Source organism: Psychrobacter sp. GTC18467 (assembly GCF_055397455.1).
On the sequence record NZ_AP038920.1, the window covers coordinates 978,853 to 1,036,523 of the forward strand.

48 protein-coding genes (2 of these 48 only partly in view) are annotated in these 57,671 nt (G+C 46.4%); 18 read left to right on the forward strand and 30 right to left on the reverse strand.

What is annotated here, in order from left to right; translation table 11 throughout:
* A protein-coding gene (locus ACZ5XY_RS04140; RefSeq protein ID WP_464743159.1) for an AAA family ATPase crosses the window boundary here: on the reverse strand, positions 1 to 1,853 show its 5' end (the start). 1,882 nt of this gene lie to the left of the window's left edge; the window shows 1,853 of its 3,735 coding nt (coding positions 1-1,853); its start codon is at positions 1,851 to 1,853; its stop codon lies off the left edge, out of view.
* A gap of 73 nt (positions 1,854 to 1,926) precedes the next feature.
* Entirely contained in the window at positions 1,927 to 2,730 is an 804-nt protein-coding gene (locus ACZ5XY_RS04145) for a sulfite exporter TauE/SafE family protein (protein ID WP_464743739.1), read from the reverse strand.
* A gap of 157 nt (positions 2,731 to 2,887) precedes the next feature.
* Between ACZ5XY_RS04145 and ACZ5XY_RS04150 the strand changes: the two genes are divergently transcribed.
* Together ACZ5XY_RS04150 and ACZ5XY_RS04155 are read left to right on the forward strand one after the other, a co-directional pair.
* Positions 2,888 to 3,841 (forward strand): biotin--[acetyl-CoA-carboxylase] ligase, encoded by a 954-nt coding sequence (locus tag ACZ5XY_RS04150; RefSeq protein WP_464743160.1) that lies wholly within the window; start codon positions 2,888 to 2,890, stop codon positions 3,839 to 3,841.
* Between the two features lie 108 nt (positions 3,842 to 3,949).
* Positions 3,950 to 4,675 carry a pantothenate kinase gene (locus ACZ5XY_RS04155; protein WP_464743161.1) on the forward strand — a complete coding sequence of 242 codons (726 nt, stop codon included), beginning with the start codon at positions 3,950 to 3,952 and terminating at the stop codon, positions 4,673 to 4,675.
* Between the two features lie 27 nt (positions 4,676 to 4,702).
* Here ACZ5XY_RS04155 and ACZ5XY_RS04160 read toward each other — a convergent pair whose 3' ends face one another.
* The 5 genes from ACZ5XY_RS04160 to ACZ5XY_RS04180 form a co-directional block, all read right to left on the reverse strand.
* A complete protein-coding gene (locus tag ACZ5XY_RS04160) occupies positions 4,703 to 5,881 on the reverse strand; it encodes an FAD-dependent oxidoreductase (RefSeq protein ID WP_464743162.1) in 1,179 nt (392 codons plus the stop codon).
* Positions 5,882 to 6,033: 152 nt separating this feature from the next.
* Complete coding sequence (locus ACZ5XY_RS04165) at positions 6,034 to 6,753, reverse strand: amino acid ABC transporter ATP-binding protein (protein ID WP_464743741.1); 720 nt, start codon at positions 6,751 to 6,753, stop codon at positions 6,034 to 6,036.
* Positions 6,754 to 6,968: 215 nt separating this feature from the next.
* Positions 6,969 to 7,640: an amino acid ABC transporter permease gene (locus ACZ5XY_RS04170; RefSeq protein WP_464743164.1), complete on the reverse strand. Its 672-nt coding sequence runs from the start codon at positions 7,638 to 7,640 to the stop codon at positions 6,969 to 6,971.
* Entirely contained in the window at positions 7,637 to 8,383 is a 747-nt protein-coding gene (locus tag ACZ5XY_RS04175) for an amino acid ABC transporter permease (protein WP_464743166.1), read from the reverse strand. The genes ACZ5XY_RS04170 and ACZ5XY_RS04175 overlap by 4 nt, the downstream gene beginning before the upstream one ends.
* 149 nt (positions 8,384 to 8,532) lie before the next feature.
* Positions 8,533 to 9,525: a glutamate/aspartate ABC transporter substrate-binding protein gene (locus ACZ5XY_RS04180; RefSeq protein WP_464743168.1), complete on the reverse strand. Its 993-nt coding sequence runs from the start codon at positions 9,523 to 9,525 to the stop codon at positions 8,533 to 8,535.
* Positions 9,526 to 9,832: 307 nt separating this feature from the next.
* Between ACZ5XY_RS04180 and hslO the strand changes: the two genes are divergently transcribed.
* Positions 9,833 to 10,774 carry an Hsp33 family molecular chaperone HslO gene (gene hslO / locus ACZ5XY_RS04185; protein WP_464743170.1) on the forward strand — a complete coding sequence of 314 codons (942 nt, stop codon included), beginning with the start codon at positions 9,833 to 9,835 and terminating at the stop codon, positions 10,772 to 10,774.
* A gap of 86 nt (positions 10,775 to 10,860) precedes the next feature.
* Here hslO and ACZ5XY_RS04190 read toward each other — a convergent pair whose 3' ends face one another.
* The 12 genes from ACZ5XY_RS04190 to ACZ5XY_RS04245 form a co-directional block, all read right to left on the reverse strand.
* Positions 10,861 to 12,330, reverse strand: a complete 1,470-nt coding sequence (locus ACZ5XY_RS04190) for a PGAP1-like alpha/beta domain-containing protein (protein ID WP_464743172.1) — start codon at positions 12,328 to 12,330, stop codon at positions 10,861 to 10,863.
* 130 nt (positions 12,331 to 12,460) lie between these two features.
* The gene (locus ACZ5XY_RS04195; protein ID WP_464743174.1) at positions 12,461 to 13,126 is read right to left on the reverse strand and encodes a fumarylacetoacetate hydrolase family protein; all 666 of its coding nucleotides are present in this window, start codon (positions 13,124 to 13,126) and stop codon (positions 12,461 to 12,463) included.
* Between the two features lie 55 nt (positions 13,127 to 13,181).
* Positions 13,182 to 14,246 carry a DUF3616 domain-containing protein gene (locus ACZ5XY_RS04200; protein ID WP_464743176.1) on the reverse strand — a complete coding sequence of 355 codons (1,065 nt, stop codon included), beginning with the start codon at positions 14,244 to 14,246 and terminating at the stop codon, positions 13,182 to 13,184.
* Between the two features lie 93 nt (positions 14,247 to 14,339).
* A complete protein-coding gene (locus ACZ5XY_RS04205) occupies positions 14,340 to 16,010 on the reverse strand; it encodes a DUF3616 domain-containing protein (protein WP_464743178.1) in 1,671 nt (556 codons plus the stop codon).
* 119 nt (positions 16,011 to 16,129) lie between these two features.
* On the reverse strand, positions 16,130 to 16,861 hold the full coding sequence (locus ACZ5XY_RS04210; RefSeq protein WP_464743180.1) for an ABC transporter permease: 732 nt from the start codon (positions 16,859 to 16,861) through the stop codon (positions 16,130 to 16,132).
* 11 nt (positions 16,862 to 16,872) lie between these two features.
* On the reverse strand, positions 16,873 to 17,601 hold the full coding sequence (locus ACZ5XY_RS04215) for an ABC transporter permease (RefSeq protein WP_464743182.1): 729 nt from the start codon (positions 17,599 to 17,601) through the stop codon (positions 16,873 to 16,875).
* Between the two features lie 256 nt (positions 17,602 to 17,857).
* Entirely contained in the window at positions 17,858 to 18,967 is a 1,110-nt protein-coding gene (locus ACZ5XY_RS04220) for an RNA-guided endonuclease InsQ/TnpB family protein (RefSeq protein ID WP_464743184.1), read from the reverse strand.
* Between the two features lie 186 nt (positions 18,968 to 19,153).
* Positions 19,154 to 20,020, reverse strand: coding sequence for a transporter substrate-binding domain-containing protein (locus ACZ5XY_RS04225; protein ID WP_464743186.1), 867 nt, complete (start codon positions 20,018 to 20,020; stop codon positions 19,154 to 19,156).
* A gap of 63 nt (positions 20,021 to 20,083) precedes the next feature.
* Positions 20,084 to 20,959: a transporter substrate-binding domain-containing protein gene (locus ACZ5XY_RS04230; RefSeq protein ID WP_464743188.1), complete on the reverse strand. Its 876-nt coding sequence runs from the start codon at positions 20,957 to 20,959 to the stop codon at positions 20,084 to 20,086.
* A gap of 116 nt (positions 20,960 to 21,075) precedes the next feature.
* Positions 21,076 to 21,861 carry a transporter substrate-binding domain-containing protein gene (locus ACZ5XY_RS04235; RefSeq protein ID WP_464743190.1) on the reverse strand — a complete coding sequence of 262 codons (786 nt, stop codon included), beginning with the start codon at positions 21,859 to 21,861 and terminating at the stop codon, positions 21,076 to 21,078.
* A 230-nt stretch (positions 21,862 to 22,091) separates the two neighbouring features.
* On the reverse strand, positions 22,092 to 22,922 hold the full coding sequence (locus ACZ5XY_RS04240) for an ABC transporter ATP-binding protein (RefSeq protein ID WP_464743192.1): 831 nt from the start codon (positions 22,920 to 22,922) through the stop codon (positions 22,092 to 22,094).
* A 173-nt stretch (positions 22,923 to 23,095) separates the two neighbouring features.
* Complete coding sequence (locus tag ACZ5XY_RS04245) at positions 23,096 to 23,491, reverse strand: hypothetical protein (RefSeq protein ID WP_464743194.1); 396 nt, start codon at positions 23,489 to 23,491, stop codon at positions 23,096 to 23,098.
* 288 nt (positions 23,492 to 23,779) lie between these two features.
* On the opposite strand from ACZ5XY_RS04245, the gene ACZ5XY_RS04250 reads away from it, so the two are divergent.
* Complete coding sequence (locus ACZ5XY_RS04250) at positions 23,780 to 25,078, forward strand: glutamate-5-semialdehyde dehydrogenase (protein ID WP_464743196.1); 1,299 nt, start codon at positions 23,780 to 23,782, stop codon at positions 25,076 to 25,078.
* Positions 25,079 to 25,570: 492 nt separating this feature from the next.
* A complete protein-coding gene (gene gltS, locus ACZ5XY_RS04255; RefSeq protein WP_464743198.1) occupies positions 25,571 to 26,842 on the forward strand; it encodes a sodium/glutamate symporter in 1,272 nt (423 codons plus the stop codon).
* 99 nt (positions 26,843 to 26,941) lie between these two features.
* Here the strand turns inward: gltS and glyA are convergent, their stop codons facing one another.
* The 4 genes from glyA to ACZ5XY_RS04275 all read right to left on the reverse strand — a co-directional run bounded on the left by glyA (position 26,942) and on the right by ACZ5XY_RS04275 (position 30,977).
* Complete coding sequence (gene glyA, locus ACZ5XY_RS04260) at positions 26,942 to 28,207, reverse strand: serine hydroxymethyltransferase (protein WP_464743200.1); 1,266 nt, start codon at positions 28,205 to 28,207, stop codon at positions 26,942 to 26,944.
* Positions 28,208 to 28,551: 344 nt separating this feature from the next.
* Positions 28,552 to 29,043 (reverse strand): chorismate--pyruvate lyase family protein, encoded by a 492-nt coding sequence (locus ACZ5XY_RS04265; RefSeq protein WP_464743202.1) that lies wholly within the window; start codon positions 29,041 to 29,043, stop codon positions 28,552 to 28,554.
* Between the two features lie 48 nt (positions 29,044 to 29,091).
* A complete protein-coding gene (locus tag ACZ5XY_RS04270) occupies positions 29,092 to 30,444 on the reverse strand; it encodes a GNAT family N-acetyltransferase (protein ID WP_464743204.1) in 1,353 nt (450 codons plus the stop codon).
* A 389-nt stretch (positions 30,445 to 30,833) separates the two neighbouring features.
* Positions 30,834 to 30,977 (reverse strand): hypothetical protein, encoded by a 144-nt coding sequence (locus ACZ5XY_RS04275; protein ID WP_464743206.1) that lies wholly within the window; start codon positions 30,975 to 30,977, stop codon positions 30,834 to 30,836.
* 17 nt (positions 30,978 to 30,994) lie between these two features.
* Between ACZ5XY_RS04275 and ACZ5XY_RS04280 the strand changes: the two genes are divergently transcribed.
* The 4 genes from ACZ5XY_RS04280 to ACZ5XY_RS04295 all read left to right on the forward strand — a co-directional run bounded on the left by ACZ5XY_RS04280 (position 30,995) and on the right by ACZ5XY_RS04295 (position 35,725).
* Positions 30,995 to 33,211: an NADP-dependent isocitrate dehydrogenase gene (locus tag ACZ5XY_RS04280; protein WP_464743208.1), complete on the forward strand. Its 2,217-nt coding sequence runs from the start codon at positions 30,995 to 30,997 to the stop codon at positions 33,209 to 33,211.
* A 444-nt stretch (positions 33,212 to 33,655) separates the two neighbouring features.
* Positions 33,656 to 33,967, forward strand: coding sequence for a potassium channel family protein (locus tag ACZ5XY_RS04285; RefSeq protein WP_464743210.1), 312 nt, complete (start codon positions 33,656 to 33,658; stop codon positions 33,965 to 33,967).
* 41 nt (positions 33,968 to 34,008) lie between these two features.
* Entirely contained in the window at positions 34,009 to 34,659 is a 651-nt protein-coding gene (locus ACZ5XY_RS04290; protein WP_464743743.1) for a pseudouridine synthase, read from the forward strand.
* 115 nt (positions 34,660 to 34,774) lie between these two features.
* Positions 34,775 to 35,725, forward strand: a complete 951-nt coding sequence (locus ACZ5XY_RS04295) for a DUF305 domain-containing protein (protein ID WP_464743212.1) — start codon at positions 34,775 to 34,777, stop codon at positions 35,723 to 35,725.
* Positions 35,726 to 35,799: 74 nt separating this feature from the next.
* Here the strand turns inward: ACZ5XY_RS04295 and ACZ5XY_RS04300 are convergent, their stop codons facing one another.
* Positions 35,800 to 37,683: a M61 family metallopeptidase gene (locus ACZ5XY_RS04300; RefSeq protein WP_464743214.1), complete on the reverse strand. Its 1,884-nt coding sequence runs from the start codon at positions 37,681 to 37,683 to the stop codon at positions 35,800 to 35,802.
* Positions 37,684 to 37,963: 280 nt separating this feature from the next.
* On the opposite strand from ACZ5XY_RS04300, the gene ACZ5XY_RS04305 reads away from it, so the two are divergent.
* A complete protein-coding gene (locus ACZ5XY_RS04305; RefSeq protein WP_464743216.1) occupies positions 37,964 to 38,449 on the forward strand; it encodes an FKBP-type peptidyl-prolyl cis-trans isomerase in 486 nt (161 codons plus the stop codon).
* A 510-nt stretch (positions 38,450 to 38,959) separates the two neighbouring features.
* Here ACZ5XY_RS04305 and ACZ5XY_RS04310 read toward each other — a convergent pair.
* Positions 38,960 to 41,158 (reverse strand): carboxy terminal-processing peptidase, encoded by a 2,199-nt coding sequence (locus ACZ5XY_RS04310; RefSeq protein ID WP_464743218.1) that lies wholly within the window; start codon positions 41,156 to 41,158, stop codon positions 38,960 to 38,962.
* A 406-nt stretch (positions 41,159 to 41,564) separates the two neighbouring features.
* Here ACZ5XY_RS04310 and nagZ point away from each other — a divergent pair, with 406 nt between their 5' ends.
* Positions 41,565 to 42,647, forward strand: coding sequence for a beta-N-acetylhexosaminidase (nagZ, locus tag ACZ5XY_RS04315; RefSeq protein WP_464743220.1), 1,083 nt, complete (start codon positions 41,565 to 41,567; stop codon positions 42,645 to 42,647).
* A 110-nt stretch (positions 42,648 to 42,757) separates the two neighbouring features.
* Here the strand turns inward: nagZ and ACZ5XY_RS04320 are convergent, their stop codons facing one another.
* On the reverse strand, positions 42,758 to 44,545 hold the full coding sequence (locus tag ACZ5XY_RS04320; RefSeq protein ID WP_464743222.1) for an OmpA family protein: 1,788 nt from the start codon (positions 44,543 to 44,545) through the stop codon (positions 42,758 to 42,760).
* A 291-nt stretch (positions 44,546 to 44,836) separates the two neighbouring features.
* A complete protein-coding gene (locus ACZ5XY_RS04325; RefSeq protein ID WP_464743223.1) occupies positions 44,837 to 46,195 on the reverse strand; it encodes a hypothetical protein in 1,359 nt (452 codons plus the stop codon).
* A 453-nt stretch (positions 46,196 to 46,648) separates the two neighbouring features.
* Here ACZ5XY_RS04325 and ACZ5XY_RS04330 point away from each other — a divergent pair, with 453 nt between their 5' ends.
* The 5 genes from ACZ5XY_RS04330 to ACZ5XY_RS04350 all read left to right on the forward strand — a co-directional run bounded on the left by ACZ5XY_RS04330 (position 46,649) and on the right by ACZ5XY_RS04350 (position 50,992).
* Positions 46,649 to 47,206, forward strand: a complete 558-nt coding sequence (locus tag ACZ5XY_RS04330; protein WP_464743745.1) for a rhomboid family intramembrane serine protease — start codon at positions 46,649 to 46,651, stop codon at positions 47,204 to 47,206.
* A 165-nt stretch (positions 47,207 to 47,371) separates the two neighbouring features.
* Positions 47,372 to 48,316, forward strand: a complete 945-nt coding sequence (locus ACZ5XY_RS04335; RefSeq protein WP_464743225.1) for a metallophosphoesterase — start codon at positions 47,372 to 47,374, stop codon at positions 48,314 to 48,316.
* A 115-nt stretch (positions 48,317 to 48,431) separates the two neighbouring features.
* The gene (gene purE / locus ACZ5XY_RS04340) at positions 48,432 to 48,995 is read left to right on the forward strand and encodes a 5-(carboxyamino)imidazole ribonucleotide mutase (RefSeq protein ID WP_464743226.1); all 564 of its coding nucleotides are present in this window, start codon (positions 48,432 to 48,434) and stop codon (positions 48,993 to 48,995) included.
* 195 nt (positions 48,996 to 49,190) lie between these two features.
* Entirely contained in the window at positions 49,191 to 50,543 is a 1,353-nt protein-coding gene (locus ACZ5XY_RS04345) for a 5-(carboxyamino)imidazole ribonucleotide synthase (protein ID WP_464743228.1), read from the forward strand.
* Positions 50,543 to 50,992 (forward strand): YaiI/YqxD family protein, encoded by a 450-nt coding sequence (locus ACZ5XY_RS04350; protein WP_464743230.1) that lies wholly within the window; start codon positions 50,543 to 50,545, stop codon positions 50,990 to 50,992. Before ACZ5XY_RS04345 ends, ACZ5XY_RS04350 begins: the two co-directional genes overlap by 1 nt.
* A gap of 29 nt (positions 50,993 to 51,021) precedes the next feature.
* Here ACZ5XY_RS04350 and epmA read toward each other — a convergent pair whose 3' ends face one another.
* The 3 genes from epmA to ACZ5XY_RS04365 all read right to left on the reverse strand — a co-directional run bounded on the left by epmA (position 51,022) and on the right by ACZ5XY_RS04365 (position 54,533).
* The gene (gene epmA / locus ACZ5XY_RS04355) at positions 51,022 to 52,047 is read right to left on the reverse strand and encodes an EF-P lysine aminoacylase EpmA (protein ID WP_464743232.1); all 1,026 of its coding nucleotides are present in this window, start codon (positions 52,045 to 52,047) and stop codon (positions 51,022 to 51,024) included.
* A 45-nt stretch (positions 52,048 to 52,092) separates the two neighbouring features.
* Positions 52,093 to 53,238 (reverse strand): 4-phosphoerythronate dehydrogenase, encoded by a 1,146-nt coding sequence (locus ACZ5XY_RS04360; RefSeq protein ID WP_464743233.1) that lies wholly within the window; start codon positions 53,236 to 53,238, stop codon positions 52,093 to 52,095.
* A gap of 80 nt (positions 53,239 to 53,318) precedes the next feature.
* Entirely contained in the window at positions 53,319 to 54,533 is a 1,215-nt protein-coding gene (locus tag ACZ5XY_RS04365) for an AI-2E family transporter (protein WP_464743235.1), read from the reverse strand.
* A 458-nt stretch (positions 54,534 to 54,991) separates the two neighbouring features.
* Between ACZ5XY_RS04365 and ACZ5XY_RS04370 the strand changes: the two genes are divergently transcribed.
* Both ACZ5XY_RS04370 and paeA read left to right on the forward strand, forming a co-directional pair.
* The gene (locus ACZ5XY_RS04370) at positions 54,992 to 56,665 is read left to right on the forward strand and encodes an NAD+ synthase (protein ID WP_464743237.1); all 1,674 of its coding nucleotides are present in this window, start codon (positions 54,992 to 54,994) and stop codon (positions 56,663 to 56,665) included.
* Positions 56,666 to 56,809: 144 nt separating this feature from the next.
* Positions 56,810 to 57,671, forward strand: the 5' portion of a protein-coding gene (gene paeA, locus ACZ5XY_RS04375; protein WP_464743239.1) for a polyamine export protein PaeA. The gene runs 413 nt beyond the window's last position; 862 of the gene's 1,275 nt are visible here — the first part of the coding sequence; the start codon lies at positions 56,810 to 56,812; the stop codon falls past the right edge of the window.

A 57,671-nucleotide genomic window follows, 5' to 3' on the forward strand; every position in this document is an offset into this window, starting at 1 on the left:
GTATCCGCCAATAACCAAAGGCTATGATTTGATTTTGGGTCGTTATTAACTTGATAATGAACCAAATCAGCCAAATACGGCTGCAAGGTTTGCGCTAACGAGCTGTTATCGTCAGCCTTTGCCGCGCCAGTTTTTGGTAAAACTTGACTGTCTAAAAATAGCATCAACCAATAATCAAGCAGCGCGCTGTGCGGTTTCCCTAACTCAGTCAGTTTAATTTGCTCGCGAAAGGAGGGTAAAGCAGTGACGTTTTGGCTTGATAAAATCGTTGCTGATTGCTTTGCTGATGCTATCGAATCAGTTTCAATTTTTGCTGATTTTTGATTTAGCAGTCGATGCAGCGTGTCATATTCACCAGTTAACTTTGCGCTTTTGGTTTCAAGGGCTTTAAGCTTGGCTTCCTCGGCTTTAATCGATTGGCTAAGCGTGTGATGCTCGTCAGTTAAGCACGCTTTTTGCTCATTTAACTCAAGTTTTTGTTCTTGATTGCGGCAAAGCTGCTGATTTAGGGTTTCGATTTGCTCGGCAAGCGGTAATTTTGAGGCGTTTTTTATCAAATTATTTTGCCAAAGCGCTTGTAAAGCGTCGTTTTGCTGCTGCCATTTTTGGCGCGTTATTTCTAGTTGTGATAACGCTTGCTCATTTAGCGCTTGGTCTTGTTTTAGCTTTTGATGTCGGCTAAGGGTTTGATTGAGCGTTGATTGCGCGGCATTTAGCTTGTCTTTTAGCGGTGATAACTGCGCGTCTTGTTTGCGGCGAGTTTCAGACAACAAAGCAAATTTTGGCGTTAACTCATTAAGTTTGGCAGACTCATTTTGATAGGACTGCGCTAACTGCTCAATGTCATGGCTTGCTTGCTGATATTGCTCATCGGCGCGGGACAATTGGTAGCTTGATTGCTGCTCGCTGTCTTTAAGCGCTTGCAAGGTTTGATTGATTTGTTGATGGCGCAGTTTGATGTCGTGATGCTTATCTTGAGCGCGGTCTTTAAGCCAAGTGACTTGGCTGATTTTATCATCAAGCGTGTTTTGTTTGGCTTTAAGCGTTTCAATTTCGGATTGAAATTTATTCACTTCTTTTGAAATCGCATCTAACGCAAGCTTGTTTTCGTGTTGCTGCTGCTTGGCTTGATACCACTCTTGAATGGCAAGTTTTTCTTTAACTACGCTGATTTGCGAATTTAAGTCTTGATAACGCTCGGCGCTTGCCGCTTGTTTGGCAAGGGATTTTTGCTGACGCGACAGCTCGCTTTGCAAGTCGCTTAGCCGAGCTAAATTTTCTTGAGCGGTGGTGAGCTGCTTTTGGGTTTCCTCACGGCGAGCTTGGTAGCGCGACACCCCTGCCGCCTCTTCGATAAACTCGCGAAGTTGCAGCGGGCTTGAATCGACAATTCGACCAATCATTCCCTGCTCGATAACGGCATAGCTGCGAGCGCCAAGCCCCGTTCCCAAAAACACGTCAATCACATCGCGGCGGCGCGCTCGCGTGCCATTGATAAAATAATCCGAGCGACCATCAAGGTTGATTTGCCGTTTGATGGCAAGCTCATGGTATAAGTTCAGCTCGTGGCGGATGCCGTGGGCTTCATCTTGGGTGTGCTCAAAAATCAGCTCAACGCTTGCCACGCTTTTGGCGGCTTTATCTTGCGTCCCTGCAAAAATCACATCGCTCATCGCGCCGCCGCGAAGCTGCTTGGCGGAGGTTTCCCCAAGCACCCAGCGGATGGCGTCAATCACGTTGGACTTACCGCAGCCGTTGGGACCGACAATCGCAGTGATGCCGTGGCGAAAGCTAAACGTGGTTGGGTTGGCAAAGGACTTAAATCCTGCCAGTTTTAAAGATTTTAGGCGCATGAAAATTAAAGCTTTTAAATTCGAAAGCGGCTATTTTAACTTAAAATGACCGCCGTTTTCACTCAAAGCTTGTTTAAAAAATACCCAAACCACTGAGCGTCAACTGAGCGCCAACAAACATCAGCAGCACCCCAAACGCGCGCTTGAGGGTCGCTGCAGGTAACTGGTGGGCAAGCTTAGCGCCAACTTTTGCCATCACAAAGCTGACGACAGAGATACACAAAAACGCCGGAATATGAACAAAGCCAATCGCTTCTTTTGGCAAGTTTTCGATATTTTGCCCAAACCAAGCAAAGCCAATCGCTCCTGCCACCGCAATTGGCAAACCGCAAGCTGCTGCTGTCCCGACCGACTGCTTCATTGATAGCCCCGCCCAGTTTAAAAACGGCACGGTCAAACTGCCACCACCAATCCCAAAGATGGACGACGCCAAACCAATCCCCGTTCCTGCACCAAACTGAACGCCTTGCGAGGGTAATGGCTTGCCAAGCTGCTCTTTGTTCGAAAAAAACAGCATTTTAATCGCCATTAAAATCGCACCAATCCCAATGATGGCTTGCAGCGCTTGACCGTCGATTTTTTCAGCAATTGCCGCGCCAACTAAGCTGCCAATGACCAGCCCTGCCCCCATCACCCGCCAAATGTCCCAACGAACGCCGCCGCGCTTATTGTGCGCCATCATCGAGCTGATTGAGGTGATAATAATCGTCGCAAGCGACGTTCCGACCGCCATATGAGTGACCACATCGGGAGAAAAATGATAAGCGGTAAAAATCCAAACCAAAACGGGCACAATAATCAAGCCGCCGCCGACCCCAAACAGCCCCGCACACGTTCCGGCAAACGCGCCTGCAATCACAAACCACAGATAAATCATCACTTTCCCTACCCTTTGTCCCGCATTTTTTTTATCATAACGCCAGCATCAGACAAGCATCACAATCCCTGAAACTACCCGCCAACTGCGGCAAAATAGCGGCTTAGTATAACAAATCCACCGCGCCGCCGCCTTACCCAACAACCTGAATAAAACTATGCAAACCTTAAATATTTTTTCATCAAAGTTAATCCCAAGCCCTATTGACCATCGTCATTTGGACAGTTGCCCATCGACCAATACCGCGCTGATTGAGGATATTAAATCTGGCACTCTTGACGCCAAAGCCTTGCAATTATTGACCGCAAACCAACAATCCGCCGGTCGCGGTCAACGAACGCGCTCTTGGCAATCGCCGGTTGGCAATGTTTATTTGTCGCTTTATCATCCGATAACCAATCCTGTGAGCGGTCTTTTGTCGTTAATCGTCGGTCAGCGCTTGGTTGAGATGCCCATTATCCAAACCTTAAATAAAGAGCTTTTAGGGCAAAATTTAACCCCAATTCAAGTGAAATGGGCAAATGATTTGGGCTATTATCAATCCACTCAAGAACCGTCGCCACCAAACAGTAAATCGCAAAGCTTATTGTATTTTAATAAACTTGCCGGAATATTAATTGAGCCGGTTTGGCAACAAGGCAAAATGCTGGGCGTCGTGATTGGCGTTGGCTTAAATGTCAAAGCCACGCCAAAATTAAACCAAAGCAACCGTGAGGGCATGAGCTATCACGCGCTAAGCTTGGCAGACATTAATAATTTATTAGCAAAAAACTCAAAAAATAGCATGAATTTGCCAAGTTTAAATGAGATTTATCAACAAATAAGCCAAGCACTTATCCATGCCGTTGCCGATTTTGAGAAATTGGTTATTGAACAAAATCAAACTGAAACGCCAAACACCAACGCTTTTTTGCAAAAATTTAATCAGGTTGACGCGCTGCGGGGTAAATCAGTAATTATCAACCAAGACAGCGCTTGGGGTAACGCTGACACCCACCAAACCATGAGCGGAAAAGTTATCGGGATTGATGGCAACGGCTGTTTGCAATTGCAGCGCGATGACGGTAAGATTTGCGCCATTTTTACCGGAACGATTGATGTGATAGGCTAATTTTTAAAGTCTAAAAAGTTATCTTGTCACAAAAAGCTATCTTGAAAAATCCGCAATCGGCACGCAAAAAACAACTGCTTTTAACCAAACTTGTAACAAAGGACGCCTATGCTTTGGCTTGACCTTGGTAACACCCGCCTAAAATACTGGCTGACCGATGAGCTTGGGCAAATTGTCGCTCATGATGCCAAGCAGCACCTGCAAGCGCCGACCGAACTGTTAATGGGACTCACCGACCGCTTTGCACAGTTTGCGCCAAGCTTTATTGGTATTTCCTCAGTTTTGGGCGAGGCGCTAAACGTTCAAGTTGCTGAGACTTTAAGCAAATTGGACATTGCTTTTGAATTTGTTCACGTTGACGCCAAGCATCCGCTGATGACCAGCCGCTATGATGCCAATCAGTTGGGCTGCGACCGCTGGCTACAAATGCTCGGCGCGGTGGATAGCGCTAAGCGTCAATGCGTCATCGGCTGCGGAACGGCGGTAACCATTGATTTAATTGACCATGCCGAGCATTTGGGCGGTTATATTTTTCCTAATATTTATCTTCAGCGCGAGTCGCTATTTTCAGGAACCAAGCAAATTACCATCTCAAATGGCACGTTTGACAGCATCAGCGAGGGTACCACGACGCAAGACGCGGTTCATCGCGGGATTTTATTGTCCATCGTTGGGGCGATTAACGAAATCAGCAATCGTCACCCCAACTTTGAACTCATCGTCACCGGCGGCGATGCCAATATTATTGCTCAGCATATCAACCGACCGGTGCGAATCCGTCATGATTTGATGCTCAATGGCTTGGCGCGCTACTTTGAGCAGCACTCGCCTTAGCCAATTTTGCTGCCTTTTTATTAAGAACTAAGCGGTGACAGGCGCTTTAAGCGTGACATTGGCTTGGATTTTGCCGTTATCGTCAAGCAATTCCATAACCAATTCGTCATCGGTTTCCGTTTTTACTTGCCAATTGCCACTTGCCGTTGGGATTCCGGTTGCCATAACCGAGATGGCTTTGTTTTTTAAGCGAATCATTGGCGGCTTGTGCTCGTAGCCTGAATGCTCAAGTCCTAAAATGTCGTCAGCAATGGTGGCTGCTTGCGCGCGCAGGGGCGCAACGTAACGGCACGGCACGCCGTTAATTGACATACAATCGCCAATGGCGTAAATATCACGGGTGGTAGTTCGTAGCGTTGGCGCGTCAACTTTGATGCCGGTTCGGGTATCAAAGTCAATGTTGGCAGCGGTTGGCAGCAATTTATCAACGGTCAAGCCGGTACTTGCAATCACATGGTCGGCGATAAAGGATTTTGCCTCATCACCCAACTGATAGCTGACCTCAAGCGTGCCATCGTCATTTTTGACCACATCCATCACTTGAGCGCCGCCTAAAAACTCAATCCCTTGCGATTTGATGGCGGCAGCAATGCGCGCGGTTGCGGCTTCTGGCAGCATTTGTGCAAGTGGGGCTTGGTTAATATCCATCAAAGTGACGCTATGACCGGCTTTAAGCAAATCTTCGGCAATTTCTGTGCCGACCATGCCTGCGCCAACGATAGCCACGCGCTGAGCTTCGCCTTGCAACTGCTCTTGCAATTCGCCAAAGCGCTCAATGTGGTTGACGTGCCAAACCAGCTCTTCAGGCAAGCTTTTGGGGAAAATCGGTCGCGCGCCCATTGCTAAGACTAACTTTTCGTAGCTAAGGGTTGCATAATTGGTATAAACGGGGTCGGAGCGCAATGAGGACACCAGTTGCAGCTGCTTTTTTTCAGGCTCAATGTCGGTGACCGAGGTATTTGCCAGCAGCGTAATGTTGGCAGCTTTTGCCGCCTCCTCGCCTGAGGCACGAACCAAATCCGCCACGCGCTTATTTTGGCTGATGGCTACCGTCAGCATGGGCTTGTGGTAGCGGTCGCCATTATCACTGGTGATTAAGGTAATCGGAACGTCTTTATCTTTAGCGCGAATGGCATCAATCACGTGCCAACCGGCAAGCCCTGCCCCAATAATGACAATAGAATTTGCTGGCAAATCCGTACTCATAGCAACTCCAACTTCACATCAAAAAATACGTTTTAAATTTTAAAAAGAAACCTTTGGCATTGTAGCAGCAAATCATGCTTGCCACCAAAACAGCTGACAATTTTTCTCAATTGCGCTATTAAGTCTCATTTTAAAGCTCAATCAATAAAAGCTTAATGGTTTAAAATTTTTGATAAAAACGCCTGAGCGCGCTCACTTTTAGCATGGGCAAAAAACTCATCTTTGCTGCAATTTTCAACGATATGACCTTCATCCATAAAAATAATCCGGTTCGCCACTTGACTTGCAAAGCCCATCTCATGGGTCACGCACATCATGGTCATGCCCTCGCGAGCAAGCTCAATCATCACATCAAGCACCTCTTGAATCATTTCAGGGTCAAGCGCGGAAGTTGGCTCATCAAAGAGCATGGCTACCGGATTCATCGACAAGGCACGAGCAATCGCTACCCGCTGCTGCTGACCGCCGGACAGCTCTGCCGGATATTTGGGCGCTTGCGCAGAAAGTCCCACGCGGTCAAGATAGCTCATGGCTTTTTGTTTCGCCTCCGCCTCTTTGCGACCTAATACCTTAATTTGCGCCACCGTCAAATTATCAATAATGGTTAAATGCGGAAACAGTTCAAAATGCTGAAATACCATCCCAACTTGGCTGCGAAGTTTAGGTAAATTGGTTTTTGGGTCGCCAACCGACACGCCATTGACCAAAATTTGACCTTTTTGAAACGGCTCAAGACCATTTACCGTTTTAATGAGCGTTGATTTTCCGCTTCCTGAGGGACCACAAACCACCACTACATCGCCTTTATGAACGTGAGCGGTGCAATCGGTCAGCACTTGAAAATCGCCGTACCATTTGCTGACGTCCGTCATTTTAATGACAATCTCATCACTTGCATGACCGTTATTGGTCACCAAACCGCCAAACTCATTAATAAAGGTGTTTTTATCGTTCAAATCAATATTAACGGCAGCCGTTTTTATCTCAGTTGTCATGTTATTTTCCATAATCTTGTCCTATTTTTTTACTTATTATCAACCAAAAGCGCTAAGCCTTACTAAAAAAGCCATTGCTAAAACCATTAACCTTAAAACCGAAAGCGCCGTTGTAGCCGCTGAACGCCAACTGATGCGACAAGACTGATGATAAAATAAACCGCCCCTGCGCCCAAAATGTAGGGCGTAAGCAGTCCCATCAGCTCACCGCGAACGTAAGCGGCTCGGAAAAAATCGGTAACGCCAATCGCAAAAACTAGGGTAGTATCTTGAAATAAAATAATACACTGCTGCAAAATCAGCGGCAGCATTTTGCGAAACGCTTGCGGCAAAATGATTAAGCTCATGGTTTGCTTATAGGTCATGCCAAGGGCGCGAGCGGCATTGACCTGACCGCTGCCAATCGATTGAATTCCCGCTCGGACGACCTCCGAAAAATACGCGGCTTCAAACACCATAAACGCCACCACGCACGAGGTAAACGCGGTATCAAGGAGCAAATACTTGCCTGTAATCCAAAAATAAACCATCGGCACGGCAAAATAAAACCATAACAGCACCAACAGCAGCGGCACCGAGCGAAAATAGTTCACATAAAGCTTGGCAGGAATTTCAAGCGCTTTGATGCCCGATAAGCGCATGAGCGCCAAAATCGTCCCTAAACTAATTCCGCCAATAATGGCAAGACCAAGCACTTTTAAGGTGGTGAGCATCCCGCCCAAAAGCCCCGGATAAGCGGTTGCAAGTTCTGTCGATAAGCTCATTTTTGACCTCCTGCAATCAGCCCCGGAACGCGAAGTTTGCGCTCAATCAATCCCATAATGGCGATTAAAGATAGGTTAAATACCAAATAAATAACCGTTGCGTAGGTGTAAATTTCAAAGTTATTTTGGGTATATTCGCTGATGGTTTTGGTTTGGCTGATCAGCTCCATCACCCCAACTAAGGACGCCACTGAGGCATTTTTAAAACAGTTGGTCAGCTCTGAGCTAAGTGGCGGCAAAATCACCCGAAACGCTTGCGGCAGCAGCACTTCTTTATAAGCTTGTTTGACGTTGAGCCCGAGCGCAAAAGCGGCGTTGATTTGACCTTTCGGCAGCGACTCAATTCCGGTTCGAACTTGTTCAACAATGCGCGCGGCGGTAAACAGCCCAAGACCGATACTTGCCGAAATCATCGCGGAGGTGTTGGGCGATAAGCCTTTATACCACCACTCTTGAAGTACAGGCGTCATCCAATTTGGCGCCACATAAAACCAAAAAAACAGTTGAACCAGCAGCGGAATATTACGAAAAAAAGTCACATAAGCCGTGCCAATGGCGCGCGCCGTTTTGTTTGGCAGCGTTCGCATGATTCCTAAAATTGTGCCAACCACCATGGCAATCAGCCAAGCTATGCTGCCAATGACCAAAAGCCAACCAAGCCCTGTCAGCATCCAATGAAGATAAAGCTCGCTGCCAACGCCGGTGGACTCAAACAAGACGCCCCAATTCCAGCTATAATTCATAATTTGCCCTCCCTGATATGGCTTTTTTCTTTACTTATTTTTCTTGTTTTAGTTTTGCCTTGTCCTTAAGGCACTTACGCGCCTAAGGCGCGCAAGTGATTAAAATATGACCAACTAAGTTACCGCAGCTTTGCCCCAATACTAAGGCATTAAGACGCGGGAGCAGCCGGCGCGGCGGCGACATTTTTCGGCTGAGTGCCATCATGCGGGTCGGCAAGCAGCGCTTTTAAGTTGTCTGACATCTCAAAGTTTAAGTTGACGTTTTTCGGCGGAATGGGGCTTAAGAACCATTTGTTATAAATGTCGTTGATTTCCCCTGAGCTAAAGGTGTTGGCAAGCGCTTCATCAACCACCGCTTTAAATTCAGGGTCGCCTTTTCGCATCATACAGCCGTAAATTTCAAACGATTGCGGCTCACCAACGATAACCCAATCGTCTGGGTTTTTGGCTTTGGCTTTCTCACCTGCAAGCAACACGTCATCCATCATAAAGGCATCGGCGCGACCGCTTTCGAGCATCAAAAAGCCCTCGCCGTGGTCTTTGGCAGAGATGATATTAATGTTCATTTTATTGTCGTCGTTAAATTTGCGGATATATCGCTCGGAGGTTGTCCCTGCGGTGGTGACCAACGTTTTACCTTTTAAATCGGCAAAATCTTTGATTCCAGAGTCTTTTTTGGTTAAAAGACGGGTGCCAATTTCAAAAAAGCCGTTGGAAAACGCCACTTGCTTTTGGCGCTCTTCGTTATTGGTGGTTGAGCCGCACTCAAAGTCAACCGTGCCGTTTTGAACTAAAGGAATTCTGGTTTGTGAAGTGATGAGGTTATAGCGAACGTTTAAATTGGGCATATTTAGCTTTTGCTTGACCGCTTCAACGATTTTCATTTCTAAGTCATGAGCGTAGCCCATCGGCTGCTTTGGGTCGTCCGCGATATAAGAAAACGGAATGGAGGAGTCGCGGTAACCGACCACGATTGTCCCTGAATCTTTGATTTTTTGTAGTGTCCCGCCCATGTCGCCTGAGGTTGCTGCGCCACCGGCATTCGCTGCCGTGTCGCCAGTTTGGCTGCTGTTATTACAGCCGGTGAGCATGAGCGCCATCACGGCAGCTAATCCAAGCGGTTTAAAAAGCGCATAAGTCATAAGATACATCCTTTTATCAACAGTCCAATTCCAAAAAATGAAGTCCACCTTTCTTAACTCAGCCACTTCAATTTTTGGGTGAATAAGCTCAATTATTACCCAATAGTCAATTTAAGTGCAACTTAATGTTACTCTACCTTAAATATATTATTTGAGATACTGTTTTTTGTTACGAGGGTTATAAAATTGCATTATGCCTCAAACATCTTCTTGTATTAAACCTCAGACTTTGTGGCAAGTTTGATTTGATAATTGCTAAATCACCCCCATCAAATAAAAAGTTTCTTAATTTAATGACGGCTTATTCATGACCGAAATCTCAACCACCCCAAACGCAAGCTTAACTCACCAAGACGTCCGCCAACGCTTTTTTATTGAAGACTCACCGGTTCGCGGCGATGTGGTGCATCTAGCCAAAAGCTATGCCAGTATCATTGCCCAAAAGCCCTACCCTGAGTCCATCAAGCGCTTGCTTGGTGAGATGCTTAGCGCAGCCAGCTTATTAATCGGAACGCTAAAAATTGACGGCACGCTGTCCATTCAATTGCAGTCCTCCGACAGTGAAAGCCTGCTCAACTGGGCAATGGCGGAATGCGACCGCGACGGCATTATCAGAGCGCTTGCCAGCTTTAAAGCCGATACCGACGAGCAACAGCAAGCTTGGGACAACATGACTTCCGCCAATGACGCCTTTGCTGAGCTTGGCGCGGTTGGTCAAGGCGTACTGTTTATCAACATTCAACCCAAAAACGGTGAGGCTTATCAAGGTATCGTTGAGCGCAGTCATGATAATTTGGCAGACTGCTTGGCGCACTACCAAAAGCAATCAGCTCAGATTCCAACGCTGATTAACTTGGCAAGTGATGGGTTGCAAGCCGGCGGTATTTTGGTGCAATTGTTGCCGCGCCGTGATGACGAGGAAGCCGAAAAAGTCGATAGCGATTTGTGGCCGCGATTGACCGTATTAACCAGCACCATCAAAGCCGATGAGCTGATCAATTTGCCGCCAACTGAGCTTTTGTACCGGCTTTATAATGAAGAAGAGGTGGTGCTACCGGACGCGGTGGCGCTTGAATTTGGCTGCACCTGCTCCAAAGACAAATGCAACAGCGCCATTTTACAAATCGGTGAAAATGAGATGCTCGATATTTTGGACGAGCAAAACGGCAAATTTGAGATGGATTGCGGCTTTTGTGGGGCGGTTTATCCGTTTGATAGAAGCGATATTGAAAACTTGTTTGCTGAGTAACTGTTTGCTAAGTTTAAGTCTGCTTTAATTTTTAAAAAGGCAAGCCACGCCAATGGCTTGCCTTTTTTATCCGCCATTTAAAAGCTTTAAATCACCACACTTAAATCATTGGGATAAGAATGAACGCAAAGCTGTGGGGATTGTGCCAACGCATCTTGACCATTAGCAATGAGCCACTGAATAATTTGCTGATGAACGCGGTCGTTATACAACAAATTGTAATGACTGACGCCATAAAAAATCGCTTTGTGCTGCTCAGGAACAAGCAGCGTATGGGTGTCGCTGTCCTCGCCAAGCGCCGAGGCGATATTGACCAAGCCATCACCAAGCAAACTGGTGGCTTTGGAATCATAGTGACCCTCAACCAAAGTGGCAGCAATTAAATAGCTGCGGACGTGCAGCGGCAGTCTTGCCGGATGACGAAATTCAGGAGGCAAGACGCTTCGAGTGTCCAGCGGCTTCCAATCTTCATCGCGGACGCTGCCATGACGCAAGTCAATGATGCCAGCGCTGCGCAAATCCCCAAGCTTTGCCAAAGACCCTGCAAAAGGCAATTTAGCAATAATTTCTTGAACAAAATTGCCAATACGCTCAAGGCTTGCGCCGTGGTGCGGTGAGCCAAGCGTCATCAGATTGCCGACTTGGTTAATCCAATCAAAGCCTTGCGCCTTACCATAAAACAGCGCACTTCTTGCCACCAAACCGCCCATGCTGTGACCGATTAAATCAATTTGGGTGATGTTTGGGTTATGATCTAAAATGTCTTTTAATAAATAGGACAAATCCCGACCATTGATGGAAATGCGTTGACCCGAATTATAATCTAAATATAAGGCAGTCGCTCCCAAAATATCGCGCTCAATTTTGCGACCAAGACCATTGTTATCGGTAGGATGCCAACTTAAATAACTCATACAAAGCCCGTGACACAAAACCACAATTCGACCGGATAACTCATAATGCGGAATATTGCCTTGGCTGTCGTAAACCACCATCGGCGTGGCAAGGGCATTATCATGAGTGACCAAATGATCCCCCATGACCCCATTTAAGACATTGACCAAAGGCTTTAATCGCCGTGGTAACGGCTGAGCGGTATTTTGATTGACGATGGTATGATACAGGTGCAAGCCGTTGGCAAGATTGCTGCCGACAAATTTGGCGGTTTTGCGAACGCGATTATAAACTTTGGCAGTAATGCCGCGCTGCCACTTGGTTAGACTGCGCGAATTTAAACGCCCAAGCGGTCTGAGCATAATTTCGCGGTGAATTGCCTCGACAATTTCGGTAATTTCAACCACGCCCATGGTGGCAAGGCAAGTAAGCCCCTCAAGCATATCGGCTAAGGTTACCGGCTCACGATCAGTAAGCGGCACCAAGTTTTGCGGCGTCGCCACCAACTCTAATAAGGTCGTTTCATCTAAGTCATCAAGCGAATCTAGCGCATCATAAAGCTCTAACGAGGCGATTGCCTCTTGAAATGCGTCCTGAACGTCGCTTTGGTCGGGAACTTCGTCGTAATCTTGCTCAGGAAAGCTCATCTTAGAGTGAATCATAATAAATCGCTTGCCATAAAGTGAGATAAAAATAAGGGCTCAATCACCCAAAGCGTCACCGCCAAGGTCAATGAGCCCTCATACTAGCGAGTATTGTGCCAAAACAACAGTTATCTATTGTTGCTAAACCTTAATACGCTGACTGGACTTGAGCTTGCCATTGATGACTGCCAAGTACCAAAGTCAACTGATCATTTAAAGCCAACTTGCCAACGCCGCTTGGCGTTCCGGTCATAATCACATCCCCTGCTTGTAAGCTAAAGGCGTGACTGATTTCCGCAATCAGTTCAATCACCGGAAACAGCATCAAACTGCTGTCACCATCTTGAACCATTTCATCATTGATCATCAGCTGATAATTGACGTTTTTAAAATCACCAAAGTCGCTTGCACTAACCCAATCGCCCAACACGCAAGCGCCATCAAAGCATTTAGCGCGCTCCCACGGCTGACCTTTGGCTTTAAGCTGGCTTTGCAGCTCACGCAGGGTCAAATCAAGCCCTAACGTCACCCCGCCAATGGCAGATTTTGCCTCAAGAGCACTGGCATTTTTTAAATCGCTGGATAATTGAATACAAAGCTCAGCTTCGTAGTGGGTGTCGCCAAATGTAACCGCATCAGGAAGATTAATCGTTCCAAGCTCACTTTGACTCAAATAAGTCACGCAAGAGGCAGGCTTCATAAATAGCAGCGGCGATTTTGGGACTTCATTGCCAAGCTCACGCGCATGAGCGGCATAATTGCGACCCACACAAACCACCTTACCAATGGCATGACCATTTTTTTGAGCCGTCATCGCAACATCCTTGTTTTTATTTTAAAAGATTTATTTTAAAAGTTTGCTTGAAAAGTTAGTTTTGCAAAAACTGGTCATAATCAACCATCATATATTTTGCCGGAATGTCTTTTTTCTCAACACCTTCATCCGCCATAAAGACCAGCTTTTTTTGACCATTAATGACTAAATCGTCAATCGCTTCGATATTTTTGAGTTGATGCAACTGGTTGATGTTGACTTTTTTAGGGGCTTCATTTGCCTTGCCACTCCAAGTCCAAATCTGCGACACATCTTTACCCTTACTGTCCGCAATTTCATTGGCAATGATAAAGGTATTTAGTTTTTCATCAAAATGTAGTGAGCGAATGCCACCGCCGTCTAAATCCAAAAAGATTGGCGCGCCAAAATCGGGCTTGGCTTTGTGGTCAAACATGGCATCAATGTTGGTAATTGGTACGATGATAGATAGCTCATCTGCCATTGGTGCGCGAAGTCCTAGCAGTAACGAATTATCTTTAGGTAAATACGCCATGCCTTCAATATTTAAATCTGAAAAATGGGGCGCGCTTTTAGATTTGGCTTTGATGGCATCGACCAAAGTTTGATTAGCGCGCAAATCATCACGAAGACTGGTGATGCGAGCGATATTTTGAGCTTGACCATTTTTGATTGTAAAGCGCAGCAATTGCTCGCGGTTGGGGTCACGATTGCCCTTTTTGTCAGAGGAGTGCGAGGTGGCGGCAAAAATGCGACCGTGATTGTCACCGGCTAAGTTTTCTAAATCATCAAGTTTTTGTCCAAAACTTTTAATTAATTTGTGATTGGCGGCTTTGTCTTCAAGCAATCTGCCATCGGAGGTGATGGTCAAAATACTCATGGCGCTTGCAATTTCATCTTCAACCACCAAAACTTTGCCATCAGGCAATTGAAACACCGCTGACGGCTCATAAATGTTTTCAAAGGTGCGAATGTCAACGCCCGCCGCTTGTGCTTTTGTTGGGGTTTTCACAGGCTCAGCAGCATTTGCCGTTGGGCTTGGGGCAAGACCAAAGACTGATTTTAGGACAACAGCGCCGCCGACAAGGGCAACCGCACCCCAAGTAATTCGGGTAGATTTTGAGGTATTTGTTTGGCTCATAAGTGTCTCATTTGACTTAAGATAATCATATATTATAAATGTTTATCGCCGTTTTTTTTAATTTTAATACATGTTGTAACATAATGATTCTCATTAGCGCTTAGCTTTTGGGATAGGCAAGATGTTTTTATAATCAAGCATCACGTAGCGCGCATGAATGCCTTTTTTGGCATCACCTTCATCCGCCATAAAAATCATTTTTATCGTCCCATTGGCAGTAATGGAGTCAATAGCTTCGATATTTTGCAAGGCATCAAGCTCAGGCGCATGAATTTTAACAGGTTTGTCATCACGCTCGCCCGACCACGTCCAAATCTGTGCTTTTTTGTCGCCATCAGCGTTGGTGATTTCGTTGGCAATGACAAACTGGCTAAGCACCGCATCAAAATACAAGGAACGAATTCCGCCGCCATCTAAGTCCAAAAAGATAGGCGCACCAAACTGCGGCGGCACTTTTTGCGAGAACATGGCATCCGTATTGGTTATCGGAATGATAATGGAACGATTTCCCGCCAGTGGCGTTCTAAGTCCAAGCATCAAATTGCCGCTGTCATTGTCAAAGGCAAGACCTTCAATGTCCAAATCTTTAAAATCGATGTTGGTATTAAGCATTTGCTGAAAAGACGCTTGCAGCTCGCTTGAGTTTATCAAGTCATCGCGAAGGCTCGTGACTTCCGCAATTTCAGAGGGCATATTGCCATTGACCCGAAAACGCAGCAGCTGCTCGCGGGTTGGGTCACGATGACCGTTTGAGTCGGAGGAATGCGAGGTGATGGCATAAATAAAGCCTCTGGCATCGGCGCTCAAGCCTTCTAAATCATTAAGCTTGCGACCAAAGCCGCGCGTCATTTGCAAACTTGCCACTTGATTTTCAACCAAACTGCCATCGGGCTCAACGCTGAGCAAATTCATCGCCCGATGCTCTTCATCTTCAACCACCAAAACGCGACCATCCGGCAATTGCTGAACGGCAGAGGGCTCATAAACGTCGGTCAGCGTTCCCATTCCGGTGGTGGTCAATGGCGTAACCGGCGGCTGACCAAGGGCGGCAGGATAAAAAAACACCAAACCTTTTAAGAAAATCGAGGTCAACACCGAAACCAGCATTCCCCAACGAAACAACGAGTAAGAAACGCTCAGCATTTTAAAATTGCGCGCGGCAATTTGCCCAAGCCAATACAGCTGGTCGCTCATCGCGTGATAGGTCTCGTCGCGGTCGCGCATCAGCTCTTGCATTTGCCACCAATATTCCTCGCGTGACAGCTGCATCCGGTCTTTATTTATCAGCAAATTGACTTTATCACCACCGCCAAACTGATTGGCTTTGTGCAAATAAGCCGGTAACTCCTGCCTTGTGGCTTCTTTTTTCAGCCAAGCTTTGCCCCAAGCAAAAAATCCGGCAAAGTAATTTGCCTTTTCAGGAGCGGCTGCCAAAATGGCAAAAAAAATGGACGCCGCAGCGGTAAACATAAACATCCCTGCCGGCACTAAAAACGCCGCTGAGGACACAAAAATAAACGCCCCTGAAATCATCAATGCCGAGATGATGATGCCGTTTAACGAAATCATGATATTGGCTTTCGTTGCGGCTAAGGCGATTAAATCAAGCTCCGTTCGTAGGGCGTTTCGGAACATGGTTTCAACCGCTTTTGACGTTCCAAGCGGTACGGCTTCCACCGCGCCGCGCCGAAAGCTGATATCAGTGATGATTTCAGGCTTTGGCGCTGACTTTTTCTGCTTTTTTTTCTTTGCTAACTTGCTCAAGACTTCCCTGCCAGTTTCTTAGGTTTAAATGAACGGCGCGCAAGGTCATCGACAATGACTTGCTGCCGGCTGCTCAATAAAAGCATGTTGAGGTGCGCTTAAAGCGCTTAGAACAAGAGTTATAACTCTGGAATGGTTTTGGTCACGACATCAGGCGGAACGTAAGTCATATAACGGTTTAAGCGCTGTTCAAGCAGTCTAAAGCCAAATAAAATGACCCAAGACAGCAGCAAATAAATCACCCCTGCGGCAAAAAACAGCTCCATCAAGGTATAAGTTCGCGCACTGATGGTTCGGGCAACACCGGTAATGTCCATTAAGGCAATGGTTGATGCCAAAGCGCTGCCTTTGAGCATAAAAATCACTTCGTTACTGTACGCCGGAATGACGATACCAAAGGCTCGCGGCAAGGTGATTCGGGTTAATTTTTGCCATTTTGACATACCAATGGCGTCCGCCGCTTCAAGCTCCCCTGCCGGAATGGCTTGAATTGCCCCACGAAAAATCTCCGCCAAATAGGCACTGGTGTTCATGGTAAAGGCAATAATCGCGCACCAATAGGCTTGACTTAGCACCGGCTCCCACAAAAATGAGCTGCGAATCGCTTCAAACTGACCTAAACCATAATAAATCAAAAAGATTTGCACCAATAGCGGCGTGCCACGAAAAAAGAAAATATAAGCAAACGGCAATGCTTGCACCGCCACACTTTTTGACAATCGCAACTGCGCTAAAATCAGCCCAAAAATCAGCCCCACAATTCCTGAAAAGACCACCAGTTGCGCCGTCAGCACTGCCCCACCGAGCAAATCTGGGATATGGTCAAAAATAACTTGCCAATTCCAATCCATCATTTGCTCCTTTAATGACCAACGCTTTGGGCAGGCTGTTTGGCGAGCTTTTTGGCGTAACGTGCTGCCGGATTGGCGCGCCACTCAAGCCACATGGTAAATCCGGTAATTAAAATGGTCAGCCCCAAATAAATAATCGCTGCCGCCATATAAAAGGTAAACGGCTGCTGGGTTGACTGCGCTGCGCGTGAGGACTGATACATAATGTCTTTAAGACCAACGACCGACACCAGCGCCGTATCTTTTAAAAGCACCAAAAACAAATTACCAAGACCGGGAAGTGCAATTTGCCAAACTTGCGGCAAGGTAATCCGATAAAAAATTTGTAGCGGTCGCATGCCAATCGCTTGCGCCGCCTCACTTTGACCGACAGGGATTTCTTGAATTGCCATCCGCAAAATCTCGGTGGCATAAGCGCCAAAGGCGATAGACAGCGCCATCACCCCGCCCCAAAAGGCACTGATTTCGATATAGTTGTTGTAACCAAAGGATTTGAGAACACTCATCAAAACCATGGAGCCGCCGTAATAAATAAACAGCACCAATAATAGCTCGGGGATACCGCGCATGGTTGCGGTATAAACGGTGGCAAGCTTGCGAAAAATCCAAACCGAAGACAGCTTGGCGGTGGCGCCAAGTAAACCAAGCACCATGCCAATCGCAAGGCTCGTTAAGGTAATCTTAATGGTGACTGCTGCTCCGCTGAGCAGGAGTCCGCCAAATCCTTGTAAATCAATCACAGTGCTTCACTTTGTCTGATGGCTACTCAAAACGGTCAAAACCGACCGCCCAAAACCCTGCCTGCTCAACAAGGAGCAGTCAAAGTTTTGGTAACAGTATGTTAATGAATAAATTGAGCGCTGATTTTAGCATATTCAATATCAAGTATGTTATTTTATCCAGACAAACTGAGCTAAAAACGCGGGTTTTTTTGCCCTAAAGGCTAAAAAAAAGCCTTAATAAACAAGACTTGGCAGTCTTGACTTCCTCCCCTCCCTAAAGGGAGGGGATTCCTACTGCTAGACGGTCAAGCCCGACCGCAAGAATGTTCCTTGCCGCGTTGATATCGCGGTCATTGGTGACACCGCACTCACAAGTCCATTCTCTTATTCCAAGCGCCTGACGCCCCTTAGGGCTACTGTCACCGATTTGGCGACAGCTGGAACAGGTTTGGGTGGTGTAGCTTTCATTCACAATCTCAAAATGGCAACCTGCATGCTTGCATTTATAGTCCAGTTGCCGTTTAAGTTCAAACCAACCTGCATCGTAAGTTGATTTAGCAAGGTTAGTCTTTTTAGAAGTGAATGAGTTTGATTTTACATCACCGACCACAATCAGCGAATTATCTTTAACCAATTGGGTGGTGAATTTGTGGATTAAATCTCGTCTTGTATTTTTAATCTTGGCGTGAATGGCTTTGACGCGCTTTTTATTTTTGGCGCGCTGAGCCGTAGCCAGTTTTATCGCCCATTTTAGGGTTTGTTTGACGGTGAGGGTATCACCATCTGAGGTAGTTGCGGCTTCTTTGAGTCCTAAATCAATGCCGATTTGACCTTTGCCGCTTTGGACTTTAGCGTCAGCTTGGGCTTTGACCGTGATGCAAGCGTACCATCGACCTCTTGCATCTTGAACCAAATCAAGGGTATTGATTTGGTATAGGCTTAAATTGTAGCTGTCAAACAACTCAATAATTAGCTTTTGATGGTTGGCTAAGCTTAACTGAATGGTTGATTTCAGCGCTTTCTTACCGCTTTGGCGTGTGGCGAGGTGTTTGATGGCACTCTTTTTAAACGGAATCCAACCCAAGCTTTTTTTGCCTGATTTAGGATTATTGGTTCGCCATCTTGATTTGGCTTTTTTAAACTGCTTTCGGCTTTTGGCGTGGGATTCACTAATCGCTTGAATGGTTTGCGAATGCAATCCTAAATACTCGCCGCTACCTTTGGTGTATTCTGCTAAATCGTAAGCACTAAAGAATTTTCCAGTTCGTTGTAAGTGCTTAAAGCTTAACTCATTGAGATAGTTCCAAACAAAGTTGACCGTGCCGCTTAATTGCGTAAGCGGCAGTGCGTGTTTGTCTTTAAGTCGAAGTTTAAGAGTTTTCATGATTTTAGTTTGCTGTGTTTGGTAAATTCTAGCAAGCTTAAAGCTGCTTTAAACATCAACCGCTGTCACCTGATATCCATGCTTAGAGAGGCATGGTTTTACGGCGAGTTTGGATAAATAAAAAAACAGTACCGCTTTGGCACTGTTTTTTATAAAAAAATCCTCATAGTTTACGCTTAGAAGAAGCTAGGATTTGCTCAGGTCAGCTTGCGGGGCAACCTCGGCTGAATCTTGCGACGATTTTAGCGAAAAATACTTATCATAAATTTTATCGTAAGTGCCATTGGCTTTGATATTGGCAAGCGCCTGATTGAGTTGGTCTTTTAACTCATCATCAGGTCGCACCGCGATTGCCAAATGGTCATTAATATCAATGTCCTCACCTTTAATGACAAAACCTTTTCCTGATGGGGAGTTCAGCCATTGCAGCGCCGGCAATTTATCCGAAATCATCGCCTCAACGCGACCCGCGCCCAAATCCAAAAAGGCATTGCTGAGCGTATCATAAAGCTTCATGTCGGCTTTTGGATAGGTCTTTTCAAACCACTGCGAAGAAATGGTTGAGCGCTGAGCGGCAACGGAGTGGCTGTTGATGTCTGCGGTTTTGCTTGGGTCAAAGCTTGCGCTATCTTTGGCTAAAAAAACAAGGCTGTTGTCAAAATAAGGCTCGGTAAAGCTGACCTCTTTAGCGCGTTCAGGCGTTACCGACATCGCGGCGACAATGGCATCAAACTTTCCGGCTTTGAGCGCCGGAATAATGCCGTCCCAATCTTGAGCTTGAATGTCGCACTTAACCTTCATGTCCGCGCAAAGGGCATTGGCAATATCGACATCAAAACCGCCCAAGCTACCATCGGCGTTGGTAAAGTTAAACGGCGCGTAAGCCCCTTCTGTGCCAATCCTTAATACCTCGCTTGAGGCGGCACTATCCTTTGACGCTGAACTTTCAGCGCTATCAGGTTGCGAGTTGCTACAACCGGCAAGCAAAACTGCGCCAAGACCAATTGCCCAAATTGCTGTCGTTTTAAAAGCCGTTTTTCTTAATATTGCCATGATTTTTCCTTAACAAGGCAAGGCAAGCTTGGTGTTTATGTATGATAATGCGCTTAGCAGCCGTTACTTTTCAGCACGGGCTGAGTCCGTTGACTTGTCCTCAATCACAACCACATCTTTGATGTCCTCGCCCGCCGCTCCTAAAGCTTTGGTATCCGCACCAAAATATTTCATGGTAATTTTGTCGTAAGTACCATTGGCTTTGATTTCGGCTAAGGCTTTGTTAAATTTGCTAATCAAGGGGTTGCCCTTGGTAAAGGCAATTCCCATAGCGTCCTCATCTGAGCTGATTTCAGCGCCTTTAACTTCGTAATCTTTGCCCGCGTCGGTTTTGAGCCAATCCAAACCAACGATTTTATCGGACATCATGGCGCGAACGCGACCTGAGGTTAAATCCAAATAAGCGTTGTCTTGAGTGTCATAAAGCTTGATGTCCGCCTCGCTGTGCTTGTCCTGCAAATATTGCGAGGCAACGGTGGCGCGCTGAGCGGCAATTGGCTGAGCTTTTAAGTCATCAACGGTGATGTTGTCGCCTTTTTTACCAATCAAAATGATGCCGGTATGAAAATACGGGTCGCTAAAATCAACGACTTCTTTACGCTCAGGGGTGATGGACATGCCGGCAATCGCCGCGTCAAATTTTTTGGCGTTCAGCCCCGGAATTAAGCCGTCCCAATCTTGGGAGATAATTTCGCAGTCGGCTTTCATTTGAGCGCATAACGCATCGACCAAATCAATCTCATAGCCGATTAAGTTGCCGTTGGCATCGGTGTAGCTGAACGGTTTAAAGCTTGATTCGGTGGCGATTTTGATTGTTGACGTGTCGCCTGCATTGGTGTCCGCGCCCGTCTCAGCGCTGTTACTACAAGCGGTAAGCAGGCTTGTACTGATGACAGCAGCAAACGCTGATTTGGCAAAAATTTTCCGGTAAGAAGTCATCTGATTGTCCTTGAGCAAAACGCCAAGTTAACCACGTTATCTTTTATTAGCGATACGTTTTTAACCTTGGGCGTTGACGGTGCTTGATTTAAAACTGGGCTTAAAACGTTACAAAATTAGTGGTCAAAATGGGCTTTTTCGATGCGCTCAAGCTCGCCATTAGCGCGGATTGCTTGAAGTGCGGTGTTAAAATCGTCTTTTAGCGAATCGCCTTTACGAACGGCAATGGCAATGTTGTCATCGTTGTCAATTTCGTCACCGACGATGCCAAAGCCTTTTGGGTTGTCTTTAAGCCAAGCTTTAGCCGATACTTTTTCTGCCAAAACCGCATTGCTACGACCTGATTTTAAATCCAAATAGGCGTTGTCGTAGTTGTCATAAAGCTGAACGCTGTTGCCGTCTTTGCCATCATAACGGTCTTGCAAATACGCGCCCGGCGTTGTTGAGCGCTGACCACCTAAGGTTAAGTTTTTGATGTTTTTGGGGTCAAATTTGCCGCCGGTGCTCGTCAACCAAACCATGGTATTGGCAAAATACGGCTCGGTGAAATCGACCTTTTCTTGGCGCTCTTGGGTGATGGACATGCCGGCAATCACCGCGTCATATTTTTGCGCCAAAAGCCCGGGAATAATGCCGTCCCAATCTTGAGCCACAATGTCACAGTTGGCATTCATTTGCTTACAAAGCGCGTTTGCCACGTCAATGTCAAAGCCGCCAAGACTGCCATCAGAGTTGGTGTAGTTAAACGGAGGGTAAGCGCCTTCGGTGGCAATTCGCAGCGTTTTACCGCTCGCGCTGCTATCGCTTGCCGCGCCATTTTGCTCAGTCGATGGGCTACAAGCGCCAAGCAGTAACGCGGCAGCAATGGTCACAGATGACCATAATAATGAAGAGGTCGACATCTACTTTTGTTCCTTAAATCAAGATGAGGGCGCGCCTTGAATCCTAAGTGCTGAGGATTGAATTAAAATCATCATCGATAATCTATAAAACGCTAAATTTTTTTGATAATACCTGACTCAATTATCAAAAACAAACCTTTTGGTAAGCTAAAAGCAACCTTTTAACCTGATTTTAAAACCCTTTTTAGCGGCTTAAGGTTGCTAGTTATTAACTAATGCTATCAAAATGGTTAATTGCGGTGCGATGCCATAAAGTCTTTAACCCGCTGTGAGGTTGGGTTGTCAAAGACCTGCTCCGGCGTGCCAATTTCTTCAATGACGCCTTGATGCAAAAACACCACTTTACTTGATACGTCACGGGCAAAGCGCATCTCGTGGGTGACAATCAGCATGGTTCGACCTTCTTCGGCAAGCTCGCGCATGACGGCAAGCACTTCGTTGACCAATTCTGGGTCAAGCGCGGAGGTCGGCTCATCAAATAACAAAACGCGCGGCTTCATGGCAAGGGCGCGAGCAATGGCAACGCGCTGCCGCTGACCGCCGGATAAATTTGCCGGATACGCGTCCTTTTTATCAATCAAGCCGACTTTTTTAAGCAGCACTTCAGCTTCACTGATGGCTTGCTCTTTTTTCATTTTTAAAACTTGGGTTGGACCTTCAATGATGTTTTGTAAAATGGTTTTGTGCGGCCAAAGGTTAAAGTTTTGAAACACAAAGCCCACGCTTGCGCGCAGTTTTTCAAGCTGCTTGATGTCCGCCGCTTGCATCTCGCCGGATTTGCCGGCTTTTAAGCGCAGCTCGTCATTGCCGATAAGGATGGCGCCTTGGGTGGGTTTTTCAAGCAAATTAATGCAGCGCAATAAGGTCGATTTTCCAGAGCCGGAGGAGCCTAAAATTGAGATGACATCGCCATCATAAGCGGTCAAGGAGACGCCTTTTAATACAGAAAGCGCGCCGTAGCTTTTGTGCAGGTCGCGGATTTCAAGGGCAATGGGGGCGCTTGAGGCGGCAGGGGCGTTAGAAACATTTGAAGCTTGGGTTGGGTCGGTAGTTGCAATCATGAACAGCAAGTTTCCAGTTTGAGATAAAGCAAAATAAAAAGCCCAGACAGCTTGGGCATGTCTGAGCGCTATTTTAGCATTTTAATCAAGATTGCGCTGATATGATAGCAGGCTTGATGCTGTTAATGATTAAAAAGCTGACCGTCACGGTCGAGATTTTCTAAGAACATCAATTAGTTGGTTGAGATGTGCTCATTTTTATCCGTGCCGTCCATCATCTCGCTATCGTCAGCGGTGGCAACGCCCACATCATCGCTCGCCACTACACTATCCGCCGCATTCACATCATTCATGTCGCCGTCCATCGGCATTCCCTCATGATTTGCCATATCAGCTTCGTCATGAGCGCCCATGTCATCGCCTGCCATGTCCGGATTGTCATCCACCGCAACGGCAGTGTCAGGTTCAGCAACCGGTGCTACCACGGTGGTTTCGGTCGTTTCAGTTTCGATAGGGGCGTCTTCTTTTTTGCTACAAGCGCCTAGGGTGAGCATTGCTGCCGTTAAACTAACGCCGATTAAGGCTTTATAAGATAGGGGTTTTTTTAATTGTGATGAAATCATAGCCATGATGACACTCCAAAAAGTAATAATATAAATAAGTGTATTGATTTTAAAAATTGGTTTTGTTGTTACTCAAGGTCTTAAGCTTCCCACTATACGGACAATTCAACGGGAAAACTTTAGGCGTTGCAGCACAGTTGTGTTCACTCTGCGTAACTTTACGCTACAAGTTATTAACGAGCGCTTAAAAATTCCTGCCCCACAATCCATGATTTTGCCTTTACTATCGCCTGAATCTGCTCTATGTTAATAAGACTGATGATTACTTGTGTTCAAAACAGAAAAGGACAACGAATGACAGCCCAAACGGACGACCTCAAATCTTACATGACAACGTTAGGTCAACAGGCTCGCGCCGCCTCAAGAATTTTGGCAGCAGCAAGCACCCATGACAAAAACAGCGCCCTAGTTGCCATTCATGACGCGCTCCTTGCTGCAAAAGACGATATTTTGGCGGCAAATAAACAAGACGTTGATAATGGTCAAAAAAACAACCTTGAGCCGGCGCTGCTTGATAGGCTTGAGCTCAACGACGCGCGCTTTGAGGCTATGCTGCAAGGCTTAAAAGATGTGGCAAGCCTTCCTGACCCGATTGGCGAAATCAGCGACATGACCTATCGCCCCTCAGGGATTTTACTAGGAAAAATGCGCGTGCCACTTGGGGTCGTCGGCATGATTTACGAGTCACGACCCAACGTCACTTTAGAGGCGGCGTCCCTTGCGCTTAAATCAGGAAACGCCATTATCCTTCGCGGCGGCTCAGAAGCCTTTGAATCAAACCAAGCCATCGCCCGCTGTATCCATCAAGGATTAGAAGCATCAGGACTGCCAAAAAGTAGCGTTCAAGTGATTAACACCACCGACCGCGCCGCTGTTGGCGAACTCATCACCATGACTGACTTTGTGGACGTTATCGTCCCTCGCGGCGGCAAAGGTCTCATTGAGCGCATCAGCCGCGACGCTCGCGTTCCGGTCATCAAGCATTTAGACGGCAACTGCCATACCTTTATTGACAGCGATGCAGATGCCGACATTGCTATCAAGGTCAGTGTGAATGCCAAAACGCACCGCTACGGCACGTGTAACACCATGGAAACGCTGCTTGTTGACAAAGAAGTTGCCGATAAATTACTGCCAAAAATCGCCGAAGCCATCATTGATGCCGATAGCGACATGCAGCTTCGCGTTGATGACCAAGCCAATGCCCTTTTAACAGACAATAGCAAACTTCAAGGTCACCTAAGTCCGGCAAACTTAGACGATTGGGATACCGAATACCTTGCGCCGATTTTAGCGGTTAAAGTCGTTGACGGTTTGGACGCGGCAATCGAGCACATCAACACCCACGGCAGCCACCATACCGACGTCATCATCACGGACAATTACAGCAAATCGCAGCGCTTTATCCGCGAGGTGGACTCCTCAAGCGTGATGATTAACGCCTCAAGCCGCTTTGCTGACGGCTTTGAATACGGTCTTGGCGCTGAAATTGGCATCTCAACCGACAAAATCCACGCCCGTGGCCCTGTCGGTCTTGAGGGCTTAACCTCGCAAAAATGGGTGGTTTATGGTCACGGCGAAACCCGAGCCTAACAGTCGAAACCTTTCAAATTGACCCTTTAGTAATACTAATCTCACCTTAAAATGAGACGCCGACATTGATTTCGGCGTTTTTTAATTTATAATTCATGATTTTATAAAAAATATGAGTGTCAATAAGGTAAATCATCTTATTAAAAATGTTAATGATTCAATAGTTTAATAATCAAAGTTACGCAGAGCCTACTTAAAGCTGCAAAAGGCTGGGCGTTTTTTTCTCTATAATTACGCTAACATCACTTGAATTAGGCGTATTGTAACTTAATTCATAACAATTTTTTGGGGTCTGCCAAAATTTTGATGGGCTTTGACCAATGGTTAAACAGGTTAAAGGTTAAGCTCACAACCTAAGGAAGAATTGCGATTGGTACTTAAGCTGCGCAATTTAAATGCTAGTAAGCGCTTGGGCGAGAGCGCTCCCCAACTACTCTATGGAAATTTATAGCATAGCTTTGGGAACACTGCGGATTTAAAAAGGACGATTTTATGGAAGTGACATTAAACGGCTACTATACGCTGATTTTAGCGACCTTAGTGCTGCTGCTTGGGCGGTTTTTGGTCAAAAAGATTAAATTTTTGGAGGATTTTAACATTCCAGAACCGGTGGCAGGGGGATTGGTGGCTGCCATCATCGTTTATATTCTCAACTTGGTTTGGGGCTATAGCTTTAACTTTCAGCAAGATTTGCAAACCGCTTGTATGTTGATGTTTTTTGCGTCCATTGGTTTAAGTGCCGACTTTGGGCGCTTAAAAGCCGGTGGCATGCCGCTGCTGATTTTTACCGTGGTGGTGTCGGTATTTATTGTTTTGCAAGACCTTGTCGGCGTTGGCATGGCAAGCGCGTTGGGGCTTGATCCGCTCATGGGACTGGTGACCGGCTCAATCTCATTAACCGGTGGTCACGGAACGGCAGGCGCTTGGGGGCAAACGCTCGAGGAGCAATACGGCGTGGTTGGTGCAACGACCCTTGGGATTGCGGCAGCAACTTATGGTCTAGTGGCAGGTGGCGTGATTGGTGGGCCGGTAGCGCGAAGGCTCATTCAAAAAATGGGCGTCAAACCTAGCCTTGCCAATCAAAACCCTACCGATATTGAGCGCGTTGCCGGTCAGCAGTCGCTTTATAGTACCAAACACAGCGAAGATGAAGGTCTTGATACCAAAGAGATTTTTGAAAAGCCGGACAGCATGCGCTTTATTACCGCGTCCTCAGCGATTGAAACTTTGGCGTTATTTGCAGCAGCACTTGCCTTTGCCGATGTGATGACCATTGTGGCAAAAGACACTTGGTTTGAGCTGCCGACCTTCGTTTGGGCGCTTGGTGGCGGGGTGATTATCCGTAACGTTCTGACCATGGTATTTAACTTTGATATGTTTGACCGCGCCATTGACGTCTTTGGTAACGCCGCTTTAAGTTTGTTTTTGGCGATGGCGCTATTGTCATTAAAACTTTGGCAATTGACCGATTTGGCGGGTCCTGTGCTTGTTATCTTGCTCGTGCAAACCGCAGTAATGATTGCTTATGCTTACTTTGTAACCTTTAGAATTATGGGCAAAGATTACGATTCTGCCGTGCTTGCTGCAGGTCATTGCGGCTTTGGCATGGGGGCAACGCCAACCGCAATTGCCAATATGCAAGCGGTGACCGACCGTTATTTGCCGTCACCAAAAGCGTTTTTAATCGTTCCCATGGTTGGGGCGTTTTTCGTCGATATTGTGAACGCCACGGTATTGCAGATTTTCACCAAATTGCCGTTTTAACGTTTTAACATTTTAACATTTTATAAAAAGCAAAAAAAACCGCTCAATCACTTGGGCGGTTTTTTGTTTTTACGTTTTAAAACTAACTTTATTTAAAGCTTAAGCTTGCTTTTGGTTTTTAGCATAAACCGGTTTTTTCGCGCAAATGGCTTTTACTTTTTCGCGAGTGTCAGAAATGACTTTTTCATCACCGCGGCTGTCTAAAACATCACAAATCCAGCCTGCCAATTCTTTCACGTCCGCTTCATCAAAACCGCGCGTGGTGACCGCTGACGTGCCGATGCGGACTCCTGAGGTCACAAACGGTGATTTTGGGTCGTTGGGGACGGCGTTTTTGTTGACGGTAATAAATGCCTCACCAAGCCATTTGTCTGCTTCTTTACCAGTCATTTCTTGCTTCACAAGGCTGATGAGCATCAAATGGTTTTCGGTGCCGCCTGAAATGATGTCATAGCCGCGCTCTTGAATGACCGCTGCCATGGCTTGGGCATTTTTAACCACTTGCTCTTGATAGGTTTTAAATTCAGGCTCTAAAGCTTCTTTAAAGCAAATGGCTTTTGCGGCAATCACGTGCATCAATGGACCGCCTTGGTTGCCAGGGAACACCGCTGAGTTGATTTTTTTGGCAAGCTTATCATCGCGTGACATGATGATGCCAGAGCGTGGTCCGCGAAGCGTTTTGTGGGTGGTACTGGTGACCACATCAGCAAATGGCACTGGGCTTGGGTAAACGTCCGTTGCCGCAAGTCCTGCTACGTGCGCCATATCGACTAAGAAGTAAGCACCAACCTCATCGGCAATCTTGCGAAAACGCTCCCAATCGACCACTTGCGAGTAGGCAGAGAAGCCAGCGATAATCATTTTTGGCTTATGCTCGCGAGCCAAAGCTTCGACTTGGTCGTAATCAATCAAGCCAGTTTCTTCAACCAAACCGTACTGAACGGCGTTGTAGTTGATGCCAGAAAAGTTCACGTGAGCGCCGTGAGTCAAGTGACCGCCAGCGTCAAGGCTCATGCCAAGGATGGTGTCGTTGGCATCTAAAAGCGCTAAAAATACCGCTGAGTTCGCTTGGCTTCCTGAATGCGGCTGAACGTTGACGTACTCGGCGCCAAACAACTCTTTGGCGCGGTCGATGGCAAGCTGCTCAACGACATCAACGTTTTCACAGCCGCCATAATAGCGCTTTCCAGGGTAGCCTTCGGCATATTTGTTGGTTAAATCTGAGCCTTGGGCTTCCATCACCGCTTGCGAGCAGTAGTTTTCAGAGGCAATCAGCTCGATATGGTCTTCTTGGCGAATGCTTTCGGCTGCCATAGCTTTGGCAAGTTCAGGGTCAAATTCTTTAATTGTGATATTTTGAAACATAATGAGTCCTAGTGGCTTGAAGCTCGTTTGAATTATAAAAACGCGCGACCGAATAAGGCGATTTCCTACCTTGCTGCGCGACGTCACCGTTATTATTTAATTGCCTTATTTTTGCTGACCTCAAGTGTAGCATGAATCATCATTTTGCAAACCTAAAAAACGCTCAGCTTATCGTGAGATTGTTGCAATTTGCCTTTAATTCAATAAAATTTAACTCATTTCAATAGATTAACTAACGGTTCTGGCTTTAAAAATAGCAAAGTTAATTAAAAAAACTTATTAATAATTTAAGGTTATTATTTAAAATTAATTCGTAATTTTAAATTAGCTGTTTTATCTGTGAGTTAAAGTTTTTCGCAAAACGCGGGCAAAAAGGTTTCGCTAATTAAAAAGGTGCGCCCAAGCCAGTCATAGCGCGTTTGCCGCTGCCAACCAAGCTCATTTTGAGTAATAAAGCGCTGACTTGGTAAGGTTTGGCGGCGTTTAAACAGCACATAGCCAATCGGCGTGCCTTTGAGCTGCTGTAAGCGTTTGGCGTTGCCTTTTAGACTGGTTATAGGAAAGATACTTTGCGCGGCAACCCAAGGCTCATCGTCATTACCAAACAAATAAGCCTTGCGAACCCAAGCCAACAGCGGTCGGTTTAACCTCGCGCCGGTTATCCCAAGCTGCTTTTTTTGCGCAAGGCTTAAGGTTAAATAGCCCTCAAAGCTGCGCTCAACCCGAATTGGTCGACAGGCTTTATCCTCAAGTAGCGCCGTCAATGAGCCATTGGTGGTTAAAAATGGCAACAGCGCGGTTGGAGCGTTGGCAAGCGTTTGAGCGCCACTTTTCATAATAATATTCACATCTTCAAATAAAAATAGCTTAAAAAAAAGCAAGCCTTAATCGTCTAAAGCTTTGGGTAAATTGTCTTGGTTAAATGGCAGCGCGGTGGCGGCATCTTCGCGATAAAGCCGCATTTGCTCACGCTCAGCACGACAAAACGCGCCAATCGCCGGAACAAATCGCGCATCATAAATCCGGTGCAACGAGTGCGTTGCGGTCGGAATAAAGCCGCGAATCAGCTTGTGCTCGCCTTGCGTTCCGGGGTCAAAAAAGGCAAGACCGCGCTCAATGGCAAACTCAATCCCTTGATAATAACACAGCTCAAAATGCAAGCTGTCAAAGTCACTAAGCGCGCCCCAATAGCGACCATAAAGCGTTCTTGAATTTGGATTTTTGGTATCGGAATCAAACAAAAACAAGCTGCTGGCGACAATCTCGCCTTTAGCATCTAAAGCTTGGGCAAGCATCAAATACTGCGGCAATCGCTTAGCCAATTGCTTAAAAAACTCTAAGGTTAAATACGGCATCTGACCGCGAACGGCATAGGTCATCACGTAGCATTGATAAAAAACGTCCCAATCATCATTGCTAATATCTGTACCAACTTTACGCCGGCATATCAACCCCTGCGCGGCAACTTTTCGGCGCTCAGCTTTGATGGTTTTGCGCCGTTTTGCGGTAAGTGTTGCTAAAAACTCCTCAAAGTTTGCAAACCCTGCGCCGCCTGTTGGCAGCTGTTGGTTGTGCCATAAAAACTGACAGCCTTGACGCTCAAAAATGGGCAATTCTGCCATGGGTTTAGGATTAAACGATTTCAGCTCAACTTCGCTTGGAAAATTGTCCTGAACCTTTTGGCAAAAGTCTTTTTTTACGAAAAGCCCGTGCCAGCTTGACGCTTGAACCTGCTCGGCAATCGCATCAACACCGGCAATCAGCGCAGTGATGATGCTGTCGTTAAGGACTGTCCCAACCGTCAGCCAAACGCGCTCACCGCTAATCGGACTATAGGGCACAGCGGTCACCAGCCGTGGATAATAATCCGCGCCAACTTGAGCAAATGCCTGCGCCCAGCGGTAATCAAAAACAAATTCGCCGCGGTGATGGTCTTTGATAAACACCGGCATGACGGCAACAAGTTTAGCGTTATTTTTATCATTCTCAGTTTTGTCCGCTTGGCTTGGCAAGCTGTCATGCTGATAAACTTCAACAAAAAATTGCCACCAACCCGATGTCTTACCGATAGCGCCCGTTGTCATCAGCACTTGCCAAAACTCAAAGCTCATAAATGGCGACTCGGGCGCTTGCCAATCGCCTCGTTGCTGCCAAGCAAAATCATTTGAGATGCCGTAGCTGATATTGGCAACATCATTTTTGTTTGTTAGGTTGCGTGTTATGTCAATTGCGTTCATGATGACCACTATCTTTGTTCCACAAGCCATTAGCCTAGCAAATTTTTGCCGCGTTACTGTCACAATTTGCAGCGCAATGAGTTAAGATAAGCAATTCAGGCTTTTTTATAGCTTTTGCCACAAAAACGCTTAGCCATTTTTTAACGAAATGACCGCATCTTTTCTGCCTATGGCGCAATCGGATAAAAAGGGTGTTATTTGTGTCAATGGCTGATAAAATAGCCCTGCTAATAGTGTAATATAGCTACGATTGATAAAGCGACGACAAAAACCGATTCGTTTTATACCGGTTCGTTTTATTAAAAAAATATCGTAGCCAAAATCGTGATTCGTGCGCAACTGCCGTCCACCACCCTTTTTCAAGCCTTATTGGTGACGCGCTCATCCGCCTAACTTGGCACTAGCGCCGCCCCATCACGCTTGCCGACTTGAAACACTTCAAACGACGATAAAGCAACACTTACCTCGTCAAGATTGCTATAGGCGCTTTGGGCTGTCAAAGGCAGCCAAGCGTTATTATTCACAACAACCAAAGGAATGACCTAAGACAATGTCTATCATTTATTATACCAAAACCGACGAAGCCCCTTCTCTTGCCACGCTCTCTTTTTTGCCAATCGTTAAGGCGTTTACCAAAACTGCGGGCATTGATGTTGAAACGACTGACATCTCATTAGCCGGTCGTATCATTGCGTTATTTCCTGACTTTTTGACCAAAGAGCAGCAAATCCCAAGCGCTTACGCTCAATTGCGTGAATTGGTTAAGCAGCCTGACGCCAACATCATCAAATTGCCAAACATCAGCGCCTCAATCCCGCAGCTTAAAGCGGCAATCAAAGAGCTTCAAGACAAAGGCTACGCGCTTCCTGATTACCCAGACCACCCAGCCAACGAAAAAGAAGAAGATATTCGCGTTCGCTACGACAAAATCAAAGGCAGTGCGGTAAACCCAATCTTACGTGAAGGTAACTCAGACCGCCGTGCCCCACAAGCAGTTAAAGCATTTGCTAAAAACCATCCGCACTCAATGGGCGAATGGAGCGCCGACTCAAAAACTGAAGTTGCCACTATGGACCACGGCGACTTTGCGCACACTGAAGAATCCGTAACCATCGACAAAGCCACCGACTACCGCATCGAGTTTATCGCCGATGACGGCAGCAAAACTGAGCTTAAAGCCCCAGCGCCGCTTCTTGATGGCGAAGTGATTGACGCAGCTGTACTTCGTCACAAAGAGCTTGAAGAGTTTTTAGAAAAGCAAGTTGAGTACGCCAAAGCTCAAGGCATCTTGTTCTCACTGCACCTAAAAGCTACGATGATGAAAGTGTCAGACCCCATCATCTTTGGTGAAGCGGTCAAAGTCTTCTTTAAGGACTTGTTTGCCAAACATGGCGACACGCTAAAAGAACTTGATGTGAACGTGAACAACGGTTTTGGTCACTTAATTTCTAAACTTCAAGAATTGCCAGAAGACAAGCGTAAAGAGATTGAAGCGGACATCGAAACCATTTATAAAAACAACCCTGATTTGGCAATGGTCAATTCAGACAAAGGCATCACCAACCTTCACGTACCAAGCGACGTTATCGTTGACGCGTCAATGCCAGCGATGATCAGAAGCTCAGGCAAAATGTGGGGCGCGGACAATCAGCTTCACGACACCTTAGCGGTTATCCCAGACAGCAGCTACGCGTCAATCTATGATGAAACCATCAAGTTTTGTAAACAACACGGCGCGTTTGACCCTGCTACCATGGGTTCTGTGCCAAACGTTGGTTTGATGGCTCAGCAAGCTGAAGAATACGGCTCACACGACAAAACGTTCTTGATTCCATCATCAGGAAAAGTTCAAGTGTTAGATGCTGATGGCAACGTATTGACCGAACATGACGTGAAAACCGATGACATCTGGCGCATGACCCAAGTTAAAGATGCCCCTATCGAAGACTGGGTAAAACTTGCGGTAACTCGTGCTCGCGCGAGCAACACCCCTGCCGTATTCTGGCTTGATGAAAAGCGTCCACACCACGCCGAGCTTATCAAAAAAGTTGAGCGCTACTTAAAAGACCACGACACCACCGGTCTTGATATCCGTATCATGCCAGTTCGTGAAGCCACTCGCTTTACCCTTGAGCGCTTAAAAGATGGCAAAGACACCATTTCAGTGACCGGAAACGTACTTCGCGACTACTTAACTGACTTATTCCCAATCTTAGAGCTTGGCACCAGTGCGAAAATGCTCTCAATCGTGCCATTGATGAACGGTGGCGGCTTGTTTGAAACCGGCGCCGGCGGCTCAGCGCCTAAGCACGTTCAGCAGTTGGTTGAAGAAAACCACTTGCGTTGGGACTCTTTGGGCGAGTTCTTGGCCTTGGCAGTATCGCTTGAGCATTTAGCGGTCAATGAGAAAAATGAAAAAGCGCAAGTTTTAGCCGACGCTTTAGACAAAGCGACTGAAAAACTGCTCATGAATGGCAAATCACCCTCACGTAAAGTGAATGAGCTTGATAACCGTGGCAGCCATTTTTATATCGCCATGTACTGGGCAGAAGAGCTTGCCAATCAAGATAAAGACCAAGAGCTTAAAGCCAAGTTTGCCCCGATTGCCAAACAGCTTGCCGAAAACGAAGATAAAATCGTCAAAGAGCTGAACGACGCTCAAGGTCAAGCCGCTGACATCGATGGCTACTACTTCTTTGATGAAGCTGCCGCTACTAAAGTCATGCGCCCAAGCAAAACCTTAAACGACATCATCGACGCCATCTAATTAAACTTAAAAGTTTTTAGATTAAAGCAATAGTTCGTTTAGCGGTTCATACCTCAATGGTTTTTAATCATTGAGGTATTTTTAATGGCGTTTTTATAACCGTTTTTAACTTTTAACGGTTTAACAGCGGTCGTTTTAACCGTTATACTACGATTATATTTCACTTTTTATATCAAAATACCTGAATGCGGTTTGATGGCAAATCAACTGTAAAAGGATATTTTGATGCTCAAAAAAAGCAATAATGCCAGAGTCACCCTATTTATTTTTATTATAACGGGCGGTTTATGGTTTGCCCTTGCGCGCTTATTGCCGGCTAATAGTTGGCGCGATGCACTTACCATAATATTGACGTTTTTATTTTGCCTCATTTTTATGTGGTCGCTGTTTAGTACGCTTCAGCGGATTTACGGCGGTCAGGGCAACCTTTAAAAAGAGCTTGCCTTGACCGTAGTTAACGTTTTTTTATTTTTACTGGCATTTTCCGCGCTTTATTATGAAATTGGCACGGTAGATACCACAATTCAAAGCAATCCTATCACTCAAGATTTTTGGGCGTGCTGCTATTTTTCGGTAATTACTTTTACCTCCACCGGATTTGGTGATTTTCGACCGCAAGGGATTGGCAGGGTGCTTGCCAGCGTTCAGGCGTTGATTGGTTATTTGGTACTAGGGCTTTTGGCATCAACCAGCCTATCGATGATTCAGTGGACGGCAAAGGGCAGCGGTAAAAATCGCGGCAATGGCAACGATTAAGCTTTCAATCAACAAGCCCATTTATCAGGCAACTTTGTATGATGACGACTTCCAGTTTGATTTTATTTAATAAACCCTTTGGCGTTCAAAGCCAATTTCGCGATGATGGCAACAATGAGTTTGCCACTTTAAGCCGCTATTTTACCGACAAGTCGCTTCGCGTTGCCGGTCGCCTTGATGCCACCTCCGAGGGGTTATTGATTTTAACAAGTAGCGGCGCGGTCAATCATGCCATCACTAAGCCTTTAACGCTCAATGATTTTCAGCAAAACAATTTAAAAACTCAGCCAAAACTTGGCAAAACCTATCTTGTCCAAGTTGAAGGCACGCCAAGCCCTGAGCAGCTTTTAGCCTTACAAAACGGCGTTGAACTCAAAGACGGCAAAACGCTGCCAGCAAGCGTTCAAGTATTGGCGGAAAACGAGCTGCCAATGCCACTTTGGCAGCGCGAGCCACCGATTCGCGAGCGCAAAAATATCCCAACGGCTTGGCTGATGCTGACCATTTTTGAGGGTAAAAACCGCCAAGTCCGGCGAATGAGCGCTCATGTGGGGCTGCCGTGTTTGCGGCTTATCCGCTGGTCGGTTGCCGGATTTGAGCTTGGCAAGTTGCAATCGGGGGAGTTTGTTCGCGTTCATTTGTCCTCAAAGCGCTTACAGCAATTGGGAGTTAACCCTAAATCTCGGCGTTGACGTTTTTGAAAAATTGCGACGGGCGGTGTTATCAAGCGGTAGAGTTTGTTATCATTATTTTCGTAATAGGCTTGTCATTGTCTAATCAAGCCCTTAAAAGCTTCAAGGATTGCTCATGACTGCCAAAATACCCCGCAAAATCTCTTTCATCAAAACTGCCCTCAACCCGCGCCGACTTGTCGTGATTAGTGCGCTGAGCCTAGCGCTACTTACCGCTTGTCAGCCAAAATCTGATAGCAGTGATGATGCTCAAACAGAAACCACGACAGTTGAACCGACCCAAAATGAGACTTCGCCCCTTCCTAGCGCTGATGAGGTGGACGATGCCGCAAATAGCTTGGATTTGGCAGACGATGAGGTCGATATTTTTGAGGACAATTTAGACGGCGAAACTGACACCAGTGACTTGAGCAGTCAAGAGTCACGCGTCAAAGACTTTACCAAAGTGCTGACCAAAATGAATGATGAAATGCGAATCGGTCAGCGCTACCTTGACCCTGATGTGGCTTTTGCCAAAATCATGCTTGGCTATCATAGAAGCGTCCGCGATTTGGCAAAATTGGAGCGCAAATACGGTCAAGATGCCACCATGATTGCCTTTGCTGACGATTTAATTGCCGCGCAAAAAGAGGACATCGGTCGCATCAAAAAATGGCTCGCCTCCCATCCCGACAGCACCAAGCCCAAATCAGACACGCCTGCCATGCAAGCAGAATTTGCGCGCGAAATTGACACGTTAACTCAAGATAGAAGCTCGGTTCTTACCGATGACAGCGCCGACATTGCCTTTGCTCGGCTGATGCTGCCGCATTATTTAGCGGCTATTAATTTGGCAAATATTGAGCTGAAATACGGTCGCGATGACGAGATGCGGCAACTAGCGCGTGATTTTATCACTTATCGTCAGCCGGTAATTACCTTACTTGACAGTTGGGTTAAATCACAACCCTCAACTGATTTGGCAGATAGTGACGCTGAAACTTTAGACAACGCCAACGCTAAACAAGACGAAAAAACGGACAAGGCAGAAAGTTTAGATAAAAAGCCCACGGCAACTGCTCAATAATTATAATAGTTTAAATAACCATGCAATAAAAAACGGCAACCTATCGGCTGCCGTTTTTTTATTAACAAATTAAACTACTGCGCCTGACCCCATGCCATGCCACTAAGCCAAGATTGCCAAGCAGGCGTCACTTGTGAATCATCGGTTGCCGCAACTGCTTGCTTCAACTGAACTTGGTACGGCTCATCGGGCGTAAAGTCCGCAAAATTAACGGTCACGGTTAACAGCTCATCACGGCGAAACAGATGACAAATGACCTTGGGTTTTGCCGCATTTAACTCGGCAAATTGCTTGTTGTCCGCTTTTAAGCCATCAATGGCAACGATCACATCATTTGCCGAAATCCCTGCTTTAGCAGCAATGCTATCACGAAGTACGCGATTGACCTTTAAACCGCTTGGCGATTCCTCCACGCGCAGCCCCCAAGGCACATGTTTGGCAAAGGTATGCTGCTTGTCGGCAAACATTTTGATGCCATTTGCCGCAAGTAGCGACTCAATCGGCAATTTGTCCACGCCATTGACATAGCGCGCTTCAAAATCAAGCCAATCTGCAACCGGAACAAACGACCCCATCAATTCCGTTAAATCCTCAGGAGTGATGGCAAGGGCGGAGTATTTCGGCGCAGGCGGGATTTGTTTTGCCTTATCATAAAACGCGCGAACTACGTCAAACAAGCGGTATTGCCCCGCCGTTTTTTGCAAAAGCCACAAGTCCAAACACAGCGCCACCAAAGCGCCTTTATTATAATAACTGACCCCTGCGTTGCCGGTATTTTCATCGGCGCGGTAAAGCTTAATCCACGTATCAAAGCTGGATTCGGCAACGCTTTGATGGTCGCGACCAAAGGTTTGATAGTAGCGGCTGATTTGGTCACCAAGCAACGTTAAATAGCTTGCTTTGTCAATCAGCCCTGAGGCTTGCAGCATAAAATCATCGATGTAGGAGGTAAAACCCTCAAAGACCCAAAGCAGCGGCGTGAACACCTCGCGGCGAAAATCAGCATCAACCATGCCAAACGGTCGCACCGTTTTTACCCACCACGAATGAAAATACTCATGGCTACAAAGTCCCAAAAAGCGCTGATAAGGCGAACTTGGCAACTCCGGCTCATCAAAGCGCGGCAAATCACGGCGCGGCGTCACAAGGCTGGTTGAATTAATATGCTCAAGACCGCCGTAATCTTGACCGCTGGCATAAGTCAAAAAGGTGTAGTCGCTAAAGGGGGCGTGACCAAGCCAATTTAAATAGGTTTGGCAAAGCTGAGTTAAATCACGCTGAAGCCTTGGCAGATTAGCATGGTGCCGACCTGATAAAAAAAAGCGGTGCGCTAAAGCCTTGCCGTTATTATCTTGAACCACAAAGCCAAAGGTGTCTTGACCCGCAATCTCAAATGGATGGTCAATCAACTCAAAATAATCGCTAGCGGTTAAGGTAAAATACAGCTTTTGGTCGAGCGTTTTTTGCGATTTAAGCCCGCAAGCGATTTTACAATCGCTATTTTTTAGTAAAAAGTCTTCTGGAACAATAAGTTTGACGCTCACTGGATTTTTTTCTAAATCAGTAACGGCAAGCGCAAGCGAGGTGAAATTGCCAAACAACCGCGACTGGTCAACGTAAGCGGTGCGAACTGATAAGTCGTAACAATAAACCTCATAACTGACCACTACTTTTTGCCCTGCGGTGATTTCGGGCAGCTGCCAAGTGTGCTTATCAAGCTTGGGCGCTCGTTTTAGGGGCTGGTTAGCGTCCTCAAGGTGATAAAAAACGGCGGTGATATTGCGCGCAAACTCGCGGATTAAATAACTTCCGGCAATCCAAGCTGGCAGCCAAAGCGTTGGCGCGTCCGTGCTGGCGGTAAAGCTTAGACGAACATCGACCAAATGCTCGTTAAAGCGCGCAAAATCGATGTCGTAATGAATATTGTCATTAATTAATGGGCTATTATTTTCACTCATAGGGGTAACTTATTTTATTTTGATGCTTTATAGTAAGATTATGTCGCTTAAAAGGCAACCGCTGCCCTTTTATGCTAAATTTCAACTTAATCACCATTTTTTTGAAATCTGCCTTGAAAGTTAAACACGTTATCTCAATTAAGATGCTAACTGCAATTTTCAGTTACTTAACGCTTGCTCTTAATAAACTGACGATAATTTGACTGGTAAGGTAGCTTTTGGCTGGCTGATTGGCTTTTTTAGGTTTATTACGTTTATAACAACCAAACTAGGATTTTTTATGACTACCATTGCAAAGGACACCGCCGTCAAATTTAACTACACGTTAAAAGACGATGAGGGCAACATCATTGACAAATCGCCAGAAGGTCAGCCGCTTGCCTACCTTCACGGTCATCAAAACATCATTCCAGGGCTTGAACAGCAGCTTGAAGGCAAATCAGCCGGTGAAAAAGTCCATGCGGTGATTGAGCCTGCCGATGCTTATGGCGAATATCAAGAGCAAGCCGTTCAGCGCGTTCCTCGCGAAAACTTCCAAGGCGTTGAAGATATTCAACCTGGAATGCAGTTTCAATCAGAAGCCGGCGGTCAAGTGATGCTCGTTACGGTCATCGATGTGAATGACAAAGAAGTCACGGTTGATGCCAACCATCCCCTAGCCGGTCAGCGCTTGACCTTTGATGTGGACATTCAAGAAGTTCGCGCAGCCACCGAAGACGAATTAAACCACGGTCACGTCCACGGCGCAGGTGGCGTTGAGCACTAATTTGCTCGTTGCAATTTGATAATGAGCGCGATTACTGACTTTTGCGTCAATTATGATTTTTGCATTATTTTTAAAAAATAATAAAAAAAGCCTATGACCGTCATGGGCTTTTTTATTGGCTTTGGTTTTCTTATTGCTTTGAGATTCTTATTACTTTAATGAAATAAAAAACCATTAACTAATAAACGCCCACAAAAAAACCGTATAACGATGGTCGTTATACGGTTTTTTTGCCAACCTTTCTTCCTTGAATCAGTGACTTGATGTCCAATCCCAAGACCTCAAATTACTGGCGGGTATCCTACCCTTGTTTTTTTTCATCATCCCTAATGAACTTACTGTCCCTAACCGATGGCAGTTATTGCAGGCTTTACCAATCCCTAGTAAAGCGGTTTGCCATAACCCCATCGGGCAGTGACTACATCATCGCAAATTCAGCGGCTTAGCAAAAGAGGTTAAGGCGTCATCGCTTGTAAGCATTTACGTACAAGCGCGACTTTTCAACTACTATTAAGGCGCGCTGACCAGCATTGGGTCGGCGCTTAGCATTAAGGTTGCCGCTTCATGAATGTAAGCTTCATCTTCAGGCAACTGCGGTCGGATGCTGGCTTTCATTTGGCTGCGCTCTTCAAATTTGGCGTCCATTTGCGCCTGATAGGTACTCCAATTGGTATAAGGGCGCTCGCCTAGTGCTTTTCGGCGCTGATTTTCGGCCTCAAGCGTTTTTTGTTCCACAAGCTTCATTTTGGCGCGGCGGCTATTGATATCAAGCTTAATGGGCTTTTTCTCGTCTTCCATATCACGAATTTTATTTAAGGCGCTGAGGTAAACAAACTGCGGATTTTGCTCTTGACGGATTTTGGACTGCTGATTTAAGGTGGCAAGCGTGGTGGCGCTAAATTTGCCTTCAGGTTTAAATGGCGCGGTTTTGATGGTGTCCCAAGGCAAGGCATTTTTTTGCGCGCGCTCGCCAAAGGTCGCATCATCGTAAATGTTGACCAAATTCACGTCCGGAATCACGCCTTTATTTTGGGTGCTGCCGCCGGTGACGCGGTAAAATTTGCGCTGAGTCAAGGTTGCTGACCCTAATGCTAAATTATCAAGCTGAATTTGCGCAGAACCCTTACCGGTGGTGGTACTACCAACAACCAAGCCGCGACCGTAATCTTGAATGGCGGCGGCAAAAATCTCACTGGCAGACGCAGACGCTAAGTTAATCAGCACCACCATTTTGCCGTCATAAAGCTGAGCGCCGCCGTCGTCATCGCGGTAAACTTGAACGTTGCCGCGGTTGTCGCGGATTTGCACTAAAGGACCACTTTTGATAAATAGCCCAAGCATTTTGGCAACTTCATCAAGGGAGCCGCCGGGGTTGTTGCGTAAGTCAACGACAAGACCGTCAATGTTTTGCGCGTTGAGCTGTTTTAAGGCGTTTTCGGTATCGACGCTGACGCTGCGGTACTCCTCGCCATTTCGGCGCGCTCTATAGTTGAGATAAAAGCTTGGGATTTCAAGAACGCCAATGCGTTTTGGTGTCTCATCAATGCCTTTGCGCTGAAAATTGACCACGCGCTGAGTGACGCCCGACTCTTCTTGCTCAATAATGTCGCGAATGATGGTGACCGTTCTTGCACTGGCATCAGGGGCGTTTGGTTGCCGCACCTTTAAGGTGACCGGCGTTCCGCGCTTGCCGCGAATGAGGCTGACAATCTCCCGCGTTGACCAACCAATGACATCGGTCATATTTTTGCCATCTTTAGCAATGCCGATAATTAAGTCGTTGGGCTTAATTTGACCGCTTTTTGCGGCAGGACCGCCATCAACCAAAGTGACAATTCGCGTATAATCCGGATTTTTGCGGTCAGGGCGGATAGAAACGCCGATACCCTCAAGCTGAAGGCTGGATTGGATTTGCAGCTCAGTGGCTTGAATCGGTGCGTAGTAGTTGCTGTGTGGGTCATAAGTCAACATGGCGGTGTTGAGCACCGTTTCCATGATTTCATCATCGGTAAAGCGCTGCAACTGCTCTTGTTGGCGCTTTAAGCGATTGAGCAAAATTTGGCTTGGCGTTCGAGTGTCGTTGCGAACCAAGTCTTGACCTAAAGCAAGGTCTGGGTTGGCAATAAAGACTTTTTCTTTACTTTTTTCATCTTCTTGACCAAGGGTGATACTGATTAATTGAAATTTAATCTGTTTTGTCCAGTAATCGCGCTGCTCTTTTTGGGTTTTAAAATGTGGCAATTTTTCACGGTCGAGGACAATGCTATCGTTGCCGGTCAATTTTAAATTGGACTTTAGCAGTCGGCTTGCCAAGTCAAAATATTCGTTTGAGCGTTTGCGATAGCGCTCAAAGATATCTGCGCCCGCGCTTAAATCGCCACGTTTTAGGCGCATGCCAAAGTCGCTTGCGTATTTTTTCTTAAATTCATCAACATCCGACTGCAAAAACAGCGTGTGATTGGGGTCAAGGCTGTCCAAATACATGTCTAAAATCTGCGCCCCTGTTTTGCTGTCAAGCGGCTGATTTAAGTAATGACTTCGGTCTAACAAGGCGGCAACCTGACGCGTGGTCAGCTTTTGCTCAGGGGTGGCAGCAAAGCCTTGGCTGTTGGTCTCGGCAATGGCAGTACCATAACTTTGGGTCAAAATAAGACCCACAACGCCCACGGACGCAATGCTCAGTAACCACTGTGCTGGTTGTTTTTTCATCATTTACACCTACTTTATGAGTTCTAACGGTTTACGGTTGCCGCTTCACCATCAATTTAAAAATTAGATTAACCTGACTTATCTCAAAAATATTTGAAAAAAATAGTATTAAAAAATGTGGTCATGTTCACTTTAGAAAATAATTTATAGTAGCATAACGCCTTTTGGCTAACTGTCTCAAACTGTATCAATACTCTTTCGCAATTGCAGAAATTTTTAACCCATTTTCTTATAGTTTACCTTATTTTTACCTAAACTTTTGCTTATTGTTAGCATGACCTAAATTAACGCCGCCATCAAAAATAATTTTGAAAAATTGGCAATTGAACAGCAAATTGGCATAATGGCAGCACAATGAGGGTCAGTTTGACCTTGTTACTGAACCAACCATGACTTCGAGGCAAAAATGATGGGCGCATTAATGATTGATTTAGCAGCGGCTACTTTAAGTAAGGAAGATGCCGCGCTGATAGCTCAGCCGGAAGTCGGCGGTCTGATTTTGTTTGGTCGCAATGTGGTTGATGCCGCCCAAGTTCGCGCGCTTTGTGATGCCATTCGTGATATCCGCCCTGATATGATTATCGGGATTGACCAAGAAGGCGGTCGGGTGGCGCGGCTGCGCGAGGGCTTTAGCAAGCTGCCGGCGATGGGGGCACTTGGCAAATTGTTTGATAGCGATAGCAAGAAAGCTCAAGTTTGCGCCTTTGATTGTGGCTATTTGATGGCTTGCGAGGTGATGGCGGTCGGCATTGATATCAGCTTTGCTCCGGTTTTGGATATTGATGATGTGAGCCTTGTGATTGGCGACCGCAGCTTTCATCAAGACCCTGACGTCATCATCACCCTTGCAAGTGAGTTTATGCGCGGCATGAAAGCTGCCGGAATGAAAACGACTGGAAAGCATTTTCCAGGTCATGGCTCAATTGCGCCGGACTCGCACGTTAGTATGGCGGTTGATGAGCGAGCGCTTGATGAGATTATGGCGCGCGACATTCAGCCGTTTTTAAAGACCTTACCGCTGCTTGATGCGCTCATGCCTGCGCATGTGATTTTTAGTCAGGTTGATGACAAACCTGCTGGATTTTCCAAAATTTGGCTTCAGGATATTTTGCGCGATAAACTTGGCTTTGAGGGGGTGATTTTTTCTGATGATTTGTCCATGGCAGGGGCAAAGAGTGCCGGTGATGTTGGCGCTCGGGTGACTGCCGCCATCGATGCCGGTTGTGATTTGGCATTGGTTTGTAACGACCGAGCCGCCGCCATTCAAGCGCTAGATACGGTTAAAACGCTTCAATTATCGCCTTCAACTAAAATCAAAACCATGAAAAGTTGCATTCCAACTTGGCAAGGTAGCCTTGAGGCAACTTGTCAGCACTACCCGCATTGGCAAAAGGCTCGGGCAAATATTACCGCCACTTTTCAAAACACTCACGCGACCATGATACATCAAAATAATCAAGCTGACCCTACCAAGTATTCATTGTCTTAAGCTATTAAAAGCGAGGGTTTAATCGCTGATTTTCTTAACTTAGCAAAAATTTTTTAATAAAAAACCACCAATCGCCTTGGTGGTTTTTATTGGTCGATTAATGATGCCGATTATGGATTGGTTGTTCCGGCATTATTGATAGGCTTTACGTCCGCTTGTGGGGCAGGAAGGGAGCTTTTCGGTGCAGGAACAGGAACGTCATTGGGGTCGCGATTGTCCGTTGTGCCTTTATTGGTATTGACTCCCGTGTTATTGGCTGTGCCCGAATTGACATTACCATTAGTGACCGTAGGTGGGGTTGAAGACGCCGTGTTATCAGGAATAACCACGGTCGTTGGGGTGCTTTCACGCTCAATCACGGTTACGGTGGTGTCAACCGGAGCAACAGCGGTGACGCCGCCAATATCTGCAACCGCCACCTCATTGTTCATCGCGGTTTCATCATAAACGGTAAATTCAATGCGGCGGTTTCGGAAGCGACCTTGGTCGGTTGAATTGTCCGCAACCGGCTCAGTCTCCCCTTTACCTTGGGTGATGAGTTTGCTTGGGTCAGCGCCTTTTGACACCATGTAATCTTTCATCGATTGGGCACGCTCTTGTGACAGCTTCAGGTTATAAGCAGGATCAGCGGTGCTGTCAGTGTGACCGGTAATTAAAAGTTTCATATCTGGAACTTGTTTCATGATTTCAACGGCGCGGTCAAGAATAGGCTTGTTGACATCAGGAATAACGGCTTCATCGACTTCAAAGTGAACCACTTGCAAGCTCAGCGCTCGCGCCACATCGCTTGGGTCTGGGTTGTCGCCCAAGCGGTCAACAGCAAGGTTTGCCGCTTCAATACTGCGGTCAATCTCGCTTTGCAAATCAAGCGGCTTTTCAGCGGTAACGGTCATTGAGGGGACAGCTGCTTGAACATCGCTCACCAGTTTTTGCAGCGCCGCGCTGTCAGGAGCGTTTAGAACAATGTCGTTGCCTTTGATAAAGGCGCTTGCATTAGGAACGTTTTTGATGATTGGTAAAATTTTTGCAAGCTCACCGGCAGCTGGCATATCAATGCTAAAGTTATCATCAACATCGGCGCGGCACTTGTCCGCATCGCTGCCAAAACTGCTACTCAGGGCATTCATCACGGTGCCGCGAAGGTCTTCGTTACCTACATTCATTCGGCAGGCATAAAGTGACCCTGCACTGTCGCCAGTTGCAATTCGTAATGACGCCGGCTCAACGTCCATCACCGCGACATTTTGACCACCATCAGCGCTTTGCTCAGTCACCACAGGCGTTCCCACCGGCTCAGGGTTGTTTTGACAACCGCGAAGCAGCGCCCAAGCCAGCGCGCCCAAAATAATTAAGCCCACAATCGGCAACAGCGCTTTCATAAAGTTGCCTTGCGGCTCCGGCGTTTTTTGTAAGATGGTCGTGACCTTTTCAGTCGTTGGCGCAACCGGCGGTACAGCAGCGGCGGCAGGAGCAGCAACCATTCCGGCAGGAACAAGCGCGGCTGCCCAAAGCGGAATATGGTGCTGATAACTGCTTAAATTGTCATTTAAAAATTGTGGAATTGGCGTGGTTCCTGCCAAATTTTTGATTTCATGATAAGCAAGTGGCGCAGCCATCGCAATAAGACCGCGAGCTGCCGTTGGCTCAACGTTATTTTCAGCAGCAAGTTCATTAGCAATGCGCTCTTTTTGGCTGCCTTCTGTCCAAATTCGGTCGTAAAACCCTTGGTCATCATGAGCGATATTTTCGCTGCTAAAACGACCAAGCACTTCAGGGTCGGCAAGCTTAGCGGCAAAAATGGCATAAAATTGCTCAAGTAGACGCATTTTTGCAGGCGAGCGGTCATCACCAAGTACCGCAGGGCTGACCGTTCTGGTTAAATAATTAATAATATCCATAAAAAATCTCCTCTAATTTATTGTTATAACTTCCATCATAATGTTAGCTTCAGTTGCAAATAAAGCTTATGGCTAACTTTTGCTGCTACAAATTATTTTTATTATAAAGTTGTTAAGGATAGCTCGGCTATAAACGTGCTGTAGGGCAATTGCTACGATAAGTAATATTTCAATGTCAGCGCGTAACCATAAGTCTTGCGGGTAACTGAGGTTTAACAAAAATCCTGCTTAAGGGCAGACAGTTCACTTAAGCAGGATGGGGTTAAACGCCTAATAGGACGGCTTTTTTAATTACTGGGCTTGGTTTTGTGCCCCATTTCGGACAGGGTCTGCCATGATGGTGGTGTTTGCCATGTCATCAACTTCTGCTTGCGAGATGCCATTTGCTGGGCGGTTATTTTGCGGAATGTTGTTAATGCTGCTTTGCGGCGGTGGTGGCGGTGCAGGGTTGACGTTGCTATTTGGCGCCGGTGGCGGATTGCTAGGAATCGTAGTGACTTGAGTCGTCGGCGTAGGCGCTGGTGCCGGAGCAACAATAGTCACATTGCTTGGCTGAGGCGGTGCTTCATAAACGACCGTTGGCGGCGCGGCAACCGTTGTGGTTGCGACCACTGGTTTGGAAGAGGTGACCGTAATGGTCGGCACAATTGAGCGAACATCAACAAGCAAACGCTCAAGCTGAGTGTTATCGGGTGCTTCTAAACTGATGCTGTCATTTTGCAGTTGAAAGCGTGAAAAGGGCGCACTTTTCATCAAGGCTAAAACGTTTGGCAAGGTTTCAACATTGATGTTGGTTAAAGTCGTTGCCACGCCTTGACGAACGGTAATATTACAAATGCTTGCCTGAGCGCCAAAGCTTGAGGTTAACGCTTGTTGCAATTGCGATTTTAACTTGTCATCACCAACGGTTGCCGAACAGGTGTATAAATTGCCCACATCATCAACGCCGACCACCAGTTGCGCAGGAGTCACCACCTCAACCGTTGCCGTTTCAGGCTCGGTGGTAGCCGGCGTTACCACGACGGTCTCTGTAGGTACAGGCTCCTCCTCAGGCTCATGAATAAACAGCCACCAAAGCAGCAATAACGCCAGTAATCCGGCAGCGGCTAACAACAAACGCACCATCATGTCATGGCGCTGATTGCGAGCGCGGACTGCCGCTCGTGATTCAGGAACTTCGGCAACGGTATGAACGACCTCCGTTACCACAGGTTCAGGCGTCATGGTAGCGCCAATCACCGCCCCTGCCCACGCCGGCAAATAAGCTCGGGTATCGGCAAGCTGCAACTGTAAAAACGGCGGCAATGGCTGGTTATTGGCAAGGACATTCAACTCTTTAAACGCAAGCGGCGTGGCTTGAATCAAAAGCTGCTCGGTCGTTGCCGCATCGATATGATGCGTTCCTGCAAGCTCGCGAATCAGCAGCTCACGCTGAGCCGGCTCGCCCCAAATTTGTTCAAATAAAATATTGCTTGGTGCCGGTTCCACCAAACTGTCATAGCGCTGAAGCTTGGTGAACACCTCAGGAACTGCCAAGCGGTTCACCAAAATGGCATAAAACTGCTCAAGTAAATTGCGATGAGCAATCCCACCCTCCGCGCCAACAATGGCAGGGGTCACGGTTTGTTCTAATTGAGTAATGATGGTCATAAATTCTCGCCTTATCTTAAGACTTTGGTCTCCAAAAAATGGGTCATTTTTTATAAATTTTTTTATAAATCGAACGCTTAAAATTATTGTTATTCAAATGGCTTTTAAGCTGACCGTGCCCAATCAGCGTCTTATAATCCGATTTTTGGTAAATTATTGTTGATTATAAGCCTAATAAACTGGCAAAATCCATGTCTAATAAGTCAACCATAAAACTTCGTAATCGTATAGCAGCGATGATAGGTAGCTTTGCCAACATTCAGGAGTGTTTTGTAGTTGAATGTAATTTGTGTTAATTCACAATTGAGCTTGTCAAACAAACTCACTACTATGATTTAAACTTGCTTTTTCTTGCTCATTTATTTTTTCAACCATTACTTTGACCGAGGTTAAGGATTTTCTTTGCTCACTCATACGACCTTGATTATCGTCATTACCGTCATTGTCAGTCTGATGGCTTGGCAAAACAAAACGCTGTTTAATCGGCTGATTTTTTACCCGCCGGCGGTCAGCTCAGGGCAGTGGGACAGATTTGTCACCCACGGCTTTATCCATGCCGACAGCATGCACTTGCTGTTTAACATGTTCACCTTGTATTTTTTTGGTCGCGCGATTGAAGGCTTATACCGCGAATTTGTGCTTGGCTATGGCTTTGTAATTTTTTACGTTCTTGCTATTGTCGCGGCGATGATTCCAAGCTATATTAAAAACAAGAACAACGCGAGCTATCTAAGCCTTGGGGCGTCAGGCGGCGTATCCGCAGTACTCTTTGCCTTTATCTTGCTTGCGCCTTGGGAGATGATTTATCTTTTTGCTATTATCCCTATTCCAGCGATTTTATTTGCCGTAGCTTACGTGGCATATAGCATTCACGCCAATAGACAAGGCAACTCTAATATCAATCACATGGCGCATCTTTGGGGCGGCGCGTTTGGGGTGGTAGCAACGATTTTGCTGCATCCACCAATTTTACTGCACTTTTTTAATGCCCTAATCTCTCCTCAGTTTTAAGCATTTTTATAAAACCTTCTAAATACTCTTAAGTCTAAATCTCTTTTTTAAAAAACTTTGGTCATAAAACAGGCTGCAGTCCAACTGTCAGCCTAACGTTGTTTATGGTTAAAAGCTTTATTAAACAATTATGGTTAAAAAAACTGTTATTTTGGAGCTAATATTATGATTATTGATATTATCGGTGACATTCATGGCAATGCCGATAAGCTTAAAGGTCTGCTCAATCAGCTAAATTATCAGCATAACGGCACGTATTTTGAGCCGCCAAGCGGTCATCGGGCGCTGTTTATTGGCGATTTGATTGACCGCGGCTCGCAAGAGCTTGCTACCCTTGAAATCGTCTTTGCAATGATAGATAACGACGTAGCAGACGCGGTCATGGGCAATCATGAGTACAATGCGCTGGCGTTTGCCACCCCAAATCCGTACCAATCGGGGCAATATTTACGCTCACATAGCGACGTTCACCGCCGTCAGCATGAGGCGTTTTTAGAGGAAGCGCCAATGGGGTCAAAGCTTCATAACTATTGGCTGTCACGATTTTATGACATTCCGCTTTGGCTTGAAACGGATTATGCTTGCTTTGTCCACGCCTGTTGGGACGTGGATAGCATGGCGGTGTTAAAGCCGTTATTAACCGAAAATAACTGCTTAACTTATGAGGCACTGGTGGCAACGTCGCAAAAAGGAACGCCGGAATTTGATGCGCTTGAACGGGTCTTAAAAGGGGTGGAAACGCCGCTTCCTGAGGGCTTGGTGATGGTCGATAAAGAGGGTGCTGAGCGCAAAAACGTCCGCGTTCGCTGGTGGCTTGATGATTTGCAGTCAAAAACCATTCACGAGGTTGCGCGAGCACCAAAATCGGGACTGGCAACAATCCCAACCGATGCCTTGGCTGAAAATATCGACTTTGCCTTAAAAACGCAAAAGCCGGTGTTTGTGGGTCACTATTGGCTGACCGGAAACCCTGAACCATTAAGTCCGCAGGTGATTTGTACCGATTATTCAGCAGCGGTTGATAGCGGTTATCTGACCTGTTATCAGCTTGACACGAGCAAGCCACTACCATTGTCAGCGGACAATTTTATTCAATTTGTTCACGACTGAGCATTTTTTATCACTGAGCGCTTTTTCACTGAGCATTTTTATCACGAATAAGCGCGGCAGGCTTTACGCCGCCTTGACATCTTAGTATGATAATCGTTTTGCAGGAAATTGCATCATGAGCCAAGTTCCCAATCTCGCTGCCCATCACTCTCACGTTCCAGAGCCTATCACCTCACCCGATGGGGTCGCCAAAGTCGGTATCATCATGGGATCGCAGTCCGATTGGGCAACGATGCGCGAAGCGGCGCAATTGCTTGCAGACTTTGATATTGCCTTTTCTTGCGAAGTGGTGTCGGCGCACCGAACGCCTGACCGTTTATTTGACTTTGCCAAATCAGCAAAAGCCAACGGTTTACAAGTCATCATTGCAGGGGCAGGCGGCGCCGCGCACCTGCCGGGGATGTGCGCCAGTCAAACGTCCCTGCCTGTGCTTGGCGTTCCGGTAAAGTCATCCATTTTAAGCGGTTGGGACAGCTTGTTGTCCATCGTTCAGATGCCAAAAGGCGTGGCGGTTGGAACGCTTGCTATCGGAACCGCAGGAGCTTATAACGCCGCGCTACTTGCCATTCAAATTTTAGCGCTTCATGATGACTCTATTGCCAAAAAGCTTGAAACTTTGCGCCAAAACCAAACCGAAACGGTGCTTGCCAGCCCAACCCCTGGCGTTATGAATGGCTAAAAAATTTCAATTAAGCTGATTTTCCAAGCTTATTTTAAAGCGTCCTGTCAATTTCATATTGACTTGAAGCTTATTTTCCGCTAGTTTTTAGGGTCTTCTAAAAATTTTCACGTTAAGGTGCAACTTTGCACCTTTTCTTATTTTTTAATTGCCAGTTTTTACCTTTTTCACCACTTGCCAAAAAAAGAGCCCGCCATGACCCAAGCCAACTCCCCTAGTATCGCGCCGCAAACCATTGGAATTTTAGGCGGCGGTCAACTGGCAATGATGCTTGCTGAAGCTGCCATTCCGCTTGGCTTTCGCTGCGTGTTTTTAGAAGATAGCGACAACTGCCCAGCAAGCCTTTACGGTCAAGTATTTAAAAGCGATGAGCTTGAAGCGTTTATTCAGGCGTCCGATGTGTTCACCCTTGAGTTTGAAAATACGCCAACCAAAACGGTTGAAAAACTTGCCAAACTCTCCAGTCAAAAAGGCAGCAATAAATTCGGCATGTTCCCGCCGCCAATTGCGCTTGATATTGCCCAAGACCGCTTAAAAGAAAAGCGCATGTTTAATGAGCTTGCTATCCAAACTGTGCCGTTTGAAGCGGTCAGCTCGCTTGAGGACTTGCAAAGCGCCTGCCAAAATCTGGGCTTGCCAATTGTGCTTAAAACCAGTCGCGGCGGCTATGACGGCAAAGGTCAAGTGGTTGTTAGAACAGAAAGTGACATTGCTAACGCTTGGGAGGAATTAAAGGACGCGGTCAGTGGCAACGGTCAACTGACCTCAACGCCTGCTCCTCTCATTGCCGAAGGATTTGTTCATTTTAGCCGCGAGGTGTCCATCATTGCCGCTCGCGACCAAAACGGCGCGGTTCGCTGCTATGATTTGGTGGAAAATCATCACTTTGAAGGCATCTTAGCAAAAACGCAAGCCCCTGCGGTGGGAACGAGCCATTTAATCCAACCTGCGCAAACCGCCATCAGCAAGATTATGGCGCACCTTGATTACGTTGGCGTGTTGGCGCTTGAATTGTTCGTTGCCAAAGATGAGCGCGGCAATGATTATTTGGTGGCCAATGAGATTGCCCCGCGCGTTCATAACTCAGGGCACTGGAGCATTGAGGGCGCTATCACCAGTCAATTTGAAAACCATATCCGCGCCGTGGCGGGATTGCCGCTTGGCGATACTGACAACGTTCACCCGTCGATTATGATTAACGTCATTGGTCAATATCCGGACACAAGCGCCCTGCTTGCCATCGACAGCGTTCATTACCACAGCTATCATAAAACCGAGCGCGAAGGTCGCAAAATCGCCCACATTACCGTCATGCCAAATGACGTTTGCGATTTAGAACCCGCCTTAAGCAAAATCATTGCTGTATTGCCCAATAAAGTGGGTCTTGATAAAACGGTAACGCCTGCTGCCACCTCAATTAAAAACGTCTCTTTAGAAGATAATTCCTTAGATAATAGTGCTTTAAAAAACAATGCGTTAGCAGATAATAGTAAGGCAGAAATAGAAGCAGTCATCAACGATACAACAGATGCTAAGGCAGCAAAATAATGCAAATTTGGGTTGATGCCGACGCCATTCCACTCATTGCCAAAGACATCATCATCAAAACGGCAGAGCGGACGCAAACTTGCGCCATTTTTGTTGCCAATCAGCCCATCAAGCTGAAAAAATCAAAGCTGTTAACCATGACCGTCGTTCCACAAGGCTTTGATAAAGCCGATGATTTTATCGCCGAGTCTTGCCAAAAGGGCGATTTGGTCATCACCAGTGACATTCCCCTTGCCAATGAGGTGTTAGAAAAAGGCGCAAAGGTCTTAACCCCGCGCGGCGTCATTTACAATCAAGACAATATCAAGCAAAAGCTGAACATGCGCGACTTTATGGACACCATGCGCGGAACGGGCGTTTTGGATTTGCAAGACATGTCAGGTCAAAAACCCTTTGGCGAGCGTGATAAAAAAGCCTTTGCCGATGGCATGAACCGTTTGGTTCGCTAGGGCTTTTTTTGCTGCTAGACCTTTTTAAATCATGCCAAATCACTTGGAAATGGGATGACTTCGCTCAGTGAGGCAGCGCCGGTTATCACCATAAGCAATCTATCAAACCCTACCGCAATGCCGCTGCAATTGGGCAGGTTTTCACTTGCCGATAGCAAATTTTCATCAATTGGCATAATCGGCAATCCATGATAGCGGCGGCGCGCATTGTCTTCTTCAAAGCGCGTCCGCAGTAGCGCGCTGTCCGCCAACTCATCATAAGCATTAGCAATTTCAATGCCATTAATATAAAGCTCAAAGCGGCGAGCAACCTCATTGCCGTCTTTATCAATTGCGGTTTTAGCAAGAGCGGCGGTGGCTTTGGGGTAGTCGATAATTAAGGTCGGCAACTCATGACCTAAGTTTGGCTCAACCAAATGGCTAAACAGCAAATCAAGCCAGCCTTGACGGACATCCTCGCTATCCATTCCTGAAAAATCAACAGACGCTATCCCTTTATCTTCAGCCACCGCTTTAAGCGCCTCGATACTGGCAGTAAGCGGATGAATGCCAACAAAGTCCAAAAACGCATCAATATAGCGATAATGATTGAGCACGACCGGACGCTTAGACACCGCTTCAAGCAATAGCCTTAATTCCTCGGCAAGCTGATTTAGGCTAAAATCAGGGCGATACCATTCCAGCATGGTAAATTCGATATTGTGGCGACGACCGATTTCATTATCACGAAAGACAGGGCAAATTTGAAATATCGGCGCGCGCCAACTTGCCAATAGCCGCTTCATGGCAAATTCTGGCGAGGTTTGCAGATAATAATAAATGGGCTTGTCTTGATAATGAACGTCTGCTCGAACCGATTGCAAAAAGGTATCGGTATTTGCCGACCTTGATAACAGCGGCGTTTGCACTTCTAAAACGTCTCTTTTGGCAAAAAACGTGCGAATACGGCTTAGCATTTTGGCGCGCCGCTTTGCCATAGCAAGCGTCATCGTCGGCGCAAAGCTTGGGTTTTGCTTTACATTGCCGGTTGAGAAATCTGCGTTTTGCGCCGTCATACGATTGCCTTTTTTACCATTTTGCCTGTCATCATTTTTTAACGCTTAAATGCTCATATCGCTTTGCCACTCGCGGCGAAGTCGATAATCGCGGCGCAGTTTATCAAAATCTGCTCCAGCTACTCTGCCATCAAAAACGGTCGCCCGCAGCGCCGCATCGTCTTGCAAAATGTTATAAAACTTAACCAATCTGTCCGGATGGGCTTTAAGCTCTGACCACAAATAGCAATTTTCAGGAAGCAATTGCTGCATGGCTTGCTTAGGCTCAATCCCCATGCGCTCACAAAGCGCGTCATAAATCATCTGCGTGCCGCGAAGTTTGCCCTCCAAGCTGTAGCCAGCAATGTGCGGTGTGGCAATGGCAAGCTTGGCTAAAAAATCGGCATCGATGGTCGGCTCATGCTCGAACACGTCCAAAACCACTTGCCGCCTTGTATTCTCAATATCAAGACTAAGCGCCGCCTCGCTGACCACCGCACCGCGAGCGGTATTAATGAGCATGGTATCGTTAGGCATTTTTGCCAGTTCTGCCGCGTCAATCAAATGCCGCGTTGGATAGTTACTGCCATCAATCGGGTCAACCGATTTGTCCACGGTTAACGGCACATGCAGGCTAACGACATCACTTTGGCTAAGTACGGTGTCAAAGCTTGAATTGTTAATATTGGACTCCGGCAATAACGGGTCATAGCCCAAAACCTGCCAGCCCAAATCGGTGGCATATTGCGCAAGCGTACTGCCAATATTACCAAGACCAATAATCCCAAGGGTTAACGGCTTTTGCCAATATTCTGGTCGCAAAGTCAAAATTGCGGTGAGCACATATTGCGCGACTGAATGCTTGCTGCTGCCGGCGGCGTTGGCAAAGGTGATATTACGCTCGGCTAAATAATGCTGATCAACGTGGTCGGTGCCAATCGTTGCTGAACCGACAAAGCGGACGCTGTTATTATTGGTTAATAACTCTTCATTTATCGGCGTGACCGAACGGATGAGCAAGATTTCCGGCTGCGTTTTTGCTAAAAAATCAGCAGTAATCTCACGACCGGCAGTGGTGATGATGTTCACCGCTTTTGGGTTATTGTCATCTTTTAATAAGGTGGTGTCATTAAAAAACGCCTCAAGGCTGGCGATATTCATATCGGCGACAATGGTCAAAGGCTTATTGTTTTCTAAATGGGTTAATGGCATTGTTATTGTCCTTTTTTAAGTTTTAATTGTTATTAATGACTATTAATCAAATGGTAGCATGAAATCATTTAGCCAATTTTTTAGTCTTGGTTATTGTCAGTATCAGAGTTGTCATCAAAGCGTTTGGTGGCTTTTAAGTCTTTGTCTTTTAAGTCTTTGTCTTTTAAGTCGTTTTGCAAGGCAGTTTGGCGAGCGCCGGCTTCCACCAAAACGACCTCGTCTTTTGGCGCAAATATCTCATTTTTATGCTGCGAAATCCACTCACGCCAAACGGCAAGACCGATAGCCAGCACCACAGGACCAATAAACAGTCCCACAAAGCCAAAGGCGGTCAGACCGCCCAAAACACCAATAAAAATGATGATAAATGGGATTTTGGTCGCCCCGCTAATCACAATCGGGCGGATTAAATTATCCACCCAACTGATGACCAAAATGCCCCAAAGCCCAAGCCCAATGCCTTCAATGGTATGACCTTGACTGAGTAGCCAAATCGCCATTCCGCCCCAAGCAAACGGCGTTCCAAAAGGAATAAGCGCCACAATAAAGGTGACAATGGTAAATAAAATCGGGCTTGGCGCATCGGCAAAATAATAGCCAATTCCGGCAAGTAACGCCTGAGCAAGCGCAGTCAACCCAATGCCATAAACCACCGCTCTTGTGGTCATCCCAACCGAATCAATATAACCATCAATGCGATTGCCAATGATGTTGCGCAGCGCTTGGCGGACTTGGCGGATTAAGTTGATACCGTCGCGGTAGAAAAAAAACAGCGTCATCAGCGCCATGCCAAGCTTGGCAAGACCGCTTGCCACCACATCGAGCGCCACTTTGCCATAATACAGGTGCGACTGAACCCAAGTGCGAACCGTCTCAAGGGCGCTTTCAGGGTTTTTATTGATTTGCCAAAGCATGTCTTTAATCGGCTGACCGATGACTGGCAGCTGCTTAATCGACTCAGGAACGTCCAAATAGCCCACTCGAATGCGATGAATCAAACTGGTAATCAAAGTGAGCGCCTCTTGCTGCAAAATAAACACCCCAATCACTAAGGGAACCCCAATCAGCAGCGTGATGCTCACCGTCATGATGGCAGCGCTAAAATCAGAGCTAAAGCGCACTTTTTCATGAAAAAAGGTATAAATGGGAAAAGTAACGTAAGCCAAAATCGCCGCCCAAATCGCAGGGACAATAAAAAACTGAACCACCTGAAAGCAAAGTATAAATAGCACCACCAAAAGCGTGATGGCAAGCAGCCTTTGAATAATCACTTCTTTTGACCAGTTTTCTGCCATAGCTTGTCATCCCATCAAAGCACCGCGCGGCGTGCCTGCTATCAAATTGTCAATCGTGTTGCCATTATGCAACAGCTTTGACCCAATGAACAATATCACGATGTAATTTTTGCTTACAATATTACTCAATCTTCCAAAAGTTATCCCAATTCATTTTCTCCTAAAGCATAAGTCTTGTCATAATTTGTGCTAAAACCTTGCCGTCTTTATCGATGATTTGCAATTAATGATATACTAATCCAGTGAGTGCTTTGATGATTTGACCCATTAGCGCTAAATCAAGGTTGATTGATGCTTTGATAAAAAATTAGCGCAACCCATTAGATTGACTCATTTTTTGATTAACAATACTGATAGAAAAAATGCTGAGTGGTACAACTTGCCAAGCTTACTTTTTTTGCCAACGAATTGATAATAATCAACCAAAATTTAGCCAAAAGTTTATAGGAACAATAACAATGTCAAAAGACAACGACCAAACTTCTCAAAATCCGAGCCCCAAGCCGCCCGACAGCATTACCTTTGCCATGGCGCAGTCGCATTTTTTGGTGGGCGACATTCAAAATAACGTAAAAAAAATGCGCTCATTGGCGATTGAGGCCCGCGATAAAGGCGCGGATGTGATTGTATTTCCAGAAATGTCGCTGCTTGGCTACCCGCCGCAAGATTTGCTGCTGCGTCCAAGCCTATCAGGTCGCATCAAAAGCGCTTTGGCGTCCTTGAGCGACATTAACGACATCGTGATGATTGTTGGCTACCCGCACGTTGACCATCACGGCACGTTTAACTCAGCGGCAATTTTGCACAACGGTCAGCAAAAAGGCTTTTATCATAAGCAGTATTTGCCCAACTACGGCGTGTTTGATGAGCGCCGCTACTTTGACAAAGGTCGCAATCAAGTCTTATTTGACTATAAAGGCGTGACCATTGGTTTGCTTATTTGCGAAGACTTGTGGGAAAAAAATCTGATTTCAGAGCTCAAAGACCAAGGCGCAGAATTGATTGTTTGCCTTAATGCCTCACCGTTTGAAATCGATAAGCAAACCTCGCGAAAAGCGATGCTTGCCAAACGCAGTACGGACAATGACTTGCCGATTTTGTATGTCAATGCCGTTGGCGGTCAAGATGATTTGGTTTTTGATGGTGGCTCGCTTGCCGTTCAAGCAGGTGGCGAGGTGGCTCACGAAGCCTCGCGCTTTTTGGAATGCTTACGGATTGTCAAATTTGACGTGAAAAGCTTGCGCTTTGACAGCCAAACCAAAGCGCCGCTCACGTTAAGCCACGAGTCAGAAATGTATCAAGCCTTAGTCGTTGGACTTCGCGATTATGTCAATTACTCTGGCTTTGGCGGGGTAATTTTAGGATTATCCGGCGGCATTGATTCGGCGCTAAGCCTTTGTATCGCCGTTGATGCCTTGGGTGCGGACAAAGTTTACGCGGTGATGATGCCGTACGAGTACACCTCGAAAATCAGCCTTGAGGACGCTCAAGCCCAAGCTCGCAGGCTTAACGTATCTTATACCGTCTGTCCAATTTTTGATGCGGTTGAGGGCATTCGCCATACGCTTGCGCCCCTATTTAACAAGTCGCCGCTTGATGCGACCGAAGAGAACATCCAAGCTCGCGCTCGCGGGGTGATTTTGATGGCGCTTTCCAACAAATTTGGACATTTGGTCATCACCACCGGCAACAAGTCCGAGCTTGCTGTTGGTTACTCAACCCTTTATGGCGATATGGCAGGCGGCTTTGATGTATTAAAAGACGTTTATAAATCGCAAGTTTACCGCTTAGCCAACTACCGCAACCGCTTGGAGGATACGCCGGTCATCCCTGAGCGCGTCATTACCAGAGCGCCGTCCGCTGAGCTTCGCGCTGACCAAGAAGACCAAGACAGCTTGCCCGATTATGATGTTTTAGATGGTATTTTGGCGCTGTATATCGATGACGATTTGGGCTATCAAGACATTGTTGATAAAGGTTTTGACAGTGATTTGGTGACCCGAGTGATTAAAATGGTCGACAACAGCGAGTTCAAACGCCAACAAGCTGCCATTGGCACCAAAATTACCAAAAAAGCCTTTGGTCGCGAGCGGCGCTATCCGCTTGTCAATAAGTGGTCGATTAAGGCTTAACGGATTTTCCAATGTTTTAAAAAAGCTGGGAAATCCCAGCTTTTTTATTGCTTATTTATCAATTAATTTTTCAACGTTTACTTTTATTTTCCCAATTTTTTATTTCCCTAATTTATTTTATTACCCTTTTACATCGAGACCGTTATGAGCTTGCTGACTGCCAGCGTGTTTATTTTTATTTTAATTGCCATTAGTGCGTTTGTGTCAAGCTCAGAGCTTGCGCTTGCCTCCTCGCGCAAGATTAAGCTGCAAGTGATGGCAAAAGAGGGCGACATTCGCGCCCTCGATGTGTTAAATATGCAAGAGCAGCCCGGCAGCTTTATCACGGTGGTTCAAGTGGCGCTCAATGCGGTGGCAATTTTGGCAGGGGCAATTGGTGAGTCCGCCATCAGCCCGTATCTTGAGCAGCTGTTTTACAATGAAGTTGCCGCCTCCATCGTGTCGTTTGTGATTGTGACCAGTGTCTTTGTGCTGTTTGCGGATTTGATGCCCAAGCGCCTTGCCATGTCCAATTCTGAAGCCATCGCAGTTAAAGTCGTGCGACCGATGATTTTTTTAATTTTTATCTTAAAGCCGTTGATTTGGATTTTTGATGGCGCGGCAAATGCCATTTTTAAAATTTTGGGAATTTCAACCGTTCGCCAAGATGCCATGACCTCCGAGGACATTTACGCGGTGATGGACGCTGGCGCAGAAGCGGGCGTGTTAAAGCAGCAAGAGCATCATTTGATTGAAAATATTTTTGAGATGCAAGAGCGCACCGTGACCTCGGTCATGAATCCGCGCGAGCATATCGTTTATTTTGACAGTGAAGCGGCAATGAGCGAGATTGTCGAGGTGATGATTCAAGAGCCGCATCATAAGTTTTTGGTGTGTCACGATGATGACTTGGAGCACATCATCGGTTATGTCGAATCGCGAAGTTATTTAGCAGCGGTTTTAGAACAAAAAAAGGTGACTTTGACGGATAAATCACTGCTTAAGCCAGCGCTATTTATCCCCGATA

Excerpts from the sequence above, each read along its gene's own strand:
- ACZ5XY_RS04145 (WP_464743739.1), bottom strand. The coding sequence starts at position 2,730 with ATGATTTATCTGTGGTTTGTGATTGCAGGCGCGTTTGCCGGAACGTGT.
- ACZ5XY_RS04150 (WP_464743160.1), top strand. The coding sequence starts at position 2,888 with ATGCAAACCTTAAATATTTTTTCATCAAAGTTAATCCCAAGCCCTATT.
- ACZ5XY_RS04155 (WP_464743161.1), top strand. The coding sequence starts at position 3,950 with ATGCTTTGGCTTGACCTTGGTAACACCCGCCTAAAATACTGGCTGACC.
- ACZ5XY_RS04160 (WP_464743162.1), bottom strand. The coding sequence starts at position 5,881 with ATGAGTACGGATTTGCCAGCAAATTCTATTGTCATTATTGGGGCAGGG.
- ACZ5XY_RS04165 (WP_464743741.1), bottom strand. The coding sequence starts at position 6,753 with ATGACGGACGTCAGCAAATGGTACGGCGATTTTCAAGTGCTGACCGAT.
- ACZ5XY_RS04170 (WP_464743164.1), bottom strand. The coding sequence starts at position 7,640 with ATGAGCTTATCGACAGAACTTGCAACCGCTTATCCGGGGCTTTTGGGC.
- ACZ5XY_RS04175 (WP_464743166.1), bottom strand. The coding sequence starts at position 8,383 with ATGAATTATAGCTGGAATTGGGGCGTCTTGTTTGAGTCCACCGGCGTT.
- ACZ5XY_RS04180 (WP_464743168.1), bottom strand. The coding sequence starts at position 9,525 with ATGACTTATGCGCTTTTTAAACCGCTTGGATTAGCTGCCGTGATGGCG.
- hslO (WP_464743170.1), top strand. The coding sequence starts at position 9,833 with ATGACCGAAATCTCAACCACCCCAAACGCAAGCTTAACTCACCAAGAC.
- ACZ5XY_RS04190 (WP_464743172.1), bottom strand. The coding sequence starts at position 12,330 with ATGATTCACTCTAAGATGAGCTTTCCTGAGCAAGATTACGACGAAGTT.
- ACZ5XY_RS04195 (WP_464743174.1), bottom strand. The coding sequence starts at position 13,126 with ATGACGGCTCAAAAAAATGGTCATGCCATTGGTAAGGTGGTTTGTGTG.
- ACZ5XY_RS04200 (WP_464743176.1), bottom strand. The coding sequence starts at position 14,246 with ATGAGCCAAACAAATACCTCAAAATCTACCCGAATTACTTGGGGTGCG.
- ACZ5XY_RS04210 (WP_464743180.1), bottom strand. The coding sequence starts at position 16,861 with ATGGATTGGAATTGGCAAGTTATTTTTGACCATATCCCAGATTTGCTC.
- ACZ5XY_RS04220 (WP_464743184.1), bottom strand. The coding sequence starts at position 18,967 with ATGAAAACTCTTAAACTTCGACTTAAAGACAAACACGCACTGCCGCTT.
- ACZ5XY_RS04225 (WP_464743186.1), bottom strand. The coding sequence starts at position 20,020 with ATGGCAATATTAAGAAAAACGGCTTTTAAAACGACAGCAATTTGGGCA.
- ACZ5XY_RS04230 (WP_464743188.1), bottom strand. The coding sequence starts at position 20,959 with ATGACTTCTTACCGGAAAATTTTTGCCAAATCAGCGTTTGCTGCTGTC.
- ACZ5XY_RS04235 (WP_464743190.1), bottom strand. The coding sequence starts at position 21,861 with ATGTCGACCTCTTCATTATTATGGTCATCTGTGACCATTGCTGCCGCG.
- ACZ5XY_RS04240 (WP_464743192.1), bottom strand. The coding sequence starts at position 22,922 with ATGATTGCAACTACCGACCCAACCCAAGCTTCAAATGTTTCTAACGCC.
- ACZ5XY_RS04245 (WP_464743194.1), bottom strand. The coding sequence starts at position 23,491 with ATGGCTATGATTTCATCACAATTAAAAAAACCCCTATCTTATAAAGCC.
- ACZ5XY_RS04250 (WP_464743196.1), top strand. The coding sequence starts at position 23,780 with ATGACAGCCCAAACGGACGACCTCAAATCTTACATGACAACGTTAGGT.
- gltS (WP_464743198.1), top strand. The coding sequence starts at position 25,571 with ATGGAAGTGACATTAAACGGCTACTATACGCTGATTTTAGCGACCTTA.
- glyA (WP_464743200.1), bottom strand. The coding sequence starts at position 28,207 with ATGTTTCAAAATATCACAATTAAAGAATTTGACCCTGAACTTGCCAAA.
- ACZ5XY_RS04265 (WP_464743202.1), bottom strand. The coding sequence starts at position 29,043 with ATGAAAAGTGGCGCTCAAACGCTTGCCAACGCTCCAACCGCGCTGTTG.
- ACZ5XY_RS04270 (WP_464743204.1), bottom strand. The coding sequence starts at position 30,444 with ATGAACGCAATTGACATAACACGCAACCTAACAAACAAAAATGATGTT.
- ACZ5XY_RS04280 (WP_464743208.1), top strand. The coding sequence starts at position 30,995 with ATGTCTATCATTTATTATACCAAAACCGACGAAGCCCCTTCTCTTGCC.
- ACZ5XY_RS04290 (WP_464743743.1), top strand. The coding sequence starts at position 34,009 with ATGACGACTTCCAGTTTGATTTTATTTAATAAACCCTTTGGCGTTCAA.
- ACZ5XY_RS04295 (WP_464743212.1), top strand. The coding sequence starts at position 34,775 with ATGACTGCCAAAATACCCCGCAAAATCTCTTTCATCAAAACTGCCCTC.
- ACZ5XY_RS04300 (WP_464743214.1), bottom strand. The coding sequence starts at position 37,683 with ATGAGTGAAAATAATAGCCCATTAATTAATGACAATATTCATTACGAC.
- ACZ5XY_RS04305 (WP_464743216.1), top strand. The coding sequence starts at position 37,964 with ATGACTACCATTGCAAAGGACACCGCCGTCAAATTTAACTACACGTTA.
- ACZ5XY_RS04310 (WP_464743218.1), bottom strand. The coding sequence starts at position 41,158 with ATGAAAAAACAACCAGCACAGTGGTTACTGAGCATTGCGTCCGTGGGC.
- nagZ (WP_464743220.1), top strand. The coding sequence starts at position 41,565 with ATGATGGGCGCATTAATGATTGATTTAGCAGCGGCTACTTTAAGTAAG.
- ACZ5XY_RS04320 (WP_464743222.1), bottom strand. The coding sequence starts at position 44,545 with ATGGATATTATTAATTATTTAACCAGAACGGTCAGCCCTGCGGTACTT.
- ACZ5XY_RS04325 (WP_464743223.1), bottom strand. The coding sequence starts at position 46,195 with ATGACCATCATTACTCAATTAGAACAAACCGTGACCCCTGCCATTGTT.
- ACZ5XY_RS04330 (WP_464743745.1), top strand. The coding sequence starts at position 46,649 with ATGGCTTGGCAAAACAAAACGCTGTTTAATCGGCTGATTTTTTACCCG.
- ACZ5XY_RS04335 (WP_464743225.1), top strand. The coding sequence starts at position 47,372 with ATGATTATTGATATTATCGGTGACATTCATGGCAATGCCGATAAGCTT.
- purE (WP_464743226.1), top strand. The coding sequence starts at position 48,432 with ATGAGCCAAGTTCCCAATCTCGCTGCCCATCACTCTCACGTTCCAGAG.
- ACZ5XY_RS04345 (WP_464743228.1), top strand. The coding sequence starts at position 49,191 with ATGACCCAAGCCAACTCCCCTAGTATCGCGCCGCAAACCATTGGAATT.
- ACZ5XY_RS04350 (WP_464743230.1), top strand. The coding sequence starts at position 50,543 with ATGCAAATTTGGGTTGATGCCGACGCCATTCCACTCATTGCCAAAGAC.
- epmA (WP_464743232.1), bottom strand. The coding sequence starts at position 52,047 with ATGACGGCGCAAAACGCAGATTTCTCAACCGGCAATGTAAAGCAAAAC.
- ACZ5XY_RS04360 (WP_464743233.1), bottom strand. The coding sequence starts at position 53,238 with ATGCCATTAACCCATTTAGAAAACAATAAGCCTTTGACCATTGTCGCC.
- ACZ5XY_RS04365 (WP_464743235.1), bottom strand. The coding sequence starts at position 54,533 with ATGGCAGAAAACTGGTCAAAAGAAGTGATTATTCAAAGGCTGCTTGCC.
- ACZ5XY_RS04370 (WP_464743237.1), top strand. The coding sequence starts at position 54,992 with ATGTCAAAAGACAACGACCAAACTTCTCAAAATCCGAGCCCCAAGCCG.